The organism is Streptomyces sp. NPDC004266 (genome assembly GCF_042874095.1).
Taxonomy (GTDB): domain Bacteria; phylum Actinomycetota; class Actinomycetes; order Streptomycetales; family Streptomycetaceae; genus Streptomyces.
On the sequence record NZ_JBIAMM010000013.1, the window covers coordinates 56,949 to 112,271 of the forward strand.

The 55,323-nt window shown below is 74.5% G+C and carries 50 protein-coding genes and 1 pseudogene (2 of these 51 running past the window's edge); 26 read left to right on the plus strand and 25 right to left on the minus strand.

Annotation, left to right across the window (positions count from 1 at the left end; genetic code table 11):
• The 5 genes in view from ACFYUZ_RS28000 to ACFYUZ_RS28020 are tightly spaced (at most 30 nt apart) and all read left to right on the plus strand, a layout consistent with a single transcriptional unit that may run on beyond the window.
• Positions 1-981 carry the 3' portion of a VgrG-related protein gene (locus ACFYUZ_RS28000; protein ID WP_389313756.1) on the plus strand. The gene continues 834 nt to the left of window position 1, outside the view, so only the last 981 of its 1,815 coding nucleotides appear in the window; its start codon lies beyond the left edge, outside the window; its stop codon occupies positions 979-981.
• 30 nt (positions 982-1,011) lie between these two features.
• Complete coding sequence (locus ACFYUZ_RS28005; RefSeq protein ID WP_389313758.1) at positions 1,012-1,410, plus strand: GPW/gp25 family protein; 399 nt, start codon at positions 1,012-1,014, stop codon at positions 1,408-1,410.
• Between the two features lie 10 nt (positions 1,411-1,420).
• Positions 1,421-3,409, plus strand: coding sequence for a putative baseplate assembly protein (locus tag ACFYUZ_RS28010; RefSeq protein WP_389313760.1), 1,989 nt, complete (start codon positions 1,421-1,423; stop codon positions 3,407-3,409).
• Positions 3,406-3,975, plus strand: coding sequence for a phage tail protein (locus tag ACFYUZ_RS28015; protein WP_389313762.1), 570 nt, complete (start codon positions 3,406-3,408; stop codon positions 3,973-3,975). The genes ACFYUZ_RS28010 and ACFYUZ_RS28015 overlap by 4 nt, the downstream gene beginning before the upstream one ends.
• 5 nt (positions 3,976-3,980) lie before the next feature.
• A complete protein-coding gene (locus tag ACFYUZ_RS28020; protein ID WP_389313763.1) occupies positions 3,981-5,249 on the plus strand; it encodes an NADase-type glycan-binding domain-containing protein in 1,269 nt (422 codons plus the stop codon).
• 60 nt (positions 5,250-5,309) lie between these two features.
• On the opposite strand, the gene ACFYUZ_RS28025 is transcribed toward ACFYUZ_RS28020, so the two are convergent.
• Positions 5,310-7,340, minus strand: a complete 2,031-nt coding sequence (locus tag ACFYUZ_RS28025; RefSeq protein WP_389313765.1) for a calcium-binding protein — start codon at positions 7,338-7,340, stop codon at positions 5,310-5,312.
• A 250-nt stretch (positions 7,341-7,590) separates the two neighbouring features.
• Between ACFYUZ_RS28025 and thpR the strand changes: the two genes are divergently transcribed.
• A complete protein-coding gene (gene thpR / locus ACFYUZ_RS28030) occupies positions 7,591-8,205 on the plus strand; it encodes an RNA 2',3'-cyclic phosphodiesterase (protein WP_389313767.1) in 615 nt (204 codons plus the stop codon).
• Between the two features lie 129 nt (positions 8,206-8,334).
• On the opposite strand, the gene ACFYUZ_RS28035 is transcribed toward thpR, so the two are convergent.
• A complete protein-coding gene (locus ACFYUZ_RS28035; protein WP_389313769.1) occupies positions 8,335-8,880 on the minus strand; it encodes a hypothetical protein in 546 nt (181 codons plus the stop codon).
• Between the two features lie 291 nt (positions 8,881-9,171).
• Here ACFYUZ_RS28035 and ACFYUZ_RS28040 point away from each other — a divergent pair, with 291 nt between their 5' ends.
• Positions 9,172-9,729: a DinB family protein gene (locus ACFYUZ_RS28040; protein ID WP_389313771.1), complete on the plus strand. Its 558-nt coding sequence runs from the start codon at positions 9,172-9,174 to the stop codon at positions 9,727-9,729.
• Positions 9,730-9,825: 96 nt separating this feature from the next.
• Here ACFYUZ_RS28040 and ACFYUZ_RS28045 read toward each other — a convergent pair whose 3' ends face one another.
• The 5 genes from ACFYUZ_RS28045 to ACFYUZ_RS28065 all read right to left on the minus strand — a co-directional run bounded on the left by ACFYUZ_RS28045 (position 9,826) and on the right by ACFYUZ_RS28065 (position 17,201).
• Positions 9,826-12,645 carry a hypothetical protein gene (locus ACFYUZ_RS28045; protein WP_389313773.1) on the minus strand — a complete coding sequence of 940 codons (2,820 nt, stop codon included), beginning with the start codon at positions 12,643-12,645 and terminating at the stop codon, positions 9,826-9,828.
• Positions 12,642-13,763, minus strand: a complete 1,122-nt coding sequence (locus ACFYUZ_RS28050; protein ID WP_389313775.1) for an AAA family ATPase — start codon at positions 13,761-13,763, stop codon at positions 12,642-12,644. Before ACFYUZ_RS28050 ends, ACFYUZ_RS28045 begins: the two co-directional genes overlap by 4 nt.
• A gap of 74 nt (positions 13,764-13,837) precedes the next feature.
• Entirely contained in the window at positions 13,838-15,307 is a 1,470-nt protein-coding gene (locus ACFYUZ_RS28055; RefSeq protein ID WP_389313777.1) for a VWA domain-containing protein, read from the minus strand.
• Positions 15,304-16,698, minus strand: a complete 1,395-nt coding sequence (locus tag ACFYUZ_RS28060; RefSeq protein WP_389313778.1) for a hypothetical protein — start codon at positions 16,696-16,698, stop codon at positions 15,304-15,306. The genes ACFYUZ_RS28055 and ACFYUZ_RS28060 overlap by 4 nt, the downstream gene beginning before the upstream one ends.
• Positions 16,698-17,201, minus strand: coding sequence for a hypothetical protein (locus ACFYUZ_RS28065; RefSeq protein ID WP_389313780.1), 504 nt, complete (start codon positions 17,199-17,201; stop codon positions 16,698-16,700). The genes ACFYUZ_RS28060 and ACFYUZ_RS28065 overlap by 1 nt, the downstream gene beginning before the upstream one ends.
• A gap of 494 nt (positions 17,202-17,695) precedes the next feature.
• Here ACFYUZ_RS28065 and ACFYUZ_RS28070 point away from each other — a divergent pair, with 494 nt between their 5' ends.
• Together ACFYUZ_RS28070 and ACFYUZ_RS28075 are read left to right on the plus strand one after the other, a co-directional pair.
• Complete coding sequence (locus ACFYUZ_RS28070; protein ID WP_389313782.1) at positions 17,696-18,943, plus strand: aromatic acid exporter family protein; 1,248 nt, start codon at positions 17,696-17,698, stop codon at positions 18,941-18,943.
• 70 nt (positions 18,944-19,013) lie between these two features.
• On the plus strand, positions 19,014-19,784 hold the full coding sequence (locus ACFYUZ_RS28075) for a class I SAM-dependent methyltransferase (protein WP_389313783.1): 771 nt from the start codon (positions 19,014-19,016) through the stop codon (positions 19,782-19,784).
• Between the two features lie 151 nt (positions 19,785-19,935).
• Here ACFYUZ_RS28075 and ACFYUZ_RS28080 read toward each other — a convergent pair whose 3' ends face one another.
• From ACFYUZ_RS28080 to ACFYUZ_RS28090, 3 genes are all read right to left on the minus strand, one after another.
• The gene (locus ACFYUZ_RS28080) at positions 19,936-22,002 is read right to left on the minus strand and encodes an NAD-binding lipoprotein (RefSeq protein ID WP_389313785.1); all 2,067 of its coding nucleotides are present in this window, start codon (positions 22,000-22,002) and stop codon (positions 19,936-19,938) included.
• 97 nt (positions 22,003-22,099) lie between these two features.
• Positions 22,100-22,867 (minus strand): NPP1 family protein, encoded by a 768-nt coding sequence (locus ACFYUZ_RS28085; protein ID WP_389313787.1) that lies wholly within the window; start codon positions 22,865-22,867, stop codon positions 22,100-22,102.
• Between the two features lie 114 nt (positions 22,868-22,981).
• A complete protein-coding gene (locus ACFYUZ_RS28090) occupies positions 22,982-23,554 on the minus strand; it encodes a TetR/AcrR family transcriptional regulator (protein ID WP_389313789.1) in 573 nt (190 codons plus the stop codon).
• A gap of 78 nt (positions 23,555-23,632) precedes the next feature.
• Between ACFYUZ_RS28090 and ACFYUZ_RS28095 the strand changes: the two genes are divergently transcribed.
• From ACFYUZ_RS28095 to ACFYUZ_RS28110, 4 genes and pseudogenes are all read left to right on the plus strand, one after another.
• Positions 23,633-24,802, plus strand: a complete 1,170-nt coding sequence (locus tag ACFYUZ_RS28095; RefSeq protein ID WP_389313791.1) for an FAD-dependent monooxygenase — start codon at positions 23,633-23,635, stop codon at positions 24,800-24,802.
• A pseudogene (mgt, locus tag ACFYUZ_RS28100) lies at positions 24,799-26,026 on the plus strand (macrolide-inactivating glycosyltransferase). The gene ACFYUZ_RS28095 and the pseudogene mgt overlap by 4 nt, the downstream one beginning before the upstream one ends.
• 163 nt (positions 26,027-26,189) lie before the next feature.
• Positions 26,190-26,468, plus strand: coding sequence for a hypothetical protein (locus tag ACFYUZ_RS28105; protein ID WP_389313793.1), 279 nt, complete (start codon positions 26,190-26,192; stop codon positions 26,466-26,468).
• A 44-nt stretch (positions 26,469-26,512) separates the two neighbouring features.
• Positions 26,513-26,911, plus strand: coding sequence for a DUF4440 domain-containing protein (locus ACFYUZ_RS28110; protein WP_389313794.1), 399 nt, complete (start codon positions 26,513-26,515; stop codon positions 26,909-26,911).
• Positions 26,912-26,968: 57 nt separating this feature from the next.
• Here ACFYUZ_RS28110 and secD read toward each other — a convergent pair whose 3' ends face one another.
• Together secD and ACFYUZ_RS28120 are read right to left on the minus strand one after the other, a co-directional pair.
• On the minus strand, positions 26,969-29,254 hold the full coding sequence (gene secD, locus ACFYUZ_RS28115) for a protein translocase subunit SecD (protein WP_389313796.1): 2,286 nt from the start codon (positions 29,252-29,254) through the stop codon (positions 26,969-26,971).
• Positions 29,255-29,395: 141 nt separating this feature from the next.
• Positions 29,396-29,920: a hypothetical protein gene (locus ACFYUZ_RS28120; protein ID WP_389313798.1), complete on the minus strand. Its 525-nt coding sequence runs from the start codon at positions 29,918-29,920 to the stop codon at positions 29,396-29,398.
• 180 nt (positions 29,921-30,100) lie between these two features.
• On the opposite strand from ACFYUZ_RS28120, the gene ACFYUZ_RS28125 reads away from it, so the two are divergent.
• Positions 30,101-30,799, plus strand: a complete 699-nt coding sequence (locus tag ACFYUZ_RS28125) for a lysophospholipid acyltransferase family protein (protein WP_389313800.1) — start codon at positions 30,101-30,103, stop codon at positions 30,797-30,799.
• Between the two features lie 15 nt (positions 30,800-30,814).
• Here ACFYUZ_RS28125 and ACFYUZ_RS28130 read toward each other — a convergent pair whose 3' ends face one another.
• Positions 30,815-31,216 carry a DUF4345 domain-containing protein gene (locus ACFYUZ_RS28130; RefSeq protein WP_389313802.1) on the minus strand — a complete coding sequence of 134 codons (402 nt, stop codon included), beginning with the start codon at positions 31,214-31,216 and terminating at the stop codon, positions 30,815-30,817.
• A 93-nt stretch (positions 31,217-31,309) separates the two neighbouring features.
• Here ACFYUZ_RS28130 and ACFYUZ_RS28135 point away from each other — a divergent pair, with 93 nt between their 5' ends.
• On the plus strand, positions 31,310-31,918 hold the full coding sequence (locus ACFYUZ_RS28135) for a TetR/AcrR family transcriptional regulator (RefSeq protein ID WP_389313804.1): 609 nt from the start codon (positions 31,310-31,312) through the stop codon (positions 31,916-31,918).
• Positions 31,919-31,942: 24 nt separating this feature from the next.
• On the opposite strand, the gene ACFYUZ_RS28140 is transcribed toward ACFYUZ_RS28135, so the two are convergent.
• From ACFYUZ_RS28140 to ACFYUZ_RS28165, 6 genes are all read right to left on the minus strand, one after another.
• Positions 31,943-32,866, minus strand: a complete 924-nt coding sequence (locus ACFYUZ_RS28140; RefSeq protein WP_389313806.1) for a glutaminase — start codon at positions 32,864-32,866, stop codon at positions 31,943-31,945.
• Positions 32,863-33,942 (minus strand): enoyl-CoA hydratase/isomerase family protein, encoded by a 1,080-nt coding sequence (locus ACFYUZ_RS28145; protein WP_389313808.1) that lies wholly within the window; start codon positions 33,940-33,942, stop codon positions 32,863-32,865. The genes ACFYUZ_RS28140 and ACFYUZ_RS28145 overlap by 4 nt, the downstream gene beginning before the upstream one ends.
• A gap of 336 nt (positions 33,943-34,278) precedes the next feature.
• Positions 34,279-34,962, minus strand: coding sequence for a GNAT family N-acetyltransferase (locus ACFYUZ_RS28150; RefSeq protein ID WP_389313809.1), 684 nt, complete (start codon positions 34,960-34,962; stop codon positions 34,279-34,281).
• A 287-nt stretch (positions 34,963-35,249) separates the two neighbouring features.
• On the minus strand, positions 35,250-35,951 hold the full coding sequence (locus ACFYUZ_RS28155) for a ribonuclease H (RefSeq protein WP_389313811.1): 702 nt from the start codon (positions 35,949-35,951) through the stop codon (positions 35,250-35,252).
• Between the two features lie 66 nt (positions 35,952-36,017).
• A complete protein-coding gene (locus tag ACFYUZ_RS28160; protein WP_389313813.1) occupies positions 36,018-36,935 on the minus strand; it encodes an AAA family ATPase in 918 nt (305 codons plus the stop codon).
• Positions 36,914-38,146, minus strand: a complete 1,233-nt coding sequence (locus ACFYUZ_RS28165; protein WP_389313815.1) for an RNA ligase — start codon at positions 38,144-38,146, stop codon at positions 36,914-36,916. The genes ACFYUZ_RS28160 and ACFYUZ_RS28165 overlap by 22 nt, the downstream gene beginning before the upstream one ends.
• Positions 38,147-38,338: 192 nt before the next feature.
• On the opposite strand from ACFYUZ_RS28165, the gene ACFYUZ_RS28170 reads away from it, so the two are divergent.
• The 3 genes from ACFYUZ_RS28170 to ACFYUZ_RS28180 all read left to right on the plus strand — a co-directional run bounded on the left by ACFYUZ_RS28170 (position 38,339) and on the right by ACFYUZ_RS28180 (position 40,655).
• The gene (locus tag ACFYUZ_RS28170) at positions 38,339-38,611 is read left to right on the plus strand and encodes a hypothetical protein (protein ID WP_389313817.1); all 273 of its coding nucleotides are present in this window, start codon (positions 38,339-38,341) and stop codon (positions 38,609-38,611) included.
• A gap of 114 nt (positions 38,612-38,725) precedes the next feature.
• Complete coding sequence (locus ACFYUZ_RS28175) at positions 38,726-39,307, plus strand: dienelactone hydrolase family protein (RefSeq protein WP_389313819.1); 582 nt, start codon at positions 38,726-38,728, stop codon at positions 39,305-39,307.
• Between the two features lie 169 nt (positions 39,308-39,476).
• Positions 39,477-40,655 (plus strand): YncE family protein, encoded by a 1,179-nt coding sequence (locus tag ACFYUZ_RS28180; RefSeq protein WP_389313821.1) that lies wholly within the window; start codon positions 39,477-39,479, stop codon positions 40,653-40,655.
• A 42-nt stretch (positions 40,656-40,697) separates the two neighbouring features.
• Here ACFYUZ_RS28180 and ACFYUZ_RS28185 read toward each other — a convergent pair whose 3' ends face one another.
• Positions 40,698-41,270 carry an NADPH-dependent FMN reductase gene (locus tag ACFYUZ_RS28185; RefSeq protein WP_389313823.1) on the minus strand — a complete coding sequence of 191 codons (573 nt, stop codon included), beginning with the start codon at positions 41,268-41,270 and terminating at the stop codon, positions 40,698-40,700.
• A gap of 145 nt (positions 41,271-41,415) precedes the next feature.
• Between ACFYUZ_RS28185 and ACFYUZ_RS28190 the strand changes: the two genes are divergently transcribed.
• Positions 41,416-42,798, plus strand: a complete 1,383-nt coding sequence (locus ACFYUZ_RS28190; RefSeq protein WP_389313825.1) for an NAD(P)/FAD-dependent oxidoreductase — start codon at positions 41,416-41,418, stop codon at positions 42,796-42,798.
• A 115-nt stretch (positions 42,799-42,913) separates the two neighbouring features.
• Here ACFYUZ_RS28190 and ACFYUZ_RS28195 read toward each other — a convergent pair whose 3' ends face one another.
• The gene (locus ACFYUZ_RS28195; RefSeq protein WP_389313827.1) at positions 42,914-43,693 is read right to left on the minus strand and encodes a L,D-transpeptidase family protein; all 780 of its coding nucleotides are present in this window, start codon (positions 43,691-43,693) and stop codon (positions 42,914-42,916) included.
• Between the two features lie 374 nt (positions 43,694-44,067).
• Between ACFYUZ_RS28195 and ACFYUZ_RS28200 the strand changes: the two genes are divergently transcribed.
• The 4 genes from ACFYUZ_RS28200 to ACFYUZ_RS28215 all read left to right on the plus strand — a co-directional run bounded on the left by ACFYUZ_RS28200 (position 44,068) and on the right by ACFYUZ_RS28215 (position 47,656).
• Positions 44,068-45,480 carry a pyridoxal phosphate-dependent decarboxylase family protein gene (locus tag ACFYUZ_RS28200; protein ID WP_389313829.1) on the plus strand — a complete coding sequence of 471 codons (1,413 nt, stop codon included), beginning with the start codon at positions 44,068-44,070 and terminating at the stop codon, positions 45,478-45,480.
• Positions 45,481-45,570: 90 nt separating this feature from the next.
• Positions 45,571-46,011: a GNAT family N-acetyltransferase gene (locus tag ACFYUZ_RS28205; RefSeq protein ID WP_093877675.1), complete on the plus strand. Its 441-nt coding sequence runs from the start codon at positions 45,571-45,573 to the stop codon at positions 46,009-46,011.
• Between the two features lie 80 nt (positions 46,012-46,091).
• Positions 46,092-47,171 (plus strand): dihydrodipicolinate reductase, encoded by a 1,080-nt coding sequence (locus ACFYUZ_RS28210; protein WP_389313831.1) that lies wholly within the window; start codon positions 46,092-46,094, stop codon positions 47,169-47,171.
• Positions 47,168-47,656: a carboxymuconolactone decarboxylase family protein gene (locus tag ACFYUZ_RS28215; protein WP_123458358.1), complete on the plus strand. Its 489-nt coding sequence runs from the start codon at positions 47,168-47,170 to the stop codon at positions 47,654-47,656. The genes ACFYUZ_RS28210 and ACFYUZ_RS28215 overlap by 4 nt, the downstream gene beginning before the upstream one ends.
• Before the next feature lie 58 nt (positions 47,657-47,714).
• Here the strand turns inward: ACFYUZ_RS28215 and ACFYUZ_RS28220 are convergent, their stop codons facing one another.
• The 4 genes from ACFYUZ_RS28220 to ACFYUZ_RS28235 form a co-directional block, all read right to left on the minus strand.
• A complete protein-coding gene (locus ACFYUZ_RS28220) occupies positions 47,715-49,364 on the minus strand; it encodes a GMC oxidoreductase (protein WP_389313833.1) in 1,650 nt (549 codons plus the stop codon).
• Between the two features lie 82 nt (positions 49,365-49,446).
• Complete coding sequence (locus ACFYUZ_RS28225; protein WP_389313835.1) at positions 49,447-50,253, minus strand: aminoglycoside adenylyltransferase family protein; 807 nt, start codon at positions 50,251-50,253, stop codon at positions 49,447-49,449.
• A 68-nt stretch (positions 50,254-50,321) separates the two neighbouring features.
• On the minus strand, positions 50,322-51,755 hold the full coding sequence (locus ACFYUZ_RS28230) for an aspartate ammonia-lyase (protein WP_389313838.1): 1,434 nt from the start codon (positions 51,753-51,755) through the stop codon (positions 50,322-50,324).
• Positions 51,756-52,021: 266 nt separating this feature from the next.
• A complete protein-coding gene (locus ACFYUZ_RS28235) occupies positions 52,022-53,137 on the minus strand; it encodes an asparaginase (RefSeq protein ID WP_389313840.1) in 1,116 nt (371 codons plus the stop codon).
• A 118-nt stretch (positions 53,138-53,255) separates the two neighbouring features.
• On the opposite strand from ACFYUZ_RS28235, the gene ACFYUZ_RS28240 reads away from it, so the two are divergent.
• From ACFYUZ_RS28240 to ectA, 3 genes are all read left to right on the plus strand, one after another.
• On the plus strand, positions 53,256-53,720 hold the full coding sequence (locus ACFYUZ_RS28240) for an Lrp/AsnC family transcriptional regulator (protein ID WP_030689075.1): 465 nt from the start codon (positions 53,256-53,258) through the stop codon (positions 53,718-53,720).
• A 198-nt stretch (positions 53,721-53,918) separates the two neighbouring features.
• Positions 53,919-54,722: an endonuclease I family protein gene (locus tag ACFYUZ_RS28245; RefSeq protein ID WP_389313842.1), complete on the plus strand. Its 804-nt coding sequence runs from the start codon at positions 53,919-53,921 to the stop codon at positions 54,720-54,722.
• Between the two features lie 331 nt (positions 54,723-55,053).
• Positions 55,054-55,323: the 5' portion of a diaminobutyrate acetyltransferase gene (ectA, locus tag ACFYUZ_RS28250; protein ID WP_389313844.1), read on the plus strand. The gene runs 261 nt beyond the window's last position; the window shows 270 of its 531 coding nt (coding positions 1-270); it begins with the start codon at positions 55,054-55,056; its stop codon lies beyond the right edge, outside the window.

Genomic DNA, 55,323 nt, shown 5'->3' on the forward strand with positions numbered 1-55,323 from the left:
CCGTTCACGACGCAGTCGGAGGTGGTGCAGGCGGCCGCCGCGCTCGCCGACGACGTCACCGGCTCGTTCGCGGAGGTGGAGGTCGCCGTCACCGGCAATCCGTCGCTGAAGCCGGGGCAGCCGGTGGCGGTGAAGGGCGCGGGTTTCCCCTTCGAGGGCCGCTACACCGCCACGGGGGTGCGTCACGTCTTCGCCTCGGGGCAGCAGTTCACCACGTGGCTGACGGTGTCGGGCCGGCAGTTCCGCTCGCTGTACGGGACGGCCTCGGGCGGCGGGGAGCCGGCGCCGCCCATGCCGGGTGTCGCGGTCGCGCTGGTCACCAACACCAAGGATCCGCTGTCGCTGGGCCGGGTCAGACTGCGTTTCCCGTGGCTGTCGGCGACGTACGAGAGCGGTTGGTGCCGGGTCGCCCAGCTCGGCGGGCGCGGCGGCGGGGGTCTCGTGCTGCCGGAGGTGGACGACGAGGTGCTGTGCGCCTTCGACCGGGGCTCCCTCGAACACCCCTACGTCCTGGCGGGGTTGTACAACGGCGTCGACCGGCACACCCCGGCCACGGACCGGGTCGCGCCCGTCGATCCGACCAGCGGGCGGATCCAGTGGCGTGCCCTGACCTCGCGCACCGGGCACACCGTGGAGCTGCGCGAGGAGGGCGGCCGGACGCGGGCCTCGCACGGCATCCGGCTGCGGACGTCGAAGGGCGGACTGAGCGTCGAGCTGAACGAGGCCCGCACCACCCTGACCATCGACAGCGACGGCACGGTCACGATCAGCGGGGCCCGGGGAGTGACGGTCGAGTCGGGGACCGACCTGACGCTCTCGGCGACGGGGCGGATCCGGCTGGACGCGGGGCTCGGCGTGGACATCAAGGCCGGGGCGAAGTTCAAGGTGTCGGCGCTGACCCAGGCCGTCGTCAACGCGCCCGCCTTCGTCACGTCGACCGTCCCGATGCCCAATCCCGTCGCGGCGAACCTGCCGTTCTGAACCCGCCGTCCCGAGCAGAAGGAGGAAGCGATGAGTGAGCACTTCGTCGGTGCGGGCTGGGCCTTTCCCCTGCGCACCGGGCCGAGCGGCTCCATCGCCCTGGTGCGGCGCGACCGCGAGATCGAGGAGTCGATGCGCCTGGTCCTGGCCACGGCGCCGGGCGAGCGGCCGATGCGGCCCGAGTTCGGCTGCGCGGTGCACGAGCTGGTGTTCGCTCCGGTCAACGACGCGACGATGGGGCGGGTCCGGTACGAGGTGCTGTCCTCGCTCGACCGCTGGGAGCCGCGGATCGAGGTGGAGGACGTCACGGTCGCCCCCGCGCCCGGGGAGCCGACCACCCTCCACATCGACGTCCGTTACCGGGTGCGCGGCGCGAACAACCCGCGCAATCTCGTCTTCCCCTTCTACGTCATCCCCTCCGAGGACTGAAAGAGCCGCCATGGCCCTGCCCGCACCCCATCTCGACGACCGTCGCTTCCAGCAGTTCGTCGACGACGCCAAGCGCTACATCCAGCAGGCGTGCCCCGAGTGGACCGACCACAACGTCTCCGATCCGGGCGTCACCCTGGTCGAGGCCGTCGCGCACATGGCGGACCAGCTCGTCTACCGGCTCAACCGGGTCCCGGAGAAGAACCACCTGGCCTTCCTCGACCTGCTCGGCGTGACGCTCTTCCCGCCCGCCGCCGCCCGCGCCGACATCACCTTCCGGCTCTCCGCGCCGCAGCCCGAGCCGGTGCTGCTGCCCGCCGGCACGGAGGTGTCGACCGGGCGCACGGAGACGGAGGAGGCGGTCGTCTTCGCGACGACCGCCGATCTGACCGTCGTCCCGTGCGAGTTGACCCGCCTGCTGCGGCAGGAGGCCGGGGGCACGCCCGAGGACCGCTCGCAGGACGTGGTGGGCGGGGCGGACGTCCCCGTCTTCTCGGCTCTGCCGCGCGTCGGGGACGCCCTGCTCCTCGGCCTGTCGGCGGCCGTGCCGGACTGTGTGCTCGTCCTCGACCTGGACAGCAGGGTCGACGGCGTCGGCGTGGACCCGCGCCGCCCGCCCCTGGTGTGGGAGGCGTGGTCGGCGGCCGAGGGCTGGGTGGTGTGCGAGGTCGACGAGGACTCCACGGGCGGGCTCAACCGGCCGGGCGAGGTGGTGCTGCACATGCCGTCGGGGCACGCGCTCTCGCGGCTCGGCGGGCACGAGGCGGGCTGGGTGCGCTGCCGGGTCGTGGAGCCGGCCGAGGGGCTGCCGTCCTACAGCGAGTCGCCGACCGTGCGGGCGGCGGGCGCGTTCACCATCGGCGGCACGGTGCGGGCGGCGCACGCCGAGGCCGTGCGGGACGAGCCCCTGGGCGAGTCCGAGGGCGTCCCGGGGCAGCGGACGCGGCTCGCGCACGCGCCGGTCGTGGACCGGCCGCCGCTGCTCCTCCAGGTCGCCGGGCGCGCGGACGGCGGCGGCGACGAGGAGGACCCGGAGTCCGGCTGGCAGGAGTGGACCCTCGTCAGCGACTTCGCCTCCTCGCGCCCCGGCGACCGGCACTACACCCTGGACGCGACGACCGGCGAGATCGCCTTCGGCCCGTCCGTGCGCCAACCGGACGGCACGCTGCGGCAGTTCGGGGCGGTGCCGCCGAAGGGCGCGGCGATCCGCGCGGTCCGCTACGGCACCGGGGGCGGCCGGGCGGGCAACGTGGCCCGCTCCACGATCACCGTGCTGCGCAGCTCCATCCCGTACATCGCGCGCGTCGAGAACCGCGAGGCGGCGCGGGGCGGGGTGGACGGGGAGACCGTCGAGGAGGCCAAGTCCCGCGCGCCGATCACCCTGCGGGCGCAGGAGCGGGCCGTCACCGCCCGGGACTACGAGGAGCTGGCCCGGCGGGCCGCGCCCGAGGCCGCGCGGATCTCCTGTCTGGCGGCGGACGCCGCCGAGGCCGGCGAGAACGCGGTCCGGGTCCTGGTGGTGCCGCAGGCGGTGCCGGACCGGGGCGGGCGGCTGCGCTTCGAGCAGCTGGTCCCGGGCGACGAACTCCTCGCGCGGGTGACGGGTTTCCTCGACGAGCGGCGGCCCCTGGGCACCCGGCTGGCCGTCGGTCCGCCGTTCTACCAGGGGGTGACGGTGGTCGCGACGCTGCACTCGTTCCGGGCGGCCGAGGCGGAGCGGGTGCGCGCCGAGGCGCTGGACGCGCTGTACGCGTACCTGGACCCGCTGACGGGCGGGGCGCACGGCGAGGGGTGGCCGTTCGGGCGGCCGCTGCGCGCCGGAGAGGTCTTCGCGGCGCTCCAGCGGGTGCCGGGCGTGGAGCTGGTGGACGAGGTGCTGCTGCATCCGGCCGATCCGCTGACCGGCAGGCGGGGCGAGGCGACGGACCGGATCGAACTGGCGCCGTCCGCGCTGCTGTTCCCGTTCGACCACCGTGTCCGTGTGATCGAGGCGCGGTGAGCGGCTCCGCGCGGGGCACGGTCCCGGGGCTCGCGACCCCGTACCCGCTGGGGGCGGCGCTGCCGGCCGTCTACGCGGAGGACGACTTCGGGCAGCGGTTCGTGTCCGGCCTGGACGTCGTCCTCGCTCCGCTGTTCCACGTCCTCGACTCGCTGGAGGCGTACTTCTCGCCGGCGCTCGCCCCCGAGGACTTCGTGGACTACCTGGCGACCTGGGTGGGCGCGGAGCTGGACGGCGGCGAGCCGCTGCCGCTGCGGCGGCACGCGGTCGCCTCGGCCGTGGCGCTGCACCGGGTCCGCGGCACCCGGCAGGGGCTCGCGGCGGCGGTGCGGCTCGCTTTCGGCGTCGCCCCGGAGATCACCGAGAGCGGCGGCGCGAGCTGGTCCGCCCGTCCGCTCGGTCCGTTCCCGGGGGCGCCCGTGGCCGGGCTGCGCGTCGTCCTCCGGGTCGCCGACCCGGCCGCCGTCGATCCGCACCGGCTGCGCGCGGTCGTGGCCGCGGCCCGCCCCGCACACCTGCCGTTCACCGTCGCGGTGACCTCTTCCCGTACATCCGAAGGAGCCTGACCCCCATGAGTGACGCGCCCCAGTCCCGTCCCTGCCCGGAGTGCGCGAGCCCGGTGCGGACGGCGGACCAGTCGTTCTGCGACGGTTGCGGAGCGTTCCTGCGCTGGGACACCCCGGCCGGGGCGGCCCCGGCCGCCGACCGGTCCGCCATGGAGCCGGCCCGCGTGCCGGGCCCGGCCGACGCTGCGGATGAGGCGCCGGAGCCGGCCGCCCGCGCCGCCGACGCGCCGGAGTCCGCCGCCGGCGCCGGGGGCCGTTCCCCCGCCGCCTCCGAGGAGGTCACCGCCCCGCTGCCCGCCGTGCCCCCGTCAGCCGAGGAAGCCGCGACCGTGCCCGTGCCGGGGGCGGTCGCGGAGGCGGAGGAGGCACCGTCCGGGCGCGCCGCGTCGGGGCGGCCCGCGCCCGGGGAAGCGGCGCCGGCGGCTCCCGGGGAGCCCTCGGACACGGTCGTGCGCTCGCTCCTCGTCCCCGTGCCGGGGAACCGGCCCGCGGAGCCGGCCGTCGCCGCCCCCGTGCTCCCCGCCCGTCCGGAGGCGGCGCGCCCGGCGGTACGGGCGGCCGCGGCGCCCGCCCCCGTCGAGGGCGGCACGCCGTGCCCGGCCTGCTCGCTCGCCAACGCTCCGGGCCGTCACTTCTGCCGTTTCTGCGCGACGCCCATGGTCCCGGAGCGGCTCTCCACGGCCGAGGGCCCCTACGCCGGCCGGCGGCCCGGTCTCGCCCGCGACCGGAGTCGCGTGCTGGTCCGCGCCCTGATCGCCGCGGCGGTCGTGGCCGTGGTGGTCGGCGGCGTCCTCGGCGGCCCGCCGGCCGCCCGCGCGGTCCAGGACCACTTCGCGACCCGCGTCCCGGTGCACCCGGTCGCCTGGGTGGCCTCGCATTCCGCGCCGGGGCAGGATCCGAAGCTGGCGGGCGACGGCTACTCCAACACCTGGTGGGGCACGGGGTACGCGGGCGATTCGGCGGGCCAGTACCTGGAGGCGCGGTTCGCCGAGCCGACCGATCTGCTCAGCGTCCTCGTCACGCCCGGCAGTTCGAAGAACACGACCCAGGCGGACGGCCAGGCCACCCCGCGGACCTTCGACCTCGTGGTCAAGGACGCGGCGGGCGAACTCCACGTCTCGCACCACCGCGTCAACGACGGCGGCACCCAGCGTGTCGACCTGCGGGTCCGGGACGCCCTGTCGGTCAGGCTGGTCCTGCGCACGGCCTGGCGCGCCGACCCCCGCAAGCAGGTGGCGGTCGCGGAACTGGAGTTCTTCGGCAGGTCGGTCTGACCCCCACGCACGAGTGCCGTCGGCGCGGGTGGCGGCGACGGCACTCGGAGGCGTACGGGGTCAGGGGCAGCTGATCCGGTTGTCGCCCGGGTCGGTGGTGCAGGTGTCGGTGCCGGGACCGCCGTTGGCGGTGTCGTTGCCGGCGACGCCGTCGGTGGTGGTGAGGCGGTCGTTGCCGTAGGAGCCGGTCAGGGTGTCGTTGCCCGGACCGCCGTTCAGGGTGTCGTCGCCGAAGCCGCCGTCGATGTTGTCGTTGCCGTAGTTGCCGTGGACGGTGTCGTTGCCGGAGTTCGCGCGGATGGTGTCGTTGCCGCCGAGGCCGCAGATGACGTCGCCGCCGGAACCGCCGTTCAGGGTGTCCGCGCCGCTGGTGCCGATGATCGTGCAGCCTCGCGCGTTGTTCACCGAGGTGGTCGCGGTGGCGGTGTTGGGGGTCGAGGGGTCGGGCTGGGTGGCGGTGACGCCGGCCGTGTTCGTGAGCGTGCCGGCGGACCGGGGCTCGGCCGTGACGGTGACCGTCGCGGCGGCGCCCGGAGCGAGGGAGCCGAGGGCGCAGCCGGCGCCGGTCGCGGTGGTCGTGCAGGTGCCCTGCGAGGGGACCGCCGAGACGAGGGTCGCTCCCCCGCCGGAGAGCGTGTCCGTGAGGGTGACCCCGGTCGCGGTGGCGGTGGAGGACGCCGCGTTGGCGACGGTCACGGTGTAGGTGGCGCGGTCCCCGATGCTCACGGTCGTCGTGCCGGACTTCGTCACCGACAGGTCGGCGTACGGCGGGGTCGTGCCGTCGCCGCCCTGGTAGCGGGCGAGGGCGAACTGGTGGCCCGCCCCGTAACCGGCCGCGACGATCTTGCCGTCGGGCTGGACGAGCACCCCGCGGGCCTCGTCGAAGTCGTTGAAGCCGGTGACCACGAAGCCGTCGCCGCCGAAGCCGGTGTCGACGGCGCCGTTCGGCTGGAAGCGGACCAGGCCGAAGTCGTTGGCCTCGGAGCTGTCGGGGTCGTCGGCCTGGCCGGCGAGGACGATCTTGCCGTTCTGCTGGAGCGCCATGGCGTTCGCGAAGCCGCCGTCGCCCGGGAAGGCGACCGAGGTGCGTCCGTCGCCGCTGAAGGTGGTGTCGGGGCTGCCGTCGGCGTTGTAGCGGAGCAGGGCGTAGCCGGCGCCGCCGGCGCCCGCGGCGAGGATCTTGCCGTCGGACTGCACCGCGGCGGCGCTGCCGAACTCGGTGCCGCCGAAGTCGGCGGTGACCATGCCGTCACCGCTGAAGGTGGTGTCGAGGGTGCCGTTGGGGTTGTAGCGGACCACGCCGATGTCGAAGGCGGTGTTGCCCACGTAGCCGACGGAGACGATCTTGCCGTCCGGCTGGAGGGCCATGCTCCGGGCGATGCCGCCGGCGTCCTGGGGCGAGGTGGGCGTGAAGCCGGCGACCACGGCCCCGTCGCCGCCGAGGGTGGGGTCGAGGCCTCCGCCGGTGGTGAGGCGGACCAGCGCGAATCCGCCGCCGGCGCCCTTGCCCGCGGCGACGATCCGGCCGTCGGGCTGCACGGCGACGTCGGCGCCGTCCGCCGAGCCGCCGAACTCGTCGATCCGTACCAGGCCGCCGTTGCCGAAGCCCGTGTCCGGGCTGCCGTCGGTGTTGTAGCGGGCCACGGAGAAGAAGCAGCAGCCCCCGCCCTCCTCCGCGACGACCTCGGTGGTGCCCGCCACGACGATCTTGCCGTCCGAGGGCTGGATCGCCACCGCGTTGGCCGAGTGGAAGCCTCCGCCGAAGTCGCTGGTCACGATGCCGTCGCCGTTGAAGGTCGGGTCCAGGGCTCCGTTGGTGCCGTAACGGGCGAGCGCGAAGCCCGCCTCGCTCATCCCCACCACGACCAGCCTGCCGTCGGCCTGCCGCGCGACGTCGTTGCCCTCCGCGGAACCGGTGATGGGGGTCGTCACCCGGCCGTCGGACCCGAAGGCCGGGTCGAGGTCGCCGGGTGCCGCGAGGGCGGTGCCGGGCAGGGCCAGGACGAGCGCGAGCCCGAGCGCGACCGGCGCCCCGGCCCTCCCGACCGGTCCCCGGCGCCGTGCCGCGGGTCTGAGGAGTGCGTGGGTCATGGGTGGACGAACCTCCGTCGTCGCAGGCGAACAGGGAACGGGCGACAGCTTCGGGCCCGAACCCCCCGCACCCGCGCGGACCGTGCCGCGTCGCGCCCCACTGGGCCCAGGGGAACCACCCCCTCGGCGGAGCGCGAGGGGCGCGCGGGGCCGGCGGCGGGGAGGGCGCCCCCGGCTCGGATCGTGTCCCGCCCACCGCGTACCCTCGCCACCGACGGTTGCGGGACGGACGGTGGGCAGGGCGAGGACGATGGCTGAGGGGCCCGGGCAGGGTACGGAGTCCGGTGACGACAGGGCGCGGACCGCGACCGTGCGCGTGTTCGTCGCGCTCGCCCCGCCCGACGACGCGAAGGACGAGCTGGCGCGCGAGCTGGGCCCCGCGTACGAGGCGTACCCGCGCATGCGGTGGAACCGGATCGAGGACTGGCACATCACCCTGGCGTTCCTCGGGGAGCTCCCGGTGGAGGCCGTCCCCCCGCTGCGGCCGCCGCTGGCGGAGATCGCGGCGGCGCGGCGCCCCGTGGAGCTGGCGCTGCGCGGTGGGGGGCACTTCGACGACCGGGTGCTGTGGAGCGGGATCGACGGCGACCTCGACGGACTGCACCGGCTCGCCGCCGAGGTGCGGGCGGTCGTCAAGGAGTGCGGCATCCCCTTCGAGGACCGGCCGCTGCGCCCCCATCTGACGCTCGCCCGGGCCCGCCGCGACGATCCGACGTCGGTGCTGGAGGCCGCCACCGGGCTCGCCGGCTTCACCGGCCGCCGATGGGCGGCCGAGCGCCTCCACCTCGTCGGCAGCGACTACGGCCGCGGTCCCGGCCCGATCCGCTATCGCGACATCGAGTCCTGGTCCTTCGCTCGGCGGTAGCCGAGAGCGCGGCACTCGACGGTGAAGACGGTGAACCGGAAGGAGCCGTACGGTTTCGCGGCCGGGAGGTTCTCGGCGTCGTGATCGACCGTCACGCGCCGGAGACCGAGCTCGGCCGGGGGGTCGAGGTCAGCGACCGTACAGACCGCGGCAGAGGTCGGCCGCGCCCATGGGAGCCCGGATGTCCTCGGCCTGGCGGCAGAGGCGGCGCATCTCGGGCGGCTGGGCCTCCGTCCGCGGGTGCGGGCGGACCGGGACGGACCGGTTCCCGGGCGAGGAGCGGGGCGGGGTCCTCGTACCGGACCTCCTGTGCGCGGGCTTCCCGTTCGTGGGCTTCCGGGGTTCGTCCGCCGTGCTCCGCGGGCGTTGCGGGGCCGCCTTCCGAGGTCGTGGGCGGCGGGCGGCGGGTTCCTCGGCGGCCGGGTCGGCGGCCTTCCCGCCAGGGTCCCCGGCCGGTCGGGAAGCGGGGCGGGGGTCGGTGGCGGTCAGGGCCTCGCGAGGGGCGGGCTCCGTGGGTGCGGGCCAGGTGGGCAGCGGGGCGGGCGGGCGGTCGGCGGCCGGTGCGAGCCCGCCGGGACGGGGCGCCGGCGTCGGGGCGGAACCGTGCGGGACGGCCACGCAACCGGTGGCGAGGAGCGTGATGAGCAGCAGGAACGTGGCGCGGCGGGCGTGCATGGAGTCACGGTGCCCGAGCTCCGGGGGACGCGGACGGCGGCTCGGCCCGAGTCCACCGTGACGGGTGAACCGCCGCCGTGCGTGGACGGAGTGGTGCCGCCGTGTGCGCCCCGGCCGCGCGCCCCCGTACGACTTCGCGCTCCGGCGGTGTCAGCGGCCTCGCGCACGAGGGGCGTTCCGCGGCCGGGGCGAGGTGGACTCCCTGGTCGTGCACGACGACAAGAGGCCCGGGCGGCGCGGCCCCGGAGAATTCCGTGGCGGACCCGCGTCCTCACGCATGAGGATGAGCGGATGAGTGATCAACCCGAACGATGGAGCCGGGCGACCGTCTACCCCGACATGTGGGCGGACCCCGCCGACGACCCCCGCGAGAACGTCGACGGGCCTCCGGAGGGCGAGCTCGCGACGCTGCGGGACTTCCTCTCCGGCTACCGCCTGACCCTGCGGATGAAGTGCGAGGGCCTGGATCCGGAGCAGCTGGCCCGCCGTTCGGTCCCGCCGTCGACGATGTCGCTGCTCGGTCTGATCCGGCACCTCGCCGAGGTGGAACGGGACTGGATCACCTGGATCACCGGTGAACCGCTGCCGAAGGTGTACGGCGGGCGGGACGCGGACTTCGACGGGGCCGTCGCCGACCGGGCGGTGGTCGACGCCGCGTACGCCGATCTGGAGCGCGAACAGGCCGCGGCCGACGCGGCCCTCGCCCAGCACCCGGACCTGGGCGAGCGGCTCCCCAAGGACGGGATCGCGGTACGGGAGCTGATGGTGCACCGGATCGAGGAGTACGCCCGCCACTGCGGGCACGCCGACCTGTTGCGCGAATGCGTGGACGGAAGGGTCGGCCAGTGACGGGCGCGGAGCGCCCGGCGGTCGGGGACGGGGCACGGCCCACGCGGGTGGACGTGGACCGTGCCCCGTCCCGGCTCCGCCGTCCGGGTCGGGGGCTCATCGGGCGGTGAGGACGCTCGCCAGCGCGTCGGCGGTGGCCGGATGGGCGGTGAGGAGCGCGACGCCGGTTCCGGTCCGGGCCGCCGCGTCCGTCGTGGTCCAGCCGTCCGCGCGGCCCAGGAGCTCCGCGAGGGCGTCGCAGGTCGTCGGGTGGGCGGGGAGGAGTGCCGCGCCCCGGGGGGCGGTGGCCGCCGGGAGGACGCTCGGACCGGCCGGCCGGTGGTGCCAGGGCGGCACCCAGGCGTCCAGGGCCGCGAGCCGGGCCGGGAAGATCCGTCCCGCTTCGCGGATGAGCAGCGGGGCGAGTTCCGCGGCGTTCGAGCGGAGGGTCGTGATGAGGACCGGGAGCCACGGCAGCAGTACGTCGTCCGGCAGGCGCCCGAAGGCGTTCGACACGGCCTCCACCACCACGTCCGCGAGGCCCGGCACCGGTTCCAGGGCGTGCACGAAGCCGCTGAGGTAGCGCGGGTAGGACGGCACGACGAGGGGGTTGGCGAGGAGCTCGTCGCAGCGTGCCCGCAGCTCGCCCCGGGAGAGCGTGCCCAGTTGCACCCGCGCCGCCCACAGCAGGGCCGTCTTCGCGGGGTCCTCGGGGCGCGCCTGGGCGACGGCCAGCTCCAGCTGTGTCCGGTCGCAGCCCAGGGAGAGCGCCAGGCCCTCCATGCCGAACAGGAAGCCGAGCATCGCCGCCACCTGTCCCACCGTGGCGTCCTCGTCGCGGAAGGCCGTGGGAAGCAGCGTGCAGTAGTGCGCGTACCCGGTTCTGACGAAGGACTCGATCCACTGCGGGAGCACCGGTTCGCCGGTGCGGTGGTACGCGAGGAGCCGGCGCACCCGGCGCAGGACCTCCGGCGCCCCGTCGACCGTCCGCTCGCCCGCCAGGACTTCGAGGGCGCGGGTGCCGAGCTCGTCGGCGAGGCGCCGGCCGCCCAGGTACAGGGTGGCGTCCTCGACGGCCCCGAGGACCTCCGCGGTCGTCGCCCGCGGCCCGTACGCGGTGCGGCGCAGGCGCTGCTCCAGGACCTGTTCGAGGCTCACGCCCTCGTAGCCGAGCTCGATGAGCGCCCGCTGGTGGGTGCCGAGGGCGAGGTCCCAGGACTCCTGGATCGACCGCTCGCCGAGCCGCCGCTCTCCCATGACGGGCCGGGCGGCGCCGGCCGGCAGCAGGCGGCGGAGCATCCACAGGACGTCCGAGCAGGCCCGCAGTTCCGGCCGGGAGGTCATGTCGAGCAGGGCCCGGCGCACCCCGCGCTGCTGGAGGGTCAGCTCCAGGGGGGCCAGCCGGTCGTGGACGTCGCGGGCGAGCGGCGGCAGCGCTTCGTAGCCGACCTGGCCGATCCGGTCGCCGCCCATCATGATCTCGACGAGGCGGCGCACGTCCCGGCGCCCGGGCACGCCGTCCTTCTCGATGCAGGTGACCGCGGCGTCCTGGAAGTCGTACGGCGTGGGCTTGGCCCGGTCCCGCATCCCGGCGAGCAGGATCGACGTCTCGAAGACGGCGATGGCGTCGGCGGTGGAGGCCAGGTAGCCGTTGCGACGGGCGGCGCGGACGATGTCCACGGACCAGCCGAGCAGTTCGGTCTCGTCCAGGGCGTCGAGGACCGGCGGTCGTCGGAGGAAGCCGGAGAGGCGGTCCTCGGCCGGTGTCCCGGCGGGGAGGGCGGCGGCCGGCGCGGGGGTCCTCGTCGCCGTCTTCCTCGTGCCGGCCTGCCCTTCCAGGCGGTACGGCTTCACCCGGGTGCGCTTGAGGTTCTTCGTCCACTGCGTCGCGGCGATCGACACGGAGCCGGGGGCGAGGCCGAACTGGGCCTCGACGGCCGCGTGGCTGGAGGGGATCAGGCCGTACTGCCAGGTCGTGGCGGTGCGCGGCGGGATGGCGAAGGTGTCGCTGCCGCCCACGCCGAACTCGTCGACGCGGCTGGCGGCGTGGAAGGCTCCGCAGACGTACAGGCAGTCCGCCGGGTCGGTGCCGGTCGCCGCCAGGTGCTCGCGCATCCGGGTCCACATGTGGCGCTCGCGGTCCTCGTCGACGCGGACGCGGTCGCCGTCCCCCGGCGCGAGCCGCCGGAACAGGCTCCCGATGAGGAACATGACCTGGCGGTAGGTGTCGTGGTCGCTGTCGCCGAGGGGCACCTCGACGTACTGGTGCCACCATTCCGACCAGTGCCGCACCTTGCCGTGGCGCAGCAGGTGCTCCTCCAGTTCGGCGAAGCGCGGCCGCAGGTCGCCGATCTCGACGCCGACGGCCTCGCCGTGGAGCGCGGTCTCGGCCTCGGTGCCGCTCGTCCCCCCGCTCGCGGGCGCGGGCGGCTCCTCGCCGTCCGGGGCGTGGGCACGGTCGTGCCGCGCGTCCCACTGGAAGACGTGGTCGGAGGAGCGGTCGACGAGGACCAGTTCGACGCCGGGGGTGTCGAGGGCGTACGCGATGGCCTGGTACTCGGCGGAGGCCTCCGTGATCGGGGCCACGACCGACAGCGGCGCCCAGTCGGGCGGGAAGCCGTCGATGTCGCTCGCGAACGCCTGCACCGCCACCGGCAGCCGGCAGTTGCGCAGCTCGGTCAGGAGTGGCGCCATGTCCTCGCACAGCTCCAGGTACACGACCTTGGGCCGCTTCTGGCGCAGCCTGCGGGCCATGGCGAGGGCGGAGGCCGGCGAGTGGTGGCAGACGGGGAAGATCTCCAGCGGTTCCGCCACGGCGCGGTCGACGTCGTCGACCAGTCCGAGGAGGATGCCCTCCAGGGCGTCCGTCCCGCCGGCGAACTCCGCCGCCGCCTCGTGCAGTCGACCGCGCAGCGCGGTGAACGGGGTCCCGGTCACGACAGCTTCGCGATCGCTTCGCGGCCGCCCTCGAGGAACTCGGGCCAGGGCCCGCCCTCCTCCTTGCCGCGCGGCTCGACGACGCCGTGCAGGTACTTGTTGAGGATGGCCAGGTCCTCCGGCGCGCGCCGGGCGAGCGTGCCCACCAGGGAGGCGGCGAGGCTGCGGGCGGTCAGGGTCCGCTCGCCGAAGAAGTCGCCGTGCAGGATCGAGTCCTCGAGGACGCCGATCTGTTCGGCGGTCGAGAGGGCGGACTCCAGCTTCTCGTCGTCGCTGCCGGCCGCGGCGGCGGAGGCCCGCAGGTCGGCGAAGCTCTGGAGGAGGACGTCGAGGAGGGTGGGGGGCACGTCCAGTTCGATGGCGTGCCGGCGCAGCAGCTCCTCGGTGCGGAAGCGGACGATCTCGGCCTCGCTCTTCTTGTTCGTCACGACCGGGATGCGGACGAAGTTGAAGCGGCGCTTGAGCGCGGAGGAGAGGTCGTTGACGCCGCGGTCGCGGCTGTTGGCGGTGGCGATGACGGAGAAGCCCGGCTTGGCGAAGACGATGTTCTCGCCGTCCGCGCCGTCGAGCTCGGGGACCGAGACGTACTTCTCGGAGAGGATCGAGATGAGCGCGTCCTGGACGTCGCTGGTGGAGCGGGTCAGCTCCTCGAAGCGGCCGATGGTGCCGGTCTCCATCGCGGTCATGATCGGCGAGGGGATCATCGACTCGCGGGACTGGCCCTTGGCGATGACCATCGACACGTTCCAGGAGTACTTGACGTGGTCCTCGGTCGTGCCGGCCGTGCCCTGGACCACCTGGGTGGAGTTGCGGCTGATCGCGGCCGCGAGGAGCTCGGCGAGCCAGCTCTTGCCGGTGCCGGGGTCGCCGATGAGGAGCAGGCCGCGGTCGGAGGCGAGGGTGACGATGGAGCGCTCGACGAAGCTGCGGTCGCCGAACCACTTCTGCGCCACCTCCCGGTCCAGGCCGTCGGCGCGCTCGGAGCCGAGGACGAAGAGGCGGACCATCTTCGGGGACAGGCGCCAGGAGAAGGGCTTGGGGTTGTCGTCGATCGATTCCAGCCAGTCGAGTTCCTCGGCGTACTTGATCTCGGCGGGAGCGCGGAGCAGGTCGGACATGTGCGGAGCCTTTCGGTCTCAGGTCTCAGGTCTCAGGTCGCGGGTCTCGGGTCGCGGGTCTCGGGTCGCGGGGCTCAGGTGAGGAAGGTCTTGAGTTCGTGCACGAGCTTGTCGATGTGGCCGGAGATCACCGGGGTGCCGAGCGCTTTGAACCGCTCCCGGAACCAGGGGTTGACCTCCTGCCGTCCGGAGCTGGTCACCGAGCCCACGGGGATGAACCGCACCCCGGAGCGGTGGACCTCCTCGATGCCCTCGAACAGCGGCTGTGAGCGGTCGAACTCGTAGAAGTCGGAGATCCAGACCATCACGGTGTTCTTCGGCTCGGCGATCTTCGGCCGGGCCATGGCCATCGCCACGGGCCCGTCGTTGCCGCCGCCGAGGTTGGTGCGCAGGAGCACGTCGAAGGGGTCGCGCACCCAGGGCGTGAGGTCGATCGCACGGGTGTCGTACGCGATGAGGTGGACGTCCACCTTGGGCAGCCCGGCGAAGATCGAGGCGAGGACGGTGCAGTTGACCATCGAGTCGACCATGGAGCCGGACTGGTCCACGACGACGATCAGCCGCTGGGGCGTGGTGCGGCGGACGGTGTGCCGGTAGTGGAGGCGGTCGACGTAGAGCCGCTCCTCCTCCGGGCTCCAGTTGGTCAGGTTCTTCCAGATGGTGCGGTCGAGGTCGAGGTTCCGGAAGACCCGCTTGGGCGGGACCGAACGGTCCAGCTCGCCGGCGGTGGCCTTCTCGACCTGGGTGCGGAGCACTTCGGCGACCTCGTCGACGTACCGCCTGATCAGCGCCTTCGCGTTGGCCAGCGCCACTCCGGAGAGGTTGCCCTTGTCGCGCAGCAGCTGCTCGATCAGGGACATGCTGGGCGTGAGCCGGGCGGCCAGCGCGGGATCGGCCAGCACTTCCCGCAGGTGCATGCGCTGGACGAGGTCGGCCTCGACGGCGCCGAGCTCGGCTCCGAGACCGCCGCCGGTGAGGGCCGCTCCCGCCGCCCGCCCGCCGCGCGGCCCGCCGGGCGAGGAGCCCAGGGCGCGCTCCAGCCATCCCGCGTCCGCCTGCCAGCGGGCCAGCTGCCCGGCGGAGACGGCGCCGGAGCCGGTGGCGAAGACGTTCAGCAGCAGCTTCGACGCGAGCGCGGCGCGCCGTACCTCGGCGGCCCGGTCGCGCGCGCCGTCCGGATCGGGCTCCGGGGCCATCAGACCGTCGAACTCCTCGGCCAGCTCCGGGTGGCGCTGGACGACGGAGTCCACGGAGGCGCCCGGGTCGAGCAGCGCGGACGGCAGGCCGATGTCCTCGACGACGGCGAGGCTCGCCGCCTCCAGGGCGGCCTGCTCCTCGGGGTCGAAGAGCCGGGCGAGCAGCCGCCAGTAGAGGACCTGGCGCCGGTTGTCGTCGGGGTCGGGGCCGGCCGGCGCCGAGGGCACGGGACCGGCCGACGGCACGGGACCGGCCGAGGGAGCGAGGTCGGGCGAGGCCGTGGGGTGGGCCGGGACCACGGCATCGGGCGAGACGCCGGGGTCGGGCGAGGAGGTCGCTTCGGTCATGAGCGCAGCAGCCTTCCCGCTCGCTCGCGCAGGACGGCGACCGCGTCCGTGGCGGCCTTCTCCGCACGCGCTCCGGCCTTGTCGGCGGTGCCGCCGGCCCACGCGCCCGCGTGGACCGCGACGGTCTTCTTCCGGACGGTCGTCTCGACGGCGAGCGGCTGGAGGAGGAACCGTCCGGAGTCCCAGCGGAGCAGGCCCAGGCAGGCGCCGGACGCGGCGATCGCCTCCGGGGTGAGCGGGCCCGCGGCCGGTACGCGGTCGGTGTCGACGGCCAGCCGGCGGCCGGCCACGGTGAACGTCACCGGTCCGTCGTCCTCGCGCTCCGCCGCGTACCCCTCCAGGAGGACGGGCGCCGCGATCCGGACCGGGTGGCGGTCGAGCGGGGCGGTGACCGGGTCGGTCGCGGTGGCGAGGGCGACCCGGGCCGTGGCGAAGGGGTCGGCGGGCTCCCCCGCGCGGGCGCGCTCGTCGTCCCAGAGGAGGTCGCCCTCGGCGGTGACGGGCATGGCGTCGAGCTCCATGGCGCGGCCCTCGCTCACGGCGGTGAGCAGCGACATGCGCGGCCGCAGCAGCTGCCAGAGCCCGGCGCCGACGACGGTGTCCGGCTTGGGAGCGGACACCGCCGCCCGGACCAGGCGCGGTGGCGCCCCGTCGGCCGGTTCGAACACGGCGTGCACCTGGGCCTGTACGGCGGTCGCGTGCTCCTGGACGTCGACGCCGAGCGGCAGCAGACGACCGGTCGCGGGGGAACGGGCGGGCGTGCGGGCGGCTCCGGGCAGGGTCAGGAGCAGGGCGCGCGACCACAGGTCGGCCCAGCGGCGCACCGGGACCCTCTCCAGGGTGGCCCCGGGGCAGGAGGCGGCGAGTTCGGCCGAGAAGCCGTCGAGCAGCGTCGCCTGCCGGCGGAGCGCCGGGTCCCGCAGCATCGCGGAGACGACGGGCGCGGCGCCGCCGACGAGTTCGTGGTCGAGCCCCTGCCAGCCCGCGCGGGCGAGGTCGCAGAGCCAGGCGCGGGCGGCGGCGAGCACGTTCGCGACGGGCTCCTCCCCCTCGGCGGGCGGTGCGGTCCCCTCGGCGGCCGGGCGGCCGGTGACGTCGGCGACGCGGGCCGTCAGGGCGTCGTGGACGGATCCCATGAGCGCGGTGCGGGCGGCGGCGAGCGCGACGAAGTGGTCCTCGCCGGCGGCGCCGGCAGCGGTCTTGTCGGCGGCCTCGGCGACGAGGGAGGCGAGCGGTGTGCTGGCGAGGGCGTCCGCGAGCACGGCGAGGCCGTCGGTCTGCGCGGGCTGCGGGCGGAGCAGGCCGGCGACGAGCGCGTCGTCGAAGGCGTCCACGGCGGCCAGCGCCTCGTCGAGTCCGTCGACGGGGTCGTCGAGCAGGTCCGTACGCATCAGGCGACCGCCCTCGTCGGCGGGAACCACTGCATCTCGGGCAGCGGAGCGGTGACCGGCTCCAGTTCGAGGTAGGCGAGGTGCCTGAGGAAGCGGCTGAAGACGGGCGCGGCGGCCGAGGTGTCGCCCCGCGCGGGGCGCGTGGCGGTCATCGTCGTGAGGAGCGTCTGGGCGTCGGGCTCCCCGGCGGGCGCGTCGGCCTTCAGGTAGCGGGCGACGCGCCGCGCGCCGTACTGGAGGACGGCTTCGGTGACGAGGGCGCGGATGTGGTTGCAGAACGAGCCGCGCGCGCCGCCGCAGGGACGGTTGTTGTTGGTGCTGCACGCGAACGCGTACGTCCCGGCGGCGACCGAGGACACGTACACGCGCCCGATGTCGGACCCGCTGGACACCACGCCCTGCAACCGTCCGTCGGCCAGCTCGACGAACGGCACCTTGGCGAGTTTCCGCGGCCGCGCGGGCGGTACCACCCGCGCCTCGCTCGACCTCTCCCAGACCGGCAACGCACTTCTCCCATGCACGTCAAAGGGGATGTCCACGCCGGAGCGGCGGAACATCGACAACGTATCCCCGCCCACTGACAACGCCTCGGGGACGGCCTCGCGCAAGGCTTCTGACGGGCCGTCACGACCGGGTCCGGAGCCGGTCTCCGGACCGTCCGGGGCGGGCGGCGGGCAGGAGGGGGCGGGCGGCGGCCAGGACGGGAACGCGGTCCTCCTCGGGGGCGGAGCCCGCGGCGTCCAGGGACTCGGCGAGGAGGAGGGCGTCCCCGCCGGCCGTCGCCGCTCCCCGCGCGAGGTGCGGGGTGGAGGCGTGGGCGGCGTCGCCGCGCCGCTGCGGCGGCTGCCCGCACCGCGCCGTGCGAAACGGCGGTCCCGCGAGGATTCACCGGGATCCCCGGCGCGCCGACGCGGCCTCATGGCGGGGCGTCGCGATTCGATGGTCCGGGGGCGGGCAGGCGTCCACAGGTCCCCGACCATGAAAGGAGGAGTACGCCATGCCGCACCCGTGGCGCCGATGGAAGTGGTGGCAGCGATGGGGGCGGGACCCGGTGGTGGTGCAGACGCTGCGCTCCACCGCCGCCGCGACGATCTCGTACGTGGTCGCGCTCCGGCTCAGTTCCGAGCCCGCGCCGCTGACCGCCCCGCTGACCGCCCTGCTCGTCGTGCAGGTGACGCTGTACTCGACGCTCACGACGAGCCTGCGGCGGGTGAACTCCGTCGTCGTCGGCGTCCTCATCGCCATCGCGTTCAGCGTGCTCGTCGGACTCACCTGGTGGAGTCTCGCGCTGATCATCCTGGCGTCGCTGGTCGTGGGCCGGTTCGTCAAGGTGGAGGAGTTCGTTCCCGAGGTGGCCATCAGCGCGATGCTGGTCCTCGGCGTCACGCAGGTCACCGACACGGCGTGGGACCGCGTCCTCGAGACGCTGATCGGCGCGGTCGTGGGCCTGCTCTTCAACGTCGTGCTCGTGCCGCCCGTCTGGGTGGACACCGCCGGGGACTCGATCATCGACCTCGCCGGGCGGATGCGCAGGCTGCTCCTGGACATCGGCGAGGAGCTCGCGGAGCCGGACGCGCACCCCGATCCGTCGCCGATTCGGGAGGCCGTCACCCCCGCTCCCTTCGAGCGGGCCGCGGCCCGGCTGCACGAGGCCCGGCGCCTGGACAACGACGTCGCCGACGTCGACGCGGCGCTGCGGCAGGCGGAGGACAGCCTCCGGCTGAACCCGCGGGTGAAGGAGGGGCTGCTCCACCGCATCGTGCTGCGCACGGGCCTCGACACCCTGGAGATCTGCGCGGTCGTGCTGCGCGTCCTCGCCCGTTCCCTGACCGACCTCGCGAAGGAACGGGACGGGGCCCCGCTCGTGCGGCGGGAGGTGGGCCTGGCCCTCCGGGAGACGCTGCGGCACCTCGCGGACACCCTCGTGAGCTTCGCCGACCTCGTCACCTCGCATTCGAGCGCCGGAGCGGAGACGGCCGAGGACCGCCTCGGCGAGGAGCTCGGGGCGGCCCGCGCCGCCCGTGACCACGCCGCCGGGCTGCTGAAGGACGAGGCGGCGCACGACCCGGAGCGCTGGCAGCTGTACGGCGCGCTGCTCGCCGAGATCGACCGGGTCCTCGACGAGATCGATCCGGATCACCGCGGCCGCCGGCTGATGGAGGAGCTGGACCGGCACACGCGCATGCGTGCGGAGCGGCGCCGCCGCGTCACCTCCCTCGCGGCCCGGGCACGCCGTACGCCGTGACGGGCCGCGGGGCCGCCAGGTCCGCCGATACAGGGGTGCGGTGTCCGCCCGCTCCCGCGATCATGAGGGGATGACACGCACCTTCGAAGAGCTCGTCGCGGAAGCCTCCGAAGCCTCGGTCGACGGCTGGGACTTCTCCTGGCTCGACGGGCGGGCGAGCGAGGAACGGCCCTCCTGGGGCTATCAGCGGCTCCTCGGCGAGCGGCTGGCGGCCGCATCGGCCGGGCTCGACATCCAGACGGGCGGCGGTGAGGTCCTGGGCGGGGTCCCGGTGCTGCCGCCGACGATGGCGGCGACCGAGTCGTGGCCGCCGAACGTCGCCCGGGCCACCGCGCGGCTCCATCCCCGGGGAGTGGTCGTCGTCGCCGATCCCGACGAGCCGCCGCTGCCGTTCGGGGACGCCGCCTTCGACCTCGTCACCAGCCGGCACCCGGCCACCGTGTGGTGGGCGGAGATCGCGCGCGTCCTGCGGCCGGGCGGCACCTATCTCGCCCAGCACGTGGGCCCCGCCAGTGTGTGGGAGCTGGTCGAGTGGTTCCTCGGACCTCAGCCCGAGGCGGCCCGGCACCGCCGCCCCGACGACGAGGCCGCCGGGGCGCGCGCCGCCGGGCTCGACGTCGTGGACGTGCGCTCGGAGCGGCTGCGCATGGAGTTCCACGACATCGGCGCCGTCGTCTGGTTCCTGCGGAAGGTCATCTGGATCGTGCCGGGGTTCACGGTGGAGGACCAGCTGTCCCGGTTGCGCGAGCTCGACGCGCGGATCCGCGCGGAGGGGCCGTTCGTGGCGCACTCCGCGCGGACCCTGATCGAGGCGAGGAAGCCCTCCGCACCGGCCGCGTAGGCCCGTCGGCCCTCGGTGGGAGCCGTCGGGGTGGTGCGTCCCCGGGTCGAAGGCCGTGCCGCCGCCCTCGTTGCGGCCGGTGGTGCCGGAGAAGACGGTGCCGCGCGGACGAGGTGACCGCCGGCGGCGGGAAGGCCGCCGCCGTGCGCCCCTATCCGGGCGCGATGACCACGACCTGGTCGTCCGGATGCCAGTGACGGACGTGCGCTTTGGGCGGGTTGACGCGCAGGCCGTGGCCGGGGGCGGTCGTGGAGCGGTAGCCGATGGCGCGGGCGCCCTGGCGGGCGGCCGATTCGACGACGGTGGCGAAGGACGTGGTGCGTCCGGTGCGGACGTAGTGGGCCGCCGGGCGGAGTCGGAGGGCGTTGCCGTCCGGCCCGAGGAGTTCCTCGAACACGGCGGTGAGGTGGGGGTTCTGGGAGATCTGGGTCATCAGGAGTCCGATGAGCCTGCCGCTGACGACGAAGTCGGCGCCGGGGAGCCGCGGCGCGATGAGCCGGTTGCGGTCGTCGGTCATCTCGGTGACGACGGGGGTGGGTCGACCGCCCGCCCGCCGCCCGGCCCCCAGGTGGAGGAGCGTGACGAGTGTCCGGTCGTCCGGGTCGGCGTGGCCGGGCCGGTGGTCGGGGCCGAGCACGATCACCGTGTCGTACCGGTCGGGGTCCGGCGCGTCCGTGGTCCCGCTCAGGGTGGGGTCGCCGGGCCGGTGGAGCACCGTCATGCGCCCGCCGACGGCTTCGGTGACGGTCCGGATTCCGGTGAGGGTGTCGGTGCGCGGTTCGGCCACGACGTCGAGGGACGAGCCGGGCGGTGTACGGCTCGCGAGCCGGGTGGCGATCAGGGGTGCCCGGCGGTTCCACCCGAGGAGGAGGACGCGCTCGGGGCGCCGGGGGGCCTCGGGGGGAGCGTGGGTGAGCGCGGTCGGGTCGTAGGGCGTGGGGGTGGCCGACAGACGGGTCGCGTGCTCGTCCTCGGCGATCACGAGGAGGGTGTCGTCGGCGAGCAGCGGGGTGGAGCGGGGCGGGTTGAGCTCGACGGTGCCGTCGCCGTGGACGATGCCGACGGCGGTGGACACCGGGCAGGCGCGGGCGGCCTCGTCGAAGGCGCGGCCGGACAGCGCCGGGTCCCGGAGGGTGTGGAACTCGTGCCCGGCGAAGTCGAGGAGTTCCTGGTGGACGAGGGAGAGTCCGGGCTGTCGTACGCAGTCGACGAGGAGGCGCGCCGCGATGTCGTCCGTGTCGAGGACGGTGGCGCCGGGCCCCGCGGCCAGGCGGGCGGCGCCGAGGTGGCGGTCGTCGCGTACGGCGGCGACGACGCGTACGGGGTCCGTCTCCCCCACGGCCGCCGAGAGGGACAGCAGGGTCTTGACGACCTCGGCGTCGTCGCGGGGGTCGTCGCGGGGCAGGACGAGGACGCAGTCCGCCGTGGCCGGGCTCACGCGCGCGAGTGCGGCGGGGTCGGTGGGCCGGCCGGTGCGGCAGAGGATCCTGGTGCGGCCCGTGGCGCCGACGGAGGCGCGGAGGTCCTCCTCCATGGCGGGTTTGTCGCGGTCGGCGAGGACCGCGACGATCCGGCGGGTCCGGTCGGTGCGGGCGGCGACGAGTTCGGAGAGGACGGTGGGGATCTGTTCGGACCAGCCGAGGACGACGGTGTGTCCGCTCTCCAGGATCCTGGCGTGGCCTCGGTTGAGGGCGATGAGGCGGTCGGTGAGGCCGGTGGTGATGAGGCTGACCAGGGTGGAGACGTAGACGAGCGCGATGAGGGCGAGGAGTACGGACAGGGCGACGCGCAGCGGGGGGCCGACCTCGCCGCCGAGGCGCATGGTCTGTCCGGTGTTGCGCCACACCGCGGCGATCCTGGAGCCGAGGGAGGCGGGGGTGTGCCGGTCGGTCCAGACGAGGACGGTGCTGACGGGGACGACGAGGGCGAGGCAGACGAGGGCCAGCCAGCCGCAGAGCGCGGCGGTGCCACGGGTGAGGGTGGTGTCGAACCAGTAGCGGAGGCGTTCCCCGGTGGAGTGGTCGCGGTGGGCGGACCGGGTCCGGGTCCGGGTCCGGCCACCGGAGCGGCTTCGGGAGGCGGACCGCATCCGGGAGGCCGGCCGGGTCCGGTCCGTGGGCCGGTCGTCGGTGGTCGGGGGCTCCTCGGTCCGGCCGGGGCCGGCTCCCTGTGCGGCGCCCCGCTGCCGGGGTACGACCTTTTTGTCTTCTTTTCGCACGTCAGCAGGGTGCCGTCCCGCCGACGGCGGCGGGACGGCATCGGGGCATGTTCATCCCTTCGTGATCAGTCCGCCCCGCGCGGGTGGGACCGGCCGGTCAGGCGTACGGATCGAAGGGGATGCCGGCCGGCTTCGCCTTGGCCAGGTGGGAGGCGAGGTTGCCGTCCTTGAGGCCGAAGACCGCGCTGCCGAAGTCGGCCTGGGTGAGCTTCTCGCGGATGCCCGCGGGGTAGCCGTTCCAGCCGACCAGGCTGGGGAACTGCCAGGTGTGCTGGTGGTTCTCGGGCGGTTCGTCGTTGGAGTTCGCCGGGCGGAAGCAGTGGGTGCCGATGCCGTCCTTGTGGTAGACGATCTTCGGGTGGGTGCCGTCCCAGCGGATCCGGTCGCGGCCGTAGACGTCGAATTCGCCGTGGGCGGAGGTGGAGACGTACTGGGCCTGGTCGTTCTGCACCCAGACCACGACGTGCTCCCAGTCGTGACGGTGTCCGCCGAGGCTGCTGCCGGGCAGCGCCTGGTCCTTCTCGAAGTAGAGGCCGTAGATGATCGCGCACCAGCCGTTGTTGCACTTGGCGCGTGCGTATCCGTTGGTGTTGGTGAGGTCCGAGGCGTCGCGGCACTGGCCGTTGAGGGCGCCGGAGGGGTTGAGGCCGCCGTTGAGCGTCCCGTCGGGACCGATGGCCGGGGTGGGGTAGCAGCCGTCCGTGTCGTAGTCGTAGGCCGGCTGGAAGGTCTGCTCCAGGCCGTCGGCGTTGGCGGGCAGGGTGGTGGGCGGTGCGGCGAGCGCGCTGCTCGGCAGGGCGATGATCAGCGCGAGGGCGCCGGCGAGGGCGAGCGCGCCCTTCGTGGCGTACGCCTGTGTCTTCAACTGCGTCCCCCTGGGTCGGTGGGCAGGAACCGACCGCATCTTGACATGCACATCCCACGAGGGCGAGGGTGCCGGCCCCCTCGGGAAAGCCTTCACCGGCCGGCCGCCCCCGGTTCACCCCTGCCGCAGCGCGGCCTCCACCAGGCGGCGGACCTCCTCGGCGGGGACGGCGCCGCCGTTGACCAGGCGGTCGAAGACCAGGCCGTCCACACAGGTGAGCAGGGTGATCGTGCGCTCGCGGGCGTCTTCGAGGCCCCGGGCCGCCAGGAACTCCTCGACGGAACGCCGGGCCGCGTTGTCGCGCGGGGCGAGGATCTCCCGCAGCTCGGGGTGGTGCACGCCCTCCAGGGCGCACGCGTAGCGCGCGAGGGAGCGGCGGCGCCCCTCCCCGGTGAGCCGGAGCGCGGCGAACGCCGTGAGCCCGGCGACGAGTTCCCCGGCGTCGCGGGGCGCTCCGGCCCGTCGGCCCGCCTCCTGGATCTCGGCCTGGTCGCGCTCGACGAGACGGCTCACGAGCGCGGTCAGGAGCGACTGACGGGTGCGGTGGTACGCGGAGGTCGTTCCGGGCGGCAGGCCGGCGGCCCGGTCGACCGCGCGATGGGTGAGCCCGCGCATGCCGTGCTCGGCGAGGACGTCGATGGCGGTGTCGGCGAGGAGGGCGCGTCGGGCGGCGGCGGAGGCGGGCATCCCCCCTTTCTACACCTGTAGAGGAGAGGAGTACGGTTCTTCTACATCCGTAGAAGAACCGTGGAGGGGAGATCCGGCATGGACGGCGGCAGCGCGGTGGTGGTCGGTGGCGGGATCGGCGGCCTCGCGGCGGCGATCGGGCTGCGACGGGTCGGCTGGGAGGTGACCGTCCTCGAACGCGCCGCCGCCCTCGGCGACGCGGGCGCGGGCATCTCCCTCCACGCCAACGGCATCCGCGCCCTGGACGCGCTCGGGGTCGGCGCGGAAGTGCGCGAGGCCGCCCGGCCCCAGTACACCGGCGGCACCCGCGTCCCGGGCGGCGGCCGGCTGGCCCGGATGGACGGGGCCGCCCTGGAGCGGGCGCTCGGCACGCCGATCGTCGGGCTCCCGCGCGCCGCCCTGCACCGACTGCTGCGCGAGGCACTCCCCGCCGGGTGCCTGGTCGTGGGGGCGGAGGTGACCTCCCTGGACCTGACCGCGCCCGACCGCGTGGGGGTGATCACCGGGGAGGGGGTGCGGGAGGCGGATCTGGTGGTGGCCGCCGACGGCGTGAACAGCGCGCTGCGCCGGCTGCTCCTCCCCGGCCACCCGGGGCCGGCGTACAGCGGGTCCACCGTTCTGCGCGCCATCACCGAGGCCCCGCTGCCGCTCGCGTCCGACTTCGAGCTGACCTGGGGCCGGGGCGCCGAGTTCGGGCACATCGCCTTCGCCGACGGGCGGGCCGAGTGGCACGCCGTGCTCAACTCCCCGCCGGGCGTGCGCCATCCGGATCCCCTGGCCGTCCTGCGCCACCGCTTCCGGGACTGGCACGAGCCGATCCCGGCCCTGCTCGCGGCGACCCGCCCCGAGGCCGTGCTGCACCACGACATCCACGAACTGGCCACTCCCCTGCCGGCCTTCACCGCCGGCCGGGTCGCCCTGCTCGGCGACGCCGCCCACGCCATGACCCCGCACCTCGGACAGGGCGCCTGCCAGGCGCTGGAGGACGCGGCGTCACTGGCCGCCGCACTCGCCACCGCCTCCGGCGTCGGCGCGGCGCTGGCCCGGTACGACGCCGAGCGGCGTCCGCGCAGCCAGTCCGTCGCCCGGGCCGCCCGCCAGGCCGGCCGGATGGGCCAGCGGCTCTCGCATCCGGTCGCCGTCGCCGTACGGAACGCGGCTCTGCGGGCGGCGCCGGACCGGGTGGCCCTGCGCGCGATCCTGCGGCACGCCGACTGGACGCCGCCGACCCTCCGTCCAAATGAATAGACGAGACGTCTCGTCTCATCTATGGTGGCCGTCATGACCGCCTCCCCCGCGCACATCGCCATGTTCTCCATCGCCGCCCACGGCCACGTGAACCCGAGCCTGGAGGTCATCCGTGAACTCGTCGCCCGGGGCCACCGCGTCAGCTACGCCGTCCCCGCGTCCTTCGCCGAGAAGGTCGCGGAGACGGGGGCGACCCCCGTCGTCTACACCTCCACGCTGCCGACCGACGACGACCCGGACGCCTGGGGCACCGAGCTGATCGACAACCTCGAACCGTTCCTCGCCGACGCGACGCAGGCGCTCCCGCAGCTCGCCGAGGCCTTCGCCGAGGACCGTCCGGACCTCGTGCTCCACGACATCACCTCCTATCCGGCCCCCGTCCTCGCCCACGCCTGGGGCGTGCCCGCCGTCTCGCTGTGGCCGAACCTGGTGCCGTGGGAGGGGTACGAGGAAGAGGTCGCCGAGCCGATGTTCGCCGAGCTCAAGGCCTCGCCGCGCGGCAAGGCGTACTACGCGCGCTTCGAGGAGTGGCTCGGCCGGCACGGGATCGACACCCACCCCGACCGGTTCGTCGCCCGCCCGCGCCGCGCGATCGTCCTCATCCCCCGGGCCCTCCAGCCGCACGCCGACCGGGTCGACGAGTCCGTCTACACCTTCGTCGGCGCCTGCCAGGGCGCCCGCGCCGAACAGGGCGAGTGGCGGCGGCCGGAGGGGGCCGAGAGGGTGCTGCTCGTCTCCCTCGGCTCCTCCTTCACCAAGCGGCCCGGCTTCTACCGGGACTGCGTCGAGGCCTTCGCCGGCCTCCCGGGCTGGCACGTCGTCCTGCAGATCGGCAGGTTCGTCGACCCCGCCGAGCTCGGCGAGCTGCCGTCCGGCGTGGAAGTGCACACCTGGGTCCCCCAACTGGCGATCCTGCGCCAGGCCGACGCGTTCATCACCCACGCGGGCGCGGGCGGCAGCCAGGAGGGGCTCGCCACCGGCACGCCCATGGTGGCCGTGCCGCAGGCCGTCGACCAGTTCGGGAACGCCGACATGCTCCAGTCCCTGGGCGTGGCACGGCACCTGCCCATGGAGGAGGTCACCCCCGGGAGGCTGCGGGAGGCCGTGCTCGCGCTCGTCGACGACCCCGAAGTGGCGCGCCGCGCACGGGAGATCCAGGAGGCGATGGCCCGCGAGGGCGGCACGCTCCGCGCCGCCGACCTGATCGAGGCGGAGCTCGCCTGACGGCGACGCGCCCGGCGGCCGCTCCCCGTCGGCGGCGACACGGCGGAGGCCGGGGGGCGGGTCGCGCCTCCTGCCGCCGCCCTCGCGGGTACGGTGCGTCCTGACCCCGACACGCACCGTCACGGAGGCGGTGCGGAGGACCGACCGCACGAAGGAGATCTCGATGGCGATTCTGGTGAAGGCCGAGATGGCGGGCATGACGACCGATCAGTACGACGCCCTCAACAGCAGGCTCCAGGCGCTGCCCGGGAACCCCTTCGAGGGCTGTCTGTCCCACGTCTGCGTGCCGACCGACTCGGGCCTGGTGATCCACGACCTGTGGGAGTCGGAGCAGGACATGCAGAGGTTCATGGGCCGGGTGATGCCGGTGGCCGAGGAGATGGGCCTCCCCCAGGGCTCCCGGCCCGAGATCCACCAGGTCCACAACTACTGGACGCCGTGACCGGAGCCGCCGGGGGGCCGCCCGGCGAGGCGTAGGGTCGTGTCATGTCCAAGACCGAAATTGACCGGGTGACCGCCGGGTTCTACGGCGCCTTCGACAACCGGGACGGCAAGGCCGCCGACGTGGACCGGATCCGGCGGCTCGTGCTCCCGCAGGGGGTCATCGTCTGCACCGCGCCCACGTTCACCGCGTACTCCGTGGAGGAGTTCATCGCGCCGCGCGAGCGGCTGCTCTCCGACGGACGGCTCGTCGGGTTCTCCGAGTGGGAGACCTCCGAGGAGACGCGGATCGAGGGCGACATCGCGTCCCGGTTCGGCACCTACCGCAAGTCCGGGGTCCTCGACGGGAAGCCCTACGAGGGCGAGGGCACCAAGACGCTCCAGTTCGTCCGGACACCGGACGGCTGGCGGATCGCGGCCCTCTCCTGGTTCGACCACGCCTGACCGGTCGACGGCGGCCCGTCGCCCCCCTCTCGTACGAGGGGCGACGGGCCGCCCCCGTCAGACCACCGCCCCCGCGCCGCTCCGGCGCGGCGCGACGGCGGCCGGCGCCGGGTGGCGGGTCTCCAGGGCGACGGCCAGCGGCATCGCCGTGAACACCGTGGACGCCATGCCGAGGACGAGGCCCGCCAGCAGCGCGACGGAGAAGTCCGTGAGCGAGTCCCCGCCCAGCACCGCGAGCGCCGCCAGGACGAAGAGCGCCCCCGTTCCCGTGTTGACCGTGCGGGGCAGGGTCTGGGCCACGGCCCGGTCCGCGAGATCCGCCAGCGCCGCTCCCCCGCCCCGGCGGCGCAGCTCCCGCAGCCGGTCGAGGACGACGACGGAGTCGTTGACCGAATAGCCGACGACGGTGAGCAGCGCGGCCAGGAAGACGCTGTCCACCGGCTTGCCCAGCCAGGCGAAGAGACCGACCACGAGCAGCACGTCCTGCGCCATCGCCGCCACCGCCGCCGTCGCGTACGTCCAGCGGAACCGCAGGGTCAGATAGGCCAGTTGCGCCGCCACGGCGAGGCCGAGCGCGAGGAGGGCGTGGGCGCGCAGCTCTCCGCCCAGGCTCGGGCCGATCAGGTCGTCCCGCTCCACCTCCACCGGGCCCGCGACCCGGGCGAGCGCCTCCCGGATCTCCCGCTGCTCGCCGTCCCCGGTCTCCCGGACGCGCACCGAGACGTCGCCGCCGCCGGTGGTCTGCACGACGGCGTCGGGGAAACCGGCGCGCGCGACGGCCGTACGGGCCGTGTCCGCGTCCACCGGACGGTCGGCGGCGTACCGGACGACCCGGCCGCCGGTGAACTCGACGCCGAACTCCACGCCCCGCACGCCGATTCCGGCGAGGGCCACGAGCAGCAGCCCGGCACATCCGGTCAGCCAGCGGCGCCGGTTCGCCATCAGGCGGGGCGCCCGGCGGGCCAGCCTGGTCCGCAGCCTGCCGAGCGCGGCCATCCCGGTCACCGCCGGCCGCCTGCGGACGGCGGGCAGGCGGAGCGTGAGGTCGGCGAGGAGCCGGGTGATCACCATCGCGGTGATCAGGGAGGCGAGGACGCCGATCGCGAGCGTCACGCCGAAGCCCTTGACGGGTCCCGTGGCGAAGACGAACAGGAGGCCGGCCGCGAGCAGGGTGGTGACGTGCGAGTCCGCGACCGCGCTCCACACCCTGTCGAACGCCGTCGCCACCGGCCGCCGCAGATCCCGCCCGGCGGCCCGGCCGAGCGACGCGTACTCCTCCCTGGCCCGTTCGAAGACCAGGACGTTCGCGTCGACGGCGATGCCGACGGCGAGGACGAAGCCGGCGAGACCGGGCAGGGTGAGGGTGGCGCCCAGCGCGACGACGGCGGCGTACGAGATCAGTCCGTACAGCAGCAGGGCGATCGTGGCGAGGACTCCGAGGAGCCGGTAGACGAGCATCACGAAGAGTCCCGTGCAGGCCAGGCCGATGACGGCGGCCAGGGCACTCGCCCGGATCGCCTCGGCGCCCAGCGTCGGACCCACGGTGCTCTGCTCGACCGTCGTCACCGGCACGGGCAGCGCGCCGCCCTGGACGAGCGCGGCGAGGTCACGGGCCTCCTGCGCGGAGAAGCCGCCGGTGATCTGCGCGGAGCCTCCGCCGATGCCCGCGCCGCAGGGCACGCCGGCCTGCATGCCGGGCGCGGAGACGATCCGGTCGTCGAGGACGATCGCGACCCGGCGCGCCGGGTCCGCGGGGGCGGCGCAGGCGGCGTCGCCGGTCAGCCGCGCCCAGCCGTCGGCCGCGCGGCCGTGGAAGGCGAGGTCGACGGTCCAGCCCCGGCCGGTCGCGGTGTCGAGGACGGCCTCGGCGCTCTTGACGCCGTCGCCGGTGAGGGCGGGTGCGGCGAGGGCGAGGAAGCCGCCCGGGGCGTCGGGGTCGGCCAGGACGCGCGTCCCGTCGGCGGCGGCCGGTCCGGCCGGCCCCCGGGCCGCGCCGGTGACGGCGTGGAAGGTGAGCTGCGCCGTACGGCCGATGGTCTCGGCCGCCTGGCGCGGGTCGCGCAGGCCCGGCAGTTCGACGACGATGCGTCGCTCGCCGGAGCGGGCGAGGGACGGCTCCGCGACGCCGAGGCCGTCCACGCGCTTGCGGAGCACCTCCAGGGCGCGGTCGGTGGCGGCGGCGTCGGCGCGGGTGGTGGGTCCGTCCTCGGTCTGCAGGACGATGCGGGTGCCGCCGCGCAGGTCGAGTCCGAGGCGGGGCGGGGTGGTCAGGGTGATCCAGAGGGAGAGCGCGACGACGGCGAGCGCGAGGAGCGCGCGCCGGAGCGAGGCACGAGAGGACATGGGGTCTCCACGGGCGGGCGGACCCGGAGCGGGCGCCGCCCCTGTGGGGGCGCCCGCGGTCCGGCGGGGCGTACGGTCGGATGCGCGTCGAGGACCGGTCCGTGGGCATGCCGAGGGCCCGGACGGCGACGCGGGAGGACGTCAGCTGTGCCGGGTGGAGGGTGGTCCGCGCGACTCGCGCGGGCCGCGGGGACCGCCGGGCGGCGCCCGCTCGCGGCGCGGGTCGCCTTCGAGGAGACCGCGCGCGGGTACGGAGGGGCCGGCCGGCGCGACGGCCGGGGCGGCGGGCGGTGCCGGGAAGCGTACGGGGCTCTCGACGGCTGCCGGGAGCCCCACCACGGCGGCGGGCGCGAAGCGCGGCTCCTGCGCGCCGGCACGCGGTGCGGGGCGGGAGGGGGCGGCCGACCGAGCGTCGGAGGGGTGGGGGCGGGCCTGGTGCGCGGCGACGTGGTGGGCGTCGGCTCGGTGGGCGGCGCTCGCCGCCGGGAGGTCCCGCGGGGGCCCGGCCGTCGTCCGGACGTCACGCGCCGGGACCTCGTGCACCGGCGCGTCGTACGCCGGGGCCTCGTACGCCGGCGCGTCGTACGCCGGGGCCCACAGCAAGGACCAGAGCACGCAGAGCATCGCGGGCACGAGGGCCGCGAGTCGGCGTGCGGGACTGCTCACCGTGCCCGTCCCTCCCCGTCGCCCCATGATCCCCTGAGAGGCCTCAGCCTAGACGGAGTACGGGGCGCGGTTGAGTACGGGGGCACGCCCGGCGGTTGAGTACGAGCGCTCATGTCCGGTCCGCGGGGGCCCTGGACGATGGTTCCGTCACCGTTCCGCCTCGGACCCAGGGGGCCTCCCGTGCTCAGTCGTCTCGCCGCCCACGTCGTCCCGTTCTTCGGGCGGCTGACCGTCACCTCGGACCCCGGGGCCCGTGTCGAGCCGGGCAGCATCCTCGTCGTGAACCACACGTCGCTCGCCGACCCGGCGCTCGTGCTCGCCGCGCTCCGCAGGCGGCTGGCCGTCGAGCCCGTCCTGCTCGCCACCTCGGGGCTCTGGCGGGTGCCGGTCCTCGGCCGGGCGCTGACCCGCGAGGGGCACGTCCCCGTCCACCGCGGCTCGGCGCACGCGGCGGCGGCCCTGGACCACGCGGCGGTCGCGCTCGCCTCGGGGCGGCACGTGATGCTGTACGCGGAGGGGCGCATCCCGCCGCGCCGGGACGCCGCCGAGAACCCGCCGGAGACGTTCCGCACCGGCCTCGCACGGCTCGCGCGGGCGACGGGGGCGCCGGTCGTGCCGATCGGTCAGGCCGGGGCCCGGCGGATCACCTCGGGCGGGCGGGCGAAGCAGCTCGCCGGAGTGCTGACCGCGCCCGTCCGCAGGCCGGGCCTGCACGTCCACATCGGCACGCCGCTGCGGCTGCCCGACGACGTGGCCGCGGCGACGGAGCTCGCGCACGGGGCCGTGACCGAGGCCTGGCGGACGGCGGCCGGGGCCCTGGGCGAGCCCGCGGCGCTCGGCGGCGAAGGGCGGGCGGCCGCGCCCGCGCGCCGGGGCTGAGTCGCCGTCCCTCCGTCAGGCGGCGGCCCCGCTCCCGGCCCGCTCATCCGCGTCCGCCAGCAGGAACAGCAGCGGGGAGAGGGCGAGTTCGAGGGCGGCGAGCGCCAGCTGGAACCAGTGCGGCCGTCCTTCGACGGCGAGGGAGAGGAGCCTTCCGAGGGCGCCCAGCAGGAACACGGCGGTGAGCCCCCGTACGACCGCGGCGGGGACGGGCGACTGCCGCGCCGCCCAGAGCCAGGCGAGGCCGTAGCCGGCGAAGGTCGCGCCGAGGAACCGGCCGAGGCTGTCGACCGTGGGGCCGGCCGATCCGGCACCCGGGATCGCGGCGTTGCCGAGCAGGACGTGGAGGAGCCCGATCGCCACGCAGGCGTACCCCATGGCCAGGACGAGCCCCCGAAGCACTCCGGCTCTGGTCATGTGTGCGACCCCCCATCAAGTAGACACGCGTCCAGTAGTGGTGGGCCTCAGCGTACGGCCGCTTACTGGACACATGTCAAGTAACATGGCGGGGTGCCGCCCCGCAGACGCCTCAGCCCCGCCGAACGCCGCGCCCAGCTCCTGGACGTCGCCGCACGGCTCTTCGCCGCGCTGCCGTACGACGAGGTGCTGATGGAGGAGGTCGCCGAGCGGGCCGGGGTCTCCCGGGCGCTGCTCTACCAGCACTTCCCCGGCAAGCGGGAGCTGTTCGCCGCGCTCTACCGGGAGGTCTCCGCACAGCTGCTCGCGAAGACGCGGCTCGACCCCGCCGACACCCTGGTCGAACAGCTGACGCAGGGCCTGGACGCGCACATCGAGTACTTCGCGGCGAACCGCAACACGGTTCTCGCGGCGAACCGCGTCCTGGCCGGCGACCTCCTCGTCCAGACGATCATCACCGACGAACTGGACGCCCTGCGCGAGCGCCTGCTCGGCGTGCTGCCGCTCGCCGACGACCGGACGCGGGCGGCCGTGTCGGGCGTCCTGAAGAGCTGGCTGGTCTTCGTGCAGGTGCTGTGCGTGGACTGGCTGACCCACGAGACCTGCACGCGCACCGAGCTGCGCGACGTGTGCGTCGGCGCGGTCGTGGGCGCCCTCCGGCCCCTCCTCGACGAGGACCCGGCCCCCGACTGGCCCCGCTGACCACCGGCCGAACGGCGGGCCCGGTCAGAAGACCGACAGGCCCGTGATGGTCGTGAAGCGGTCGAGCGCGGCCACTCCCGCCACCGAGTTTCCCCGGCTGTCCAGGCCCGGGCTCCAGACGCACAGGGTGCAGCGGCCCGGGACGACGGCGACGACGGCTCCGCCGACGCCGCTCTTGCCCGGGAGCCCGACGCGGTAGGCGAAGTCGCCGGCCGCGTCGTAGGTGCCACAGGTGAGCATGACGGCGTTGACCTGCTTGGCCTGGCTGCGGGTCAGCAGACGGCTGCCGTCGGCGCGGAGGCCGTGCCGGGCCAGGAAGCCGGTGGCGAGGGCCAGGTCGGCGCAGGAGGCCTCCAGGGAGCACTGCCGGAAGTACTCGCGCAGCAGCTCGGGCACCGGGCCCGTGATGTTGCCGTAGGAGGCCATGAAGTGGGCGAGGGCCGCGTTGCGGTCGCCGTGGGCGGCTTCGGAGGCGGCGACGTCGGCGTCGAAGGCGAGGTCCGGGTTGCCGCTCTCGGCGCGCAGGAAAGCGAGCAGTTCCCCGGAGGCGTCGCCGGTCAGGCGGTGCAGCCGGTCGGTGACGACGAGGGCGCCCGCGTTGATGAACGGGTTGCGCGGGATGCCGTGCTCGTACTCCAGCTGGACGAGGGAGTTGAACGGGTCGCCGGAGGGCTCCCGGCCGACGTGGGCCCAGAGCGCCTCGCCCTCCCCGGCGAGGGCGAGCGCGAGGGTGAAGACCTTGGTGACGGACTGCGTGGAGAAGGGGCGGCGCCAGTCCCCCACTCCGTAGACCGTGCCGTCGAGTTCCGCCACGGCCATGCCGAACTCGCGCGGGTCGCCCGCCGCGAGGGCCGGGATGTAGTCGGCCGGGGTGCCCCGGTCCGTGAGCTCCGCGATCTCCTCGGCGATGCGGTCGAGGACGGGCTGGAAGGAGGTGGTCGTGGTCACGCGCCGCCTCGCTCCCCGTGGCCGGCGGTCGCGGCGGCCAGGCCGAGGTCGCCGTCGGCCGGCACGGCGAAGTAGCGGGCGACGTCGGCCTCCGTGACCTCGGCGAGGGTGGCCGGGGTCCAGTGGGGGTCGCGGTCCTTGTCGACGACCTGGGCGCGGATGCCCTCGACGAGGTCGGGGGTGGTGAGGGCCGCGCAGGAGACGCGGTACTCCAGGTCGAGGACCTCTTCGAGGGTGGCGAGGGTACGGGAGCGGCGGAGCGTGGCCAGGGTCGCCTTGAGGGCGGCCGGGGAGCGCGCGAGGAGGGTCTCGGCCGCCTCCTTGGCGTCGGGGACGCCGGTGTCGAAGAGTCGCTCGACGATCTCCTCGACGGTCGGGGCGGTGTAGCAGGCGTCGATCCACTCCCGCTGCTCGGCGAGGACGCCGGCGGGCGGCGCGACGGCGTGGCGGGCGAGTGCCTCCTCGGCCGGCAGGGCCGTCAGGTCGCGGGTCAGGGCGGGCAGTTCGGCGGAGGGCACGCAGGCGTCGGCGAGGCCGGTGAGGAGGGCGTCGGCCGCTCCGACGTGGCCGCCGGTGAGGGCGAGGTGGGTGCCGAGTTCGCCGGGGGCGCGGCCGAGGAGGCGGGTGCCGCCGACGTCGGGGACGAAGCCGATGCCGGTCTCGGGCATGGCGACCCGGGAGCGTTCGGTGACGACGCGGACGGAGCCATGTGCGGAGACGCCGACGCCGCCGCCCATCACGATGCCGTCCATGAGGGCGACGTAGGGCTTCGGGTAGTGGGAGATGCGGGCGTTGAGCCGGTACTCGTCCCGCCAGAAGGCCGCGGAGGCGGAGCCGCCGGCGCGTGCGTCGTCGTGGATGGCGCGGATGTCGCCGCCGGCGCAGAGGCCTCGCTCGCCGGCGCCCTCGATGACGACGGTGGTGACGGCCGGATCGTGCTCCCAGGCGGTGAGCGCGCCGTCGACGGCGCGGACCATGGCGTGGGTGAGCGCGTTGATGGCGCGGGGCCGGTTCAGGGTGATGAATCCGGTCCGGCCCTCCGTCCGGAGGAGCACGTCGGGGGTTCCGGTCGGCACGGTCACTCGGTTCCTTCGGGTGGCACGACGTCGTTGTCACGGCCACCGTACCGGGGCGTGCCGCACCCCCTGGGAGGGGGTGGAGCGAAGGGGCGGGAAGGGCTCATCCGCTTCTCGCGGATCCTGATTGCACGGTGCGCGGTCCGGTGGGGGCCGCTACTCCGCGTCCTCACACCGAGCCCTTCCCGTCACCTCCATGGAACCACCGGCGGGCCGCGGACGCGAGTGCCGGATCAGGGCGACGGGACGGGGTCGGGGAGCCGGTCGCGCGCCGCCCCGGCCCCGGTCGGCGGGGGTCCGTCGGGAGGGGCCGGGGCGGCGGAGGGCCCGCGGGCCTCAGGCGGGCAGCAGGTCCTGGGGAACGCGCACCTGCCGGGGGGCGGAGAGCCGCAGCTCGATGATGTCCCGGACGGTGGGCCATTCCTCGTCGAGGATCGAGTAGAAGGCCGTGTCGCGGACGGCGCCGTCGAGTCCACGGGAGTGGGCGCGGCGGATGCCCTCGCAGGTCGCCCCGAGCCGTTCGATGGCGATTCTGGAGCGGGTGTTGCGGGCGTCGGCGCGCATGGTGATGCGGCGCACGCCCCAGGCCTCGAAGGCGTGCCGGAGCATGAGGTACTTGGCCTCGGTGTTGATTCCGGTGCCCCGGGCGTCGCCGGCGATCCAGGTGTTGCCGATCTCGGCAGCGTCCGGGACGGCGGTCAGCGGATCGCCGTGGGGCATGCCGGGCACCGGCGGCCACACCAGCGGGCCCCGCCAGTAGTCGAGTTCGAGGAAGCGGGTCGAGCCGATGACTCTCTCGTCGGCCGTACTGACCAGGGCGAAGGGCAGGCAACGGCCTGCCGCCTGATCGGCGAGGGCGCGGGCGATGTAGTCGAGGGCCGATTCGAGGCCATCGGGTACGGGGGTGAAGGCGTAGGCCGATCGGTCCGCCCCGCCGGCCCGGGCGAGGGCTTCGGCGTGCCGCATCGCCAGCGGCTCCAGGCGCACGGAGCGCCCGGTCAGGAGAACAGGTACTGGCACGGAACCTCGGGTCTTTCACGGGCAGGGACGACTCCCGCCGCGGGGAGTCCGCGGCGGCAGCAGGAGGGGGTTCTCGCCCGGTGCCGAAAGTGTCGTGAGAACGACAAATGAGCAGGTAAAACGGTTCGCCACCGGGTGCGAGGAGGATCAGTATGCAGCCACAACCGCTCCGAGAACAGAACCCCGGGAGAACCGGCGTCCACGCGAGGGTGAAGCCTGTCGTGCGCCCGGGTCGAGCGGTCTCACGGGCCGGACGGGGCCGCCCGCCAGTCGGACGGCCCTTCGGTTCAGACGCAGGTGGGATGGCCCCAGCCGTCGGAGTTCTTCGCGATGCTCTCGCCCTTGTCGTAGGCACGACCACAGCGGCAGCGGCCCGGGAATTTGGCGTTGAGGGTGCGGCCGGACGGGCGAGTCCCACGGGCGGAACCCCCGCCGGAGCCCGCGGAGCCCTTACGGGGCGCAGAGGAGCGCGCCCGGGGCGTGGAGGTGCGCGTGGCGGGGTCGGCCGCGGGCAGTTCGGCTCCGTCGGCGGAGGCGAGGGGCTCCTGGGTGCGGGCGGAGTGGCTGGCCGCGCGGTCGGCTGCGTCGTTGAGGGGGTCGCCGTCGACCTGGTGCGCGGGGACGTACACGAAGTCGATGTCCCGGCCGGTGAGCAGCGCGTCGATCCGTACGACCAGGTCCTTGTTGGCGACCGGGGTGCCGGCGGCGGTCTTCCAGCCCTTGCGGCGCCAGCCGGGGAGCCAGGTCGTGACGGCCTTCATGGCGTACTGCGAGTCCATGCGGACCTCGGCGGGCAGTGCGGGGTCCAGGGCCTCCAGGAGGCGCTCCAGGGCCGTGAGTTCGGCCACGTTGTTGGTCGCCCTGCCGAGGGGGCCCGCCTCCCAGCGGTCGATCGCCCCGTCGGCGCGGCCGATGACCCATGCCCAGGCCGCGGGGCCGGGGTTTCCCTTCGACGCGCCGTCGCACGCCGCGATGATCTTCTCCACCATCCCACGATCCTGACACGCCGACGGGGGTGGGCGGTCCCACCCCCGTCGGCGCCCGGCCGGACCGGGTCAGAAGGCGCCGTAGTTGACCTGCCAGGTGGGAAGGCCCATCCGGCGCCAGAGGGCGACGACGCGGTCGCGGTCGTCCAGGGAGACCCGGACCGCGTACCGGTGGCGCACATGGGCGTCGAAGAGCTCCGCCTTCACGAGGTCGTCGCCGCGGCCGTCGCCGGAGGCGCGCATCCACAGCTCGTCGTACGGCACCTCGTGCCGGGCGAGCCAGCTCTCGGTGAGGGCACGGTGGTCCTCGCTGCGCCCGGAGAGGAGGACGATCCGGTCCCGCTCGGAGTGCCGGAAGGCGCGCAGGGCGTCGCGGACGGAGGGGTTGACCAGGTCGCGGTCGCAGCGGCCGAAGTCGTACGGACCCCGGTCGACGCGCAGCGCGAGGGTGCCGTCGATGTCGCACATGACGGCGGTGGGGAGCGCCGGGTCGGGGACGTACGGCTCTCCGACGGCGGGGCGGTCGTTGAGCCAGTCCGCGGTGAGCCGCCAGCCTCCCCGGGTCGCCTTGGCGTGCTTGTCGGCGAGGATGCGGATGATCTCCTCGCCGACGGGTCGCTCGCGGGCGGCGTCGCGGCGGACGCACTCGTCGACGGGCACGCCGGTGAAGTCGTGGACGGCGAAGGTGGCCAGGCCGCCGACGGCCGCCTTGAGCCGCTTGGGGACGTGCGGCGTCAGGTGCGTGTTGTCGACGACGACGTCGAAGCCGTCGTCGACGGCGGCGCGGACCGCCGCGTCCTGGATGCCGAGCACCGTCTGCTCGTGCTTGTGGGACCGGCCGCGGTCCGGCGACGGGACGTCGAGCATGGCGCGGAGGTCGTCGAGGTTGACGCGGCGCATCCGCCCCTCGGCCTCGGCCTGGAGGGCGCGGGCGGCCGTCGTCTTCCCGGAGGCCGGGAGGCCGGTCATGAGATGGACGACAGGCACGGTCGGTTCTCCTCGTCGTGGGCGAAGGGGTCGGTGGCCTCGGGGCGCAGCTGGCGCCAGACGAGGAGGTCGGTGGGGCGCCCGTCGAGGCGCAGGAAGAGGAGGGCGCGCAGCGCCCGGTCGGTGAGGCCCGAGGCGGCGCGGGCGAAGGCGGCCCGGTCGTCGGCGAGGTGGGCGAGGCGGGCGTACTCCTCGTCGACGGCCCGCTCGCGCTCCGCCGCGGCCGCCTCCAGCTTCGCGATCACCTCGCGCACCCAGGCGTCGAACTCGTCCGGGACCTGTTCAAGGAGGGCGTCCAGGGGCTTGCCGCCGGAGGCCTCGACGTCGGTGACGGCGCAGCCGAGGCCCTTGGCGACCTCGCCGGCGGGGAGGCCGGCGAACCGCTGGATGCCGTGGCCGCGCCAGATGTCCCGCTCGGTGACGCCGGTGAGGACCTTGTGCAGGCGCACGTACTCGCTGAGCTTGGCCTTGGCGCGCAGGCCGGAGGCGAAGCGCAGGACGAAGCCCTCGGCGTCGGTGCCGGTGGCCGGGGTGCCGCCGGGAAGGGTGCTGGACTCGGTCAGGGCGACGAGCTCGGCGACGTCCATGGCGGGCCACGTGCGGACGACGGAGCCGAGGGGCTCCCACCCCTCGGCCGCCTCGGCGAGGGGCAGTTCGGTGCCGTCCGCGCGGAAGGCGGCGAGCAGCACGAGGTCGCGGCGGTCGCCGTAGTTCACGACGATGCGGTTGCCCGGGTAGAGCATCTCGGCGAGGTAGGTGACGCCGGGGGTCAGGCCCGTGGTGTCGGCGGCGTCGAGGCGGCGCTGGGCCCAGGTGGCCTGGCCGCTGGTGAAGGAGCCCTTGGAGGCGACGTGCCAGCGGTCGGCGTAGTGGAAGACGACGGCGAGGCTGCCGTCGACCTTGTCGTACACCTCGAAGGGCTCGTCGGGCAGCGGGGGCGCGTAGGGGCGGTCGCCGGCGTGCTCGGAGAGGTTGAAGAACTTGGGGAGGGGGAGCGCGACGATCCGCCCGGTGGCGTCGTCGGCGACGAGGCCGCGACAGCGCGTGGTGGCCCGGTTCCAGTGCTGGGCGTACTGGCACGCGCGCGTGTACGTGTAGATCGACAGCGGCAGCTCGGGGTGGTGCTTGCGCGTGACGTGCCCGTTCGCCAGAGCGGCGGCGAGTTCGTCGGACGGCATCAGGTCGTGCAGAGTCAGGGTCGCCTGGCTCATGGGGTCCCTCCCGTGTGTTCGGTGATCCATTCTGGGGCGGGGCGGCCGGGCGGGACACCGAATTTCGCGGCGGGGCGGGGCGGGCGGGGGCGCCGAGCGGGCTCCCGATCCCGGGCGTGTCGGTGGTGCCCCGTAGACTCGCCGTCTGCCCGTCGGTGACGGAACCGGCCTCAGACGAAGGAAGCGAGCCCCATGAACCACGCGGACGGCACGGCACCGATCTATGCCGAGCTCATACGGGAGCGGGGGGACGTTCCCGGTGACGTCCGCCAGGTCGCCGAGGAGGTTCTGCGGGATCTGAGCCGGGTGATCCAGATGCCTCCGCAGGGGATCCCCGGACCGCAGGGCGCCGTCGTGCACGCCGGTGCGCCGCACCCCGGTGTCGGCGGCCCCATGGGCGTCGGCGGTGCCGGGGGCGTGATGGGCCAGGCGGGGGCCGTCGTCCCGCACCGGCCGATGCGCTGACCTCGCGGAAGCCGTGTCCCGGGCCGCTGTCGGTGGCGTGCGTCATGCTGCCTCCCGAAGCGGCCCGCGTCTCGACGCGAGCGGGCCCCGTGCGGTGATCCAGGGGAGGACGACATGGCCGAGGTACTGCTCTTCCACCACGCGCTCGGACTGACGGAGGGCGTCGGCGCGTTCGCCGACGGGCTGCGGCGGGCCGGGCACACGGTGCACGTGCCCGATCTGTACGAGGGGCGGGTCTTCGAGGACCTGGAGACCGGCGGCGGGTACGCCCAGGAGGTCGGCTTCGGCACGATCGTGGCGCGGGGCGTGCGGGCGGCCGAGGGGCTTCCGGAGGACGTCGTGTACGCGGGGTTCTCGCTCGGCGTGCTGCCCGCCCAGAAGCTGGCGCAGACCCGGCCCGGGGCGGCCGGCGCCCTGCTGTTCGGCGCCTGTGTGCCGGCGGACGCGTTCGGCGCGGCCTGGCCGGAGGACGTGCCCGTCCAGGTGCACGGCATGGACGCCGATCCGTACTTCACCGGCGAGGGGGACCTGGAGGCGGCGCGCGCGCTGGTGGCGGGCGCCGGGGACCGGCAGCTGTTCCTGTACCCGGGCACGGCCCATCTGTTCGCGGAGCGCGGGGCGCCCGACCACGTGCCGGAGGCGGCCGCGCTGTGCGTCGAGCGGGTGCTGTGCTTCCTGGACGCCCTCGGGGCCTGAGCCCCGCGCGGCGGATCGACCGATCGGTGGACCCCGGGGTCGGCCGTCCCGCCGTCCCTCCGGAGACGGGTGGCGGACCCGGCGGGGGCGGTCGCGGGCGGAGGATCGGGGCAGGGCGCGGGCACCCCGGCGGGTCCGTCCGCGCGGTCGCCGTACCGAGGAGTCCGTCATGCCGAAGTTCCGCCGTCCGTCCCGTGCCGCCCGGGCGCTCCTGACCGGCGCGGTGGCCGCGGTCCTGCTCGCGGGCTGCGCCCAGGGCTCCGGAGGGCCGGCTTCCGCCGCCGGCGGGACGACGCCCGCCGGAGCCTCCCCCACGGCCGAACCGGCCGCCTCCGGCTCCGCCGTCACCGTGACGCCCGTCCCGGCCGGGACGACCGCCCCGGGCACCCTCCTCGTCACCGACTTCGGCTCCGACACGGTCACCTTCGTCGACCCCGCGCGGGGCGCCACCGGCTCCGTGGAGGTCGGCACCGCGCCGTACGGCCTGGCCGTCGGCGAGGACGGGCGTGCCTGGGTGGCGACCGCCGAGGGGGTGGCGGTCGTGGACACGGCGCGCCGTGAACGCCTCGCGCTGATCCCGTACCGCACGGACACCGGGCCGGTGACCACGGGCGAGTACCGGGGCGGCGGCATGGGCATCGCGCTCGCCCCGGACGGGCGGCGGGTGTACGTGGGGGTCAACGTGCCCGGTGGGAACGGCGCCCTTGAGGTCGTCGACACGGCGGCGCTGAAGGTCACGGACGCCGTCCCGGTCGGCCGGCGGCCGTTCGACGTGGACGTGTCGCGGGACGGCGCCGAGGTGTACGCGACGAACCACGACTCCTTCGACGTCACGGTCGTCACGGCGAGGACGCTGGCCCCGCGCCGGATCGAGGTCGCCCCGTACGGCACGGAGGGCGGGCTCGGCTCCTGGCTCAAGCCGCACTACACGGCCGTGCGACCCTCGGACGGGAAGCTGCTGCTGCCCTTCGAGGGCGAGCGGCTCGCGGTGGTCGACCCCAGGACGGGCCGGACGACGATCGAGCCGATGACCGCGAACACCCATCAGCACGGCGCGACCGTGACCGCCGACGGGACGCTGCTGGCCGTCGGCACCGGGCCGATCGACCCGGACGTGGACCGCGGCCCCTCCCTGACGGTGCGCACGCCCGACGGGGCCGAGCGGGTCCACCCCCTGGAGGGCCCGCACGAGAGCGTGGCCGTGTCGCGCGACGGCCGCACCGCCTACGTGACGGGCGGGTTCACCCGGGACGGGTACTGGGACGGTCTGACCGTCGTCGACCTCGCCACGGGCGACACCCGCCGTCTCCCCGCGGGCTCCCGCCCCCTGGGGATCGCCGTCCTCTGACGCACGGCGCCGCCCCCTGGCCCACGGCGCCGTTCCGGCGCCTCAGCGCCGGGGCGGCAGGACGGTGAGGACGCGCTCCACGAAGGCCTTGAAGTCGGTCATGAAGTCGGTCAGGAACTGCTGGGTGGTCGGGTCGGTGACCTCGCCGTCCTCGCCGAACAGCCCCGGGGTGAACTGGATGTACGCCTCCGGGGCGTTCATCTGCGGGGAGTTGCAGAAGCTGAGCACCGACCGGAGGCTCTGCTGCGCGACGGCCGTGCCGATCTTGCCGGGCGAGGCGCCGATGACGGCGGACGGCTTGTGGGTGAAGGAGTTCGTGCCCCAGGGACGGCTGGCCCAGTCGATGGCGTTCTTGAGGGCGCCGGGGATGGACCGGTTGTACTCCGGTGTCACGAAGAGGATCGCGTCGACGGCCGCGATGGCCTCCTTGAGCGCCTTGCCCTCGGGCGGGTAGTCGGCGTCGAAGTCGTGGTTGTAGAGCGGGAGGTCCTTGATGGGGATCTCCCGGAACTCGAGGCCGGGGGGCGCGACACGGATCAGGGCCCGGGACAGGACCCGGTTGATGGACTTCGTCGAGAGGCTGCCGACGAAGTAGCCGACCTGGTACGTGCTCATGCGCGCTGTCCCGCCTTCCGCTGGGGGCTTCCGGAGGCCTTCCGTGGGGCCTTCGCAGGGTCTTCCGCAACGTGACCCGATGAGCAATATGGCACCAATCACGATAAAAAGGTTGGACCACGACTCATACGGAAAGGCGGACAGCGTGACGCGACCGAGGATCCTCGTGGTGGGCGCCGGCTTCGCCGGGGTGGGCTGTGTGCGGCGGCTCGAACGGCGCCTCACCGAACGGGAGGCGGTGATCACGCTCCTCTCCCCGTTCTCGTACCAGCTCTACCTGCCGCTGCTCCCCCAGGTGGCCGCCGGGGTGCTGACCCCGCAGTCGGTCGCGCTCTCCCTGCGGCGCAGCCAGCGGCACCGGACCCGGATCGTGCCGGGCGGTGTGGTCGGCATCGACACGGCGGCGAAGGCCTGTGTGGTGCGGACGATCACCGGTGAGTTCGTGACGGAGCAGTACGACCATCTCGTCCTCGCGCCCGGCAGCGTGACCCGCACCTTCGACATCCCGGGACTCGCCGAGCACGCGCGCGGGATGAAGACCCTCGCGGAGGCCGTCTACATCCGCGACCACGTCATCGCCCAGCTGGACCTGGCGGACGCGAGCGACGACGAGGAGGAGCGGGCCGCGCGGCTGCAGTTCGTCGTGGTCGGCGGCGGGTACGCGGGGACGGAGACGGCGGCCTGTCTCCAACTCCTCACGCACAACGCGGTCAAGCGGTACCCCCGGCTCGACCCCGGCCTCATCAAGTGGCACCTGGTGGACATCGCGCCGAAGCTGATGCCCGAGCTGGGCGACAAGCTGGGCGCCGCCGCCATGGACATCCTGACGAAGCGCGGCATCGAGGTGTCGCTCGGCGTGTCGGTGGCCTCGGTGGACGAGGAGTCGGTGACGCTCACCGACGGACGGGTGCTGCCGAGCCGGACGCTGATCTGGACGGCCGGCGTGGCCGCGAGTCCGCTGATCGGCACGCTGGGAGCGGAGACCCTCCGGGGCCGGCTCGTCGTCTCGGCCGAGATGGTCGTGCCGGGCCTCGACGGGGTGTGGGCGCTGGGCGACGCCGCGGCCGTCCCCGATCTCGCCAAGGGCGAGGAGGGCGCGATCTGCCCGCCGACCGCGCAGCACGCGATGCGGCAGGGCAAGGCCGTCGCCGACAACCTGGTCGCGACGCTCCGGGGCGAGCGGACCTACCCGTACGCCCACAAGGACCTGGGGCTCGTGGTGGACCTGGGCGGCATGGACGGGGTGTCGAAGCCGCTCGGCGTGGAGCTGCACGGGGCGCCCGCCCAGGCCGTGGCCCGCGGCTACCACTGGGCGGCGCTGCGGACCAACGTGGCCAAGACCCGGGTGATGACGAACTGGCTGCTCAACGCCGTCGCGGGCGACGACTACGTACGGACCGGGTTCCTGGCCTCGAAGGCGGGGACGCTGCGGGACTTCGAGTACACCGACGCGTATCTGACGCCGGAACAGGTCCGCAAGCACACGGGCTCGTTCCGCGGGGCGGTGGGCTCGGGCGGCGGGCACTGACCTCCGCGCGGCGAGCGGCCGGGGCGGCCGGAACCGGCTCCGCGCGGCGAGCGGACCGGGCCGCGCGGAGCCGGCTCCGCGCGGCGGGTGTCCGGCTCCGGCGCCGCGCCGGCCGTCACCGCGCGAGTTCGGACGCCGGGCCCATGACGACGACGGGTTCCGCGGCCGGGTCGAGGGCGCGCAGGAGCTCGCGCAGCGCCTCCCGCTCCAGGGCGACGCAGGCCTGGGTGGGGCCGCCGTGGTCGACGTGGATCCAGACGCCTCCGCCCTTCTCGTCGCCGAGGGGGCGCTCCTTGTCGAGCGGGGTACGGCCGGGCACCCGGTTGTAGTCGATGGCGATCACGTGGTCGAAGGAGCCTCCCAGCGGCTCGCCCATGAAGCCGGTGCCGCTGATGTCGAACTCCTCGTCCTGGTCGTACGGGAGCCGGGCGCCGGGGTCGGGCAGCCGTCCACCCGCGTCGCCGAGCCGGAAGACCCCGATGGGAGAGCGCAGGTCACCGGCCGTGTGGTCGGAGGTCCAGCCCTGGAGGGCGTTGCGGGCGGGCCACGGTCCGGCGACCTCGGTCCAGCCGCGCGCCGGGTCGCGCCGGTACAGGGTGGCGGTGGCCGTGTTGGAGTCGGCGTCGGCTCCGGTGACGACGAAGGCCTGGGTGGTGGCGTCGGGCACGTGGGCCTGGGTGCCGGGGCCGACGCCGGGGATCCGGCGTGCGGGGGCCGGGGCGGAGGCGAGGCCGTCGCCGGCCGGCGGGCCCGGGGCGGGACGGCTGTCGCCCGAGGCGGGCGCGGACGTCGGGGCGGGCGCGGGCGGGGCGGGGCTCGCACAGGCGGTGAGCAACAGGGCCGCGCACAGCGTGCCGGCGCTCAGCAGCGCGGGGGCGCCCTTGCGGACGGGCATGGGACGGCATCCTCCTGGCCGGGGGGGGCAATGCAGCGATCCGTACCCGTTCGGCGGGCCGCACTGCCCCCGCGACCGCGCCCTCACCCGTACGGCCGCTTCCGCGGCGGGCGCGCCCCGTCGAGCCGACGCCCGGAGGACCGCGCCGCCCGGGCGTGCACCGCCGGCCCGACGAGCGGGGGGCGCGTCAGCCGGTCGCCCGGAGCACCGGCGCCGGCCCGCCTCCCCCACGGCCGGTCGAGCGGACGGCCCTCCGCGGCCCGTCCGGTCGCGTGCCGCTGAGGGCGATCGGCCTGCTGACGGGGACTCACACCAGGCCACTCTCCTCGGATTGGCCCCTGCGAACGCCCTGACGGCCTCCCTACCCTGAGGCCATGCATCCCACGCTCGCCGCCGACCTCGCCCGGCTGCCCGAACTCCTCCAGTCCGTCCGCGACGTCGCGGCCCATGAGCTTTCCGGGGTCGGCGAGCGGCCCGTCGCCTCCCCCGCGAAGGCCCCCGAGCCCGAGCCGCTGCCGCGGGGAGGCGTCGGCGCGCAGGGGGCGCTCGACCGGTTCGCACAGCGCTGGGAGCCCGGGTTCTCCGGCTCGGCGGGCCCGCGCTACCTCGGCTTCGTGACCGGCGGCGCCACCCCCGCGGCCCTGGCCGGCGACTGGCTCACCGGCGCCTACGACCAGAACGGCTCCAGCGGCGGCGGCTCGACCGCCGACGCCCTGGAGCGCGAGACGGTGGGCTGGCTGCGGGAGCTCTTCGGGCTGGGCGAGGCGCACGGGGGCGCGTTCGTCAGCGGCGCCACGATGTCCAACACCGTGGGGCTCGCCGTCGCCCGGGAGTGGCTGGGCGAGCGGCTGGGCGTTTCGGTGTCCCGTGCCGGGGCGGCCGCGCTCGGGCCGGTCGACGTGCTGTCCGGCAGCCCGCACTCCAGCATCGGCAAGGCGCTGTCCTTGCTGGGCGTCGGGCGGGACCGGCTGCGGCCGGTGCCGCTGCTCGGCGGGGAGCGCGAGGCCGTGGACGTGACCGCGCTGGCCGCGGCGCTGGAGGCGCTGGACGGGCGGCCCGCCGTCGTGGTCGCGAACGCCGGGACGGTGAACACGGTCGACTTCGACGACCTGCGGGCGATCGCCGCCCTCAAGGAGCGGTACGACTTCTGGCTGCACGTCGACGCCGCGTTCGGCGCGTTCGCCGCGCTCTCGCCCGCCCGTGCCGGGCTCGTCGACGGGCTGGACGCGGCCGACTCGATCTGCGTGGACCTGCACAAGTGGCTGAACGTCCCGTACGACGCCGCCGTCCAGTTCACCCGCCGTCAGGACCTCCAGGTGCGGGTCTTCCACAACGAGTCGCCGTATCTCGGCCTTCCCGCCGGGACGCCCGACTTCCTCCATCTGACGCCGGAGAACTCCCGCCGGCTGCGCGCCCTGGCCACCTGGTTCTCGCTGACCGCGTACGGGCGCGAGGGGCACGCCGAGATCGTCGAGCGCTGTGTCGCGCTGGCCCGGCGCCTCGGCGAGGGGATCTCCGCGGTGCCCGGGCTGCGGCTCCTCGCGCCGGTGCACCTGAACGTCGTCTGCTTCACCCTCGCCGACGGTCCGACGGCGGAGCGGCTCGCCGCCGTGGCGCGGGCGGTCGCCGACTCCGGCGAGGCGTTCCTGACCCCCACGGTCCTGCACGGGACGCCGGCGCTGCGCGCCGCGTTCAGCAACTGGCGCACGACGGAGGAGGACACGGACCGGGTCCGGGACGCGCTGGCGCGGGCGGTCCGGGGGCTCCCCGCGGCGGGGGACGCGTGAGCACCGGACGGCGGACCGCCGGGGCCGCCGGGGCCGCCGGGGCCGCCGAAAGCGGTTGACCCGCCCGGGCGGGCGCGGTTTCCTGCTCCGATGAGTGATCTTCGCATCGAACGGGCCCGTACCGGGGAGCAGCTCGCCGACTGGCGGGCCGTGCACAACACGATCATCCCGACGGCGGTGCTCTCCCCCGAGGAGGTGCGGGAGCGGGCGGGCCGGAACCGGCTGGACGTCGCGTACCTCGGGGACGTGGCGGTGGGCTGTTCGACGGTGCGTCCGCCGGACGAGGAGACCCCGGCGGCCACCGTCATCGCGCGGACGCTGCCGGAGTACCGGGGGCGGGGTTTCGGGACGGCGCTGTACGAGCGGGGGCTCGCGCACGCGCGGACGCTGAGCGACGAGGGCGTGGAGACGGTGGTCCTCGCCTCGAACGAGGAGGGGCTGCGGTTCGCCCTGGCGCGCGGCTTCGTGGAGGTGGAGCGGTACGTCCTGCCGGGCGACACGATCCCGTTCGTGGCGCTGCGTCTGGCCTGACGCACACCATTCCTGACGTATCGTCAGAAGATTGCGTCGCGGGTATGGGAACCTTCGGGTCCCGGCGCTACCCTCCGCGCATGATTCGGACGGTGGTGTGGGGTACCGGGAACGTGGGGCGCGCGGCCATCCGCGCCGTGGACGCCCATCCGGGTCTCGAGCTCGCGGCCGTGCTCGTCTCCGACCCGGCCAAGGTGGGCCGGGACGCGGGCCGGCTCGCGGGACTGGGACGCGATCTCGGGGTGGCGGCCGTCGACGACGTCGGCGCCGTACTGGACGGGCGGCCGGGGGCGGTGGTGTACGCGGCCTCCGGCGACACCCGGCCCGACGGGGCGCTCGCCGATGTGGCCCGGGCGGTGGCGGCGGGCGCGGTGGTGGTGACGCCCGCCCTGTATCCGCTGTACGACCAGCGCAACGCGCCGCCCGAGTTCCGGGACCCGGTGCTCGCGGCGGTCGCCGAGGGCGGCGGTTCGCTCTTCGTGTCGGGCGTCGACCCGGGCTGGGGCAACGACGTGCTGCCGCTCCTGGTGAGCGGGCTCGCCGCCACGGTGGACGCGATCCGCTGCCAGGAGATCTTCGACTACTCGACGTACGAGCAGGAGGAGTCGGTCCGGGAGCTGGTGGGGATGGGCCGGCCGATGGAGTACGAGCCGCCCATGCTGTGGCCCTCGGTGCCCACCATGATCTGGGGCGGGCAGGTGCGGCTGATGGCCCGCGCGCTCGGGGCCGAGCTCGACGGGATCCGCGAGACGCTGGAGCGGCGCCCGCTGGAGTCCACGGTGAAGACGCGGACGATGGGCGTCTTCGAGGCGGGGACGCAGGGCGCGGTCCGCTTCGAGGTGCAGGGGATCGTCGGCGGGGAGCCCCGCATCGTGATCGAGCACGTCACCCGGATCCACCCCTCGTGCGCGCCGGACTGGCCGGTCCCTCCGGACGGCGCCGGCGCGCACCGGGTGATCATCGAGGGGAGCCCCCGGATCGAGGTGACGGTGGCGGCGACCGACGAGGGCGAGAACCGTTCGGCGGGCGGGAACGCCACGGCGGTGGGACGGCTCGTCGGGGCGATCGACTGGCTGGTGGCGGCGGAGCCGGGACTGTACGACGCGCTGGACGTGCCGCTGCGGCCGGCGGTCGGGAAGCTGGGAAGGAGACCACGGTGATCATCGACATCCCCGAGGGCCAGGAGCCGATCGGGTACGTGTGGGGCGACATGGTCCCGGAGATCGGGACGGCGGCGGCGAACTTCTCGCTGTCCGTGTACGCCCACACGACCCTGGGGCTGCGCGAGTTCGAGGCGGCGCGGCTGCGGATCGCGCAGATCAACGGCTGCGGCTTCTGCCTGGACTGGCGCACCGACCGGGACGGCGTGAAGGTCGAGGAGGGCTTCGACGAGCTCGTCGCGGCCTGGCGCGAGACGGAGGTCTCGGAGGCCTTCGACGAGCGGACGCGGCTCGCGGCCGAGTACGCGGAGCGGTACGCGCTCGACCACCACGGCCTCGACGAGGAGTTCTGGGCGCGGATGACGGCGCGGTACAGCCAGGCGGAGATCGTGGAGCTGACGATGAGCCTGGGGTCGTGGCTGGCGTTCGGCCGGCTCAACCGGGTGCTCGGGCTCGACACGGTGTGCGTGCTGCCGACGCACTGAGCGCCAGGGGGGGAGGGGCCGGCCGGGGTTCCGGCCGGCCCCTCCCCCGTGTCTGCGGTCAGAAGTCCTCGGCGATGATGCGCTCGATGTTCCGCTCGGCGAGGGCGGTGATGGTGACGAAGGGGTTGACGCTGGTGTTCCCCGGGATGAGGGAGCCGTCGATGACGTAGAGGCCCTGGTAGCCGTGGAGGCGTCCGTGGTTGTCGGTGGCCCGGTCGAGGACGGCGCCGCCGAGCGGGTGGTAGGTGAGGTGGTCGCCCCAGATCTTGTAGGCACCGAAGAGGTCGGTCCGGTAGATCGTCCCCTCCTTGCTGTTGATCTTGTCGAAGATGGACCTGGCCATGTCGATGGACGTCTGCTTCCAGGCCCGGTCCCAGCTCAGGTCGACCTTGCCGGTGGACGGGTTCCAGGTGAACTCGGCGCGGCGCGGGGTGCGGGTGATGGACAGGTAGAACGACGCGTAGGTCTCGATGCCGGTGGGCAGCGGGGCGACCTCGGCGAAGGCCCCGCCGGCGTCCCAGTTGTCGATGCCCGCGGTGGGCATGGCGGACTGGAGCTTCCCGGTGGGGTCCCACATGTGGTTGGCACGCCCGCACATGACGTTGCCGTTGTCGCCCCAGCCCTTGCCGATCTGGTCGTTGAGGGCGGGCAGGGTGCCGGTGGCCCTGAGACGGGTGAGGAGCTTGCTGGTGCCGACGCTGCCGGCGGCGAAGAAGACCCGGTCGGCGCGGACGGTCTTGGTGACGAGGGTGGCGCCGGTGGTGTCGATCTGGTCGATGACGACGGTGTAGCCGCCGGCGGCGGCCGGGCTGACGGACGTCACCCGGTGGAGCGGGGAGACGTTCACGCGGCCGGTGGCGGCGGCCTGGGCGAGGTAGGTCTTCTGGAGGCTCTTCTTGCCGGCGTTGTTGCCGTAGATGACCTCGCCCTCCAGGGCGGACTTCTGGACGGTCCCGGCGGCCTCCTGCTTCATGTAGTCCCAGTCGTAGACGTTGGGCACGAAGACGAAGGGGAAGCCGGAGCGCTGCGCGTGCTTGCGGCCGACCCGGGCGTACTGGTAGCAGTCCTGGCTCTCCCACCAGCTGACGTCCACCGAGCCGACGCCCAGGCCCGCGTTGGCGCGCGGGTAGTAGGTGGAGTACATCTCGGCCGGGTCGACGGTCGGGAGGATCGCCGGGAAGCGCTCCCGGAGCGGCGTGACGGCCATGCCCCCGTTGACGAGGGAGCCGCCGCCGACGCCGCGCCCCTGGTAGACGGTGATGCCGGCGAAGTCCTCCGCGTCGAGGATGCCGGTGTGCACGGGCACGTCCTTGTCGAGCGGGAAGCCGAGGAACTGGCTCAGCGGCTGCTTGGTGCGGGTCCGCAGCCAGAAGGAGCGGTAGTCGGGCCTGGTGGTGTTGGCGAAGATCCTGCCGTCCGGCCCGGGGGCGTCCCAGGCCATGCCCATCTCGATCATGTGGACGTCGACGCCGGCGCGGGCGAGCCGCAGGGCGGCGACGGAGCCGCCGTAGCCGGTGCCGACGACGAGGGCGCGCACCTGGGAACCGTCGGGGATGGGGGTGCAGTTCAGGCCGGGGACTTCGGCGCGGGCGGGGGCCGTGATCGTGCCGGCGAGGGCGGCGGCGCCGAGAACAGAACCTGTTCCCGCGAGAAAGCGGCGACGGCTGAACCGTGGATCTCCCTGGGCGGACAGGGGGTGTTCACTCATGTGATCTTCCTCACTCGCGAGTGAATGGGAACACGTTCTACGACCGTCCGCCGAGGAAGTCACGAGAAACCGACGGGTAACTTCAGTCCGGGAAGGCCCTCTTGATCGCCTCTGCTACGTACGCGGCGTGCGCCCGCGCCGCGGGCAGCGGTTCCACCCATTCCCCGTACTCCCCCGCCAGGTACTGGTCCCGTGCGGCGACCAGCACGGGTCGGTGTTCCTCGGGCAGCCCGCGGAGCACCCACGCCGCCGCCCCGTCCTTCGAGCGGATCCGGCCGGTGCGCAGGGTGGTGAGGATCCGGGCCAGGGTCAGCAGCACGTTGCGGGTGTCGTCTTCGAGGTCGGCAAGCAGTTCGGGGACGCCCGCGACGATCGCGGCGCGCAGATCGCGCTCCGGGACCGGGTCGAAGAGCGCGGACGGACGGGGGCCGTGGAGGGAGAGGTCCCCGGTGCGGGCCATGACGAGGAGCGGGGCGAGGTCGGGGCAGGGCGCGGGGGCGGGGGTGAGGCCGCGCTCGAAGTCGTCGCGGAGCCATTCCCCGTACAGGTACTCGCAGACCGGCGGGTAGCGCCAGGGGCGTACGTCGGCGTGGACGACCAGGCTCAGCTCGACGGGCCGCGCGGGGCCCTCGTACGCCCGCGCGCCCGAGACGGCGAGCAGGGCGTCCGTGAGGGCGCGGCGTTCCCGCTCGGTGGTGCGCCGGGCGAGGACGACGAGGACGTCCACGTCGCTGGTGGGCCGCAGCCCTCCGAGGACGGCGGAGCCGTGGAGACAGGCGGCGGGGACGGCGTCCTCGCCGAGGGTCTCGCGGACGATCCGCACGACGCGGCGGGCGGCCTCGTGGTCGGCGCCTTCGGGAGCGGTGCCCCCGGGGGCGTGGGCGGGCATGCGACGGCTCCTGGCGGGTGACGGGCGCGGGGCCCGTCACCGTACCGGAAGGGCGGCGCGGCGGGCGGTCAGGCCAGAGCCGGGCCCGGGGCGCCGGTGAGGCGCTCGGGGGTGAGGAGTTCGGCGAGGCGGTGGGCGGGCAGCAGGCCCTTCTCCACGGTGAGCTCGACGACCCCCCGGCCGGTGGCGAGCGCCTCCTGGGCGATGGCAGTGGCGGCGGTGTAGCCGAGGTGCGGGTTGAGCGCCGTGGCGAGGCCGATGGAGTTCTCCACGGCCGCCCGGAGCGCCTCGGTGTTGGCGGTGATGCCGGTGACGCAGCGGTCGGCGAGGGTGAGGCAGGCGGCGCGCAGCGAGAGCAGGCTCTTCGAGAGGGCGTGGAAGATCACCGGCTCGAAGGCGTTGAGCTGGAGCTGGCCCGCCTCGGCCGCCATGGTGATGGTGATGTCGTTGCCGATCACCTCGAAGGCGACCTGGTTGACGACCTCGGGGATCACCGGGTTGACCTTGCCGGGCATGATGCTGGAACCGGCCTGCACCGGCGGCAGGTTGATCTCGCCGAGGCCGGCGCGCGGCCCCGAGGAGAGCAGCCGCAGGTCGTTGCAGGTCTTGGAGAGCTTGACCGCGATCCGCTTGAGGACCCCGGAGAGCTGGACGAAGGCGCCGCAGTCCTGGGTGGCCTCGATGAGGTTGACGGAGGTCACGAGCGGCAGGCCGGTCAGCTCGGCGAGCTTGCGCCGGGCGGTCTCGGCGTAGCCGGGGGCGGCGTTGAGGCCGGTGCCGATGGCGGTGGCGCCGAGGTTGATCTCGTGGATGAGTTCGATCGCCTCGGCGAGCCGGCCGCGGTCCTCCTCCAGCATCACGGCGTACGTGGAGAACTCCTGGCCCAGCGTCATGGGCACCGCGTCCTGGAGCTGGGTGCGGCCCATCTTCACGACGTCGCGGAACTCCAGGGCCTTGGCGGCGAAGGCGTCCTGCAGGACCGCCATCGCCTTCAGGAGCTCGCGGGCGGCGCCGATCGCCGCGATGCGGATCGCGGTGGGGTAGACGTCGTTGGTGGACTGGCCGAGGTTGACGTCCTCGTTGGGGTGGAGCCGTCCGTAGTCGCCCCTGGCGTGGCCGAGGAGCTCCAGGGCCCGGTTGGCGACGACCTCGTTGGCGTTCATGTTGGTGGAGGTGCCCGCGCCGCCCTGGACGACGTCCACGACGAACTGGTCGTGCAGGCGTCCCGTACGGATCTCCCGGCAGGCCCCGGCGATGGCGTCGGCCTTGTCGGAGGGCAGCAGGCCGAGCTCCTCGTTGGCGCGGGCGGCGGCCTCCTTGACTGCGGCGAGCGCGTCGATCAGCAGCGGGTAGACCGAGATGGGCGTGCCGGTGATGGCGAAGTTCTCGGTGGCGCGCAGCGTGTGGACGCCCCAGTAGGCGTCGGCGGGGACGTCCCGGTCGCCGAGCAGGTCGTGCTCGCGGCGGACGGGGACGTCGTGCGGGGCCGGTGCGGGAACCATGAGGGGCCGTCCTTGGGGAGAGGAGGGGGTGGGTGCGGGTGTGCGCGGCGCCGGAGGGGCGCGCCCGGTGTCCACGCGTGCGCGTACGGCCCCGGTGGCCGTTTCCGGGCGCGGCGGAGCCGCCGGGCGGAGCCGGCGGGCGCGGTGCGCCGCTGGGAGAGGTTGATTCCGGCTCGCGGGCGGGCGGGGGGATGCGCCGTCCGCGAGCCGGGGCTCGTGGGGTGCGCCTGTCGGACTCCGGTCGGAGGACAGGCGCTGCGCGGTGCCTATGCGCGGGCGGCGACCGCCGAGGCCGAGCGGGAGCCGCCGGTGGCGAGGGCCGGCTCGGCCCGGACCGGGCCTTCGAGGAGGCGGCGCAGGAGGGCGCCGCCGCGGGCGGGGCCGCCCGCGGCGGCGGCGCCTTCGGCGAGGAGCGTGGAGAGGAGGGCGATCCGCGCCTGGCCGGCCCGGAGGGTGCCGGTGAGCAGGGCGCCGGCGGCGACGAGGTCGACCGCGCCGCCGCCGGTGTACATCTCGGCCAGCGGTCCCGCGGGGACGCGGGTGGTCACGGCGACCAGGACGCCCCGGGCGACCGCGTCCGCGACGGCGGCGGCGATCTCGGGCGTGGCGTTGCCCGCGCCGGTGGCGACGAGGACGATGCCCCGGGCGCCGGCGGAGACGGCCGCGTTCAGGAGGAACGGGTCGCCGTCGGAGTGGTGCGTGATGATGTCGACGCGGGGCAGGGGGGCGGCGTCGGCGGCCCCGGGCGCCGCGGTCCGCGCGGCGGCCGGCAGGGGCAGCGGGGCGGGTCGCTCCGGCTGCCGCTCGATGTCGACGCGGGAGAACCCGACGCGGCCGAGGCGCTCGGCGGAGGGGTCGGAGAAGGCGTCGGCGGCGAGGGTCTGGGTCTTCACGGTGCCGCGCGCCGCGTGGACGCGCCCGTCGAAGACGACGAGGACGCCGAGGTCGCGGACGGAGGCGGCGACCTGGAGCGCGTCGTAGAGGTTGCCGGGGCCGTCGCCGTCGCCGGTGCCGAAGGGGCGCTGGGCGCCGGTGAGCACGACCGGGCGGGGGTCGGCGTGGTGGAGGTCCAGGAGGAAGGCCGTCTCCTCCAGGGTGTCGGTGCCGTGGGTGACGACGATGCCGTCGACGCCGGGGTCGGCGAAGGTCTCGTGGACGGTGCGCAGAAGGGCGAGCTGGTGGGCCGAGGTCATGCGGGAGCTGTTCACGTTGAACAGGTCGATCACCTCGACGGTGACGCCCTCGGGAAGCGGCGCGGTGGCCAGGACGTCGTCGCCGGAGGCGTCGGCCGCGTAGCCGGTGCCCTGCCAGCGGCTGGCGATCGTGCCGCCGGTGCTGATGACGACGACCCGGCGCGCCCCTCCGTCGTTCGTCCTCTTCATGCCTGCCGTCCTCACTCCGTGCTCATGTCTGCTGCGCTCGCAACGATAGGTCAGGAAGCACGCAAGGCGATTGCGAAATAAGCCGTCTTTTTGTTTCATCGTGGTGGATAATTGCGCCATGGACCGGATTGATCTCCACATCTTGCGCGAGCTCCAGAACGACGGCCGACTGAGCAACCAGGAGCTGGCCCAGCGGGTCGGGCTCAGCCCCTCCCCCTGTCTGCGGCGGGTGCGCCAGCTGGAGCAGGACGGGGTGATCCAGGGCTATCGGGCGATCATCGACCCGGAGGCGGTGGGGCGCGGCTTCGAGGTCCTCGTCTCGGTGGAGGTGAAGCGGGACCGGGAGACGGTGGAGGCCTTCGAGGAGGCGCTCCAGGACGTGCCGGACGTGATCGAGGCGTACCGGCTGTTCGGGAGCCCCGGCTGCCTGCTGCGGATCGCGGTGGCGGACCTCGCGGCGTACGAACGGCTGTGGATCGAGCGGCTGACGACGCTGGCCGGGGTCACCGAGGTGAACTCCCAGATCATCATGAAGCGGATCAAGGAGCCGAAGGGGATGCCGGTGGACGTGCGGGGCGCCTGAGGCCCCTACCGCTCCCCCTGGGGGGCGGGCGGTTGCTCCCTATGCGAGAACGTCATGGAACAGCCTCCTCCTCGTTACATGACAGGTACCTGACGTGTGCCACTCTCCCGGTGACACGAAGTCAACACGCGTAGACAACGGTGGCGTTGAGCCGACGCCCGCCGTCCCGCGCGTGCCGTCCCCGGGAAAGGGCCCCCCATGTCCGTTGTGCGGACCCGCAGCTGGAAGGTGTGGGCGACCGCCGTCGCCGCCACCCTCGTCGGCGTCACGCTCCCCACGGTCACCGCGACCCCCGCGAGCGCCACGACCACCGCGTACGACACCACGTACTACAAGAACGCGATCGGCAAGACCGGCACGAGCCTCAAGTCCTCGCTGCACACCATCATCAGCAGCCAGAGCAAGATCTCGTACGACGCGGTCTGGAACGCGCTGAAGGCGACCGACCAGGACCCGAACAACACCGCCAACGTGATCCTGCTCTACAGCGGCGCCTCGCGCAGCAAGTCCCTCAACGGGGGCTCCGTGGGCGACTGGAACCGCGAGCACACCTGGGCCCAGTCCCACGGGAACTTCGGCACCTCGGCCGGCCCCGGCACCGACCTGCACCACCTGCGCGCCTGCGACGTGCAGGTCAACAGCACCCGCGGCAACAAGGACTGGGACAACGGCGGCAGCGCGGTCGGCGGCGCGCCCGGCAGCTACACGGACGGCGACTCCTTCGAGCCGCGCGACGCGGACAAGGGCGACGTGGCCCGCATGATCCTCTACATGGCCGTCCGCTACGAGGGCGACGACGGCTGGCCGAACCTGGAGCCCAACGAGTCCTCCACGAACGGCAGCGTCCCCTTCCACGGCCGCCTCTCGGTCCTGAAGCAGTGGAACGAGCAGGACCCGCCGAGCGCCTTCGAGGAGCGTCGCAACGACGTCATCTACAACACCTACCAGCACAACCGGAACCCGTTCATCGACCACCCGGAGTGGGTCGAGGCGATCTGGTAGCCCGAGCACCGCGGGAGTGACGGAGCCGGGCCGGACGCGACGCGTCCGGCCCGGCTCCCGCCATGTCGGCCCCTACACCTGACCGCTCCCGGCACCTTCAAACGTGAAATCGCGGATCGTCTCACGTTTTTGAAAGACCGACTCCGACACCCCAAAGACGTTACCTAGCCGTTATAAACGGTGATTTTGACCGTTTCTGATCAGATTTGCCATGCGCTCGGAAGCGGGTTCCCGGCGCGGAGAGCGTCGGCGCATCTATCACGCCGCCACCGCCCCGAACAAGACCTCAGCCCCAGGAAGTTCCGCGATCCGCTCGGTAGCTTCGGCGCCCATGACCACTGCCCCCCTGTCATCCCCGGTCGGCGGCCTCTCCGTCGGCCCGGCCGAGATCACGGACGGCGCCGAACTCTGGCGGATCGCCCGCGGCTCGGGAGAACTCGACCTCAACTCGCCGTACAGCTACCTGCTCTGGTGCCGCGACTTCGCCGACACGACCGCCGTCGCCCGTGACGCCTCCGGACGACCGGTCGGCTTCGTCACCGGCTACCTGCGGCCCGACGCCCCCGGCACGCTCTTCGTCTGGCAGGTCGCCGTGGAGGGT

What these genes read in the sequence shown, in the direction of transcription:
- ACFYUZ_RS28005 (WP_389313758.1), top strand. Translation starts at nt 1,012, where the DNA reads ATGAGTGAGCACTTCGTCGGTGCGGGCTGGGCCTTTCCCCTGCGCACC.
- ACFYUZ_RS28010 (WP_389313760.1), top strand. Translation starts at nt 1,421, where the DNA reads ATGGCCCTGCCCGCACCCCATCTCGACGACCGTCGCTTCCAGCAGTTC.
- ACFYUZ_RS28020 (WP_389313763.1), top strand. Translation starts at nt 3,981, where the DNA reads ATGAGTGACGCGCCCCAGTCCCGTCCCTGCCCGGAGTGCGCGAGCCCG.
- ACFYUZ_RS28025 (WP_389313765.1), bottom strand. Translation starts at nt 7,340, where the DNA reads ATGACCCACGCACTCCTCAGACCCGCGGCACGGCGCCGGGGACCGGTC.
- thpR (WP_389313767.1), top strand. Translation starts at nt 7,591, where the DNA reads ATGGCTGAGGGGCCCGGGCAGGGTACGGAGTCCGGTGACGACAGGGCG.
- ACFYUZ_RS28035 (WP_389313769.1), bottom strand. Translation starts at nt 8,880, where the DNA reads ATGCACGCCCGCCGCGCCACGTTCCTGCTGCTCATCACGCTCCTCGCC.
- ACFYUZ_RS28040 (WP_389313771.1), top strand. Translation starts at nt 9,172, where the DNA reads ATGAGTGATCAACCCGAACGATGGAGCCGGGCGACCGTCTACCCCGAC.
- ACFYUZ_RS28050 (WP_389313775.1), bottom strand. Translation starts at nt 13,763, where the DNA reads ATGTCCGACCTGCTCCGCGCTCCCGCCGAGATCAAGTACGCCGAGGAA.
- ACFYUZ_RS28055 (WP_389313777.1), bottom strand. Translation starts at nt 15,307, where the DNA reads ATGACCGAAGCGACCTCCTCGCCCGACCCCGGCGTCTCGCCCGATGCC.
- ACFYUZ_RS28060 (WP_389313778.1), bottom strand. Translation starts at nt 16,698, where the DNA reads ATGCGTACGGACCTGCTCGACGACCCCGTCGACGGACTCGACGAGGCG.
- ACFYUZ_RS28070 (WP_389313782.1), top strand. Translation starts at nt 17,696, where the DNA reads ATGCCGCACCCGTGGCGCCGATGGAAGTGGTGGCAGCGATGGGGGCGG.
- ACFYUZ_RS28075 (WP_389313783.1), top strand. Translation starts at nt 19,014, where the DNA reads ATGACACGCACCTTCGAAGAGCTCGTCGCGGAAGCCTCCGAAGCCTCG.
- ACFYUZ_RS28090 (WP_389313789.1), bottom strand. Translation starts at nt 23,554, where the DNA reads ATGCCCGCCTCCGCCGCCGCCCGACGCGCCCTCCTCGCCGACACCGCC.
- ACFYUZ_RS28095 (WP_389313791.1), top strand. Translation starts at nt 23,633, where the DNA reads ATGGACGGCGGCAGCGCGGTGGTGGTCGGTGGCGGGATCGGCGGCCTC.
- ACFYUZ_RS28105 (WP_389313793.1), top strand. Translation starts at nt 26,190, where the DNA reads ATGGCGATTCTGGTGAAGGCCGAGATGGCGGGCATGACGACCGATCAG.
- ACFYUZ_RS28110 (WP_389313794.1), top strand. Translation starts at nt 26,513, where the DNA reads ATGTCCAAGACCGAAATTGACCGGGTGACCGCCGGGTTCTACGGCGCC.
- secD (WP_389313796.1), bottom strand. Translation starts at nt 29,254, where the DNA reads ATGTCCTCTCGTGCCTCGCTCCGGCGCGCGCTCCTCGCGCTCGCCGTC.
- ACFYUZ_RS28130 (WP_389313802.1), bottom strand. Translation starts at nt 31,216, where the DNA reads ATGACCAGAGCCGGAGTGCTTCGGGGGCTCGTCCTGGCCATGGGGTAC.
- ACFYUZ_RS28155 (WP_389313811.1), bottom strand. Translation starts at nt 35,951, where the DNA reads ATGGTGGAGAAGATCATCGCGGCGTGCGACGGCGCGTCGAAGGGAAAC.
- ACFYUZ_RS28165 (WP_389313815.1), bottom strand. Translation starts at nt 38,146, where the DNA reads ATGAGCCAGGCGACCCTGACTCTGCACGACCTGATGCCGTCCGACGAA.
- ACFYUZ_RS28170 (WP_389313817.1), top strand. Translation starts at nt 38,339, where the DNA reads ATGAACCACGCGGACGGCACGGCACCGATCTATGCCGAGCTCATACGG.
- ACFYUZ_RS28175 (WP_389313819.1), top strand. Translation starts at nt 38,726, where the DNA reads ATGGCCGAGGTACTGCTCTTCCACCACGCGCTCGGACTGACGGAGGGC.
- ACFYUZ_RS28180 (WP_389313821.1), top strand. Translation starts at nt 39,477, where the DNA reads ATGCCGAAGTTCCGCCGTCCGTCCCGTGCCGCCCGGGCGCTCCTGACC.
- ACFYUZ_RS28185 (WP_389313823.1), bottom strand. Translation starts at nt 41,270, where the DNA reads ATGAGCACGTACCAGGTCGGCTACTTCGTCGGCAGCCTCTCGACGAAG.
- ACFYUZ_RS28195 (WP_389313827.1), bottom strand. Translation starts at nt 43,693, where the DNA reads ATGCCCGTCCGCAAGGGCGCCCCCGCGCTGCTGAGCGCCGGCACGCTG.
- ACFYUZ_RS28200 (WP_389313829.1), top strand. Translation starts at nt 44,068, where the DNA reads ATGCATCCCACGCTCGCCGCCGACCTCGCCCGGCTGCCCGAACTCCTC.
- ACFYUZ_RS28205 (WP_093877675.1), top strand. Translation starts at nt 45,571, where the DNA reads ATGAGTGATCTTCGCATCGAACGGGCCCGTACCGGGGAGCAGCTCGCC.
- ACFYUZ_RS28210 (WP_389313831.1), top strand. Translation starts at nt 46,092, where the DNA reads ATGATTCGGACGGTGGTGTGGGGTACCGGGAACGTGGGGCGCGCGGCC.
- ACFYUZ_RS28220 (WP_389313833.1), bottom strand. Translation starts at nt 49,364, where the DNA reads ATGAGTGAACACCCCCTGTCCGCCCAGGGAGATCCACGGTTCAGCCGT.
- ACFYUZ_RS28225 (WP_389313835.1), bottom strand. Translation starts at nt 50,253, where the DNA reads ATGCCCGCCCACGCCCCCGGGGGCACCGCTCCCGAAGGCGCCGACCAC.
- ACFYUZ_RS28230 (WP_389313838.1), bottom strand. Translation starts at nt 51,755, where the DNA reads ATGGTTCCCGCACCGGCCCCGCACGACGTCCCCGTCCGCCGCGAGCAC.
- ACFYUZ_RS28235 (WP_389313840.1), bottom strand. Translation starts at nt 53,137, where the DNA reads ATGAAGAGGACGAACGACGGAGGGGCGCGCCGGGTCGTCGTCATCAGC.
- ACFYUZ_RS28240 (WP_030689075.1), top strand. Translation starts at nt 53,256, where the DNA reads ATGGACCGGATTGATCTCCACATCTTGCGCGAGCTCCAGAACGACGGC.
- ACFYUZ_RS28245 (WP_389313842.1), top strand. Translation starts at nt 53,919, where the DNA reads ATGTCCGTTGTGCGGACCCGCAGCTGGAAGGTGTGGGCGACCGCCGTC.